This is a genomic window from Flavobacterium polysaccharolyticum, from assembly GCF_038739875.1.
Taxonomy (GTDB): Bacteria; Bacteroidota; Bacteroidia; order Flavobacteriales; family Flavobacteriaceae; genus Flavobacterium; species Flavobacterium polysaccharolyticum.
In genome coordinates this window covers 1-57,671 of sequence record NZ_JBCGDP010000019.1, presented here as the reverse complement: position 1 = coordinate 57,671, position 57,671 = coordinate 1, and the positions used below count along the sequence as shown (strand labels likewise).

Genomic DNA, 57,671 nt, shown 5'->3' with positions numbered 1-57,671 from the left:
ATTCTGTTATCTTCTACTACTAATACTTTAAAAATTTGACTAGTTGATAAATCTACTCTGATATTATTAATAAGTTCATTGGTTTTTTCAAGATCGCTTTCAAAAGGAATACAAAAACTAAAAGTAGTACCTTCTCCAAGAGCACTCTCTAATGTGATATCGCTTCCGAACAAATCTAATAATCTTTTCACTATAGACAAACCTAATCCGGTACCTTGATAATCAGTATCATTACGTCCTACCTGCACAAATTTATCAAAAATCTTATCTTGATCTACATCTGCAATTCCTACACCTGTATCTTTAACTTTAAAACCGATATAATTATTACTTCCTTCTATCTTTTCTAACGTGGCGGTTATAGTAACTGTACCGTTTTTGGTAAATTTCAGAGCATTACTTATTAAGTTCATAATGATCTGAGAAAAACGTAATTTATCACCAATCACATATTCTGGAATATTAGTATCAACCGATAACTCTATTTTATTCTTATTATTCTGAGATAAAAAAGAAAGAGAACGAATAATCATTTCTATTTCGTCTGAAATATTAAAAGTCATACTTTCTAAAACTACCCTATTCTCCTCAATTTTATTAATCTGTAATATATCATTTACAAGAGAAAGTAAGTAACGAGCAGAAAATTTAAGCGAACTTAAATGAGAACTTTTTGATAAATCTTTATATTCATCAATCAACATATTGGTTATACCAATAACACCATACAAAGGTGTTCTTAACTCATGACTAATCGTTGAAACAAACTGTGATTTCATTTGTGAGGCCTCTTCTGCTTTCTCTTTTGCCAGTAATAAATCGTTATTAGCAACAGTCAATTCTCTATTTATTTTTCTTTTAAAAATATTGTTTCGAATCAAAGTAAAAATTAACATTAACAGTACAAAAAGAACAATTACAAATAAAATTACTATAATTTTTGATTTTCTAAGATTCTGGTTTTGAGCATCTTTAATCAACTCAACTTTGGTTAATTCTCTTTTGTATTCATCTAATTCTAAATTTAAACCAGCAATCGAAGCTTTAAAAAGTTTATCTTCATTGTATAGTTTTTCCTTTAACTCATCAAATTTTTTAAGATGAATATAGGCTTCTTTGTAATTCCCACTTCTAAATAGCATTTTAGAAAATTCGTTGTGAGCATATGAAACATCATTCAATTCATTATGTTCATATCCTAGCGCAATTGCTTTTTCAAAATGTATTCTAGCTCTATTGTAATCAACAATATGCGCATAATACATTCCGTTAATCATTTGATAAACAGAGCTTAAGGACTGATTTCCGTATTTATTAAAATTTGCATTAGAATAATTCAGAAATTCTAATCCTTCATCAAAATTAGAATCATCAAAATAAGCCCAACTTAAATTCAAACTGGCTAGTAAAGTATAAGTCTGATTAGGAATTTTTTTACTGTAGAAAATAGCTTTTTTATAATATTGAATGCCTTTTTTATATTGTCCTTTTTCAAAACAATATAAATTTCCTAAATTATTATTAGTCTTAAATTTTAGTGTATCACTTAGTGTTTTGTTAGCATAAAATAATGCTTTTTTGTAGTAATCAATTGATTTATCAAATTCAGAAAACTCATTATAATTCGAACCAATCGTATTATAAGAGTCTGCTAACAAAACACTATCATTTAAAAGCAACGCTTTTTTCAAAACTTCTCTTGATAGTAATAAAGATTTCTCAAAATCTTGATTCCGGTAAAGCTTATTAGCTTGTTTAGATTGTTTTAAAAGCTCTTTCCGATCAACCGAAGTATTTTGTGCTGATATAAAAGAATTAAAACCAAACAATAAAACAAATACTAAAACAATTTGATTTAGGGACATAATTGTTTATTATTTCTCCAAATATACATTTATATACAAATAAATAATCATTTTTTTTAGGAAATCTAATACTATAAACTAAAAAAACATCACAATTTATTATACATATATATAAGAATAAACAACCGTTAATTCCAAAAAAAAGCTTGTTTAAGATTTAAACAAGCTTAAAAAAAAGATTTTATTACTCTTCTTCCCATTTCCCAACAACCGAAGTTGCCAAAGCATTACCTAAAACATTGGTCGCGCTTCTAAACATATCACAAAAGTGATCAATTGGCAAAATCAAAGCGATTCCTTCAACAGGTATATCAAACATACCACAAGTTGCAGCCACAACTACTAAACTAGCCCTTGGTACACCTGCAATGCCTTTGCTAGTTAACATCAACACAAACAACATCGTAAATTGTGTGGCAAGATCTAAATGTATCCCATAAGCTTGAGCAATAAAGATTCCTGCAAATGTCATATACATCATACTTCCGTCAAGATTGAACGAATAACCTAATGGAAGCATGAAAGAAACTATTTTGTCTTTAACGCCAAAATTCTCTAATTCTTCTGTCAATTTTGGAAAAACAGCCTCAGAACTTGTGGTTCCAAACGCAATGATTAGCGGACCAACAATACGTTTCAGAAGTTCTTTCATTTGTTTTCCCAAGAAAAAATAACCGACTGATATCAGTATCAACCATAGTGTGCTTATTCCAATTAGAAAAGAACCGAAAAATTTAAAATAAGTAATAGCCAATTCATTAAAATCTCTAACTGCAAAAACTCCTGCAATGGCACCAAATACACCGATCGGAGCAAAATTCATAACAAAATTCACCATTTTCAAAACAATATGAGAAATTTTGTCCATGGCTTTAACTATTGGTTTTGCCGCTTCACCCATAGAAGCCGCTGCTAATCCAAAGAAAATAGAAAACACTACAATTTGTAATATTTCATTGGTAGCCATTGCTTCAAAAATACTTTTGGGAACAATATGCTCTATAAAATTATTGAAAGATAGATTTTGAGTTTTTGCCGTAACATCTGTTACTGAAGCAACATCAACGTTTGAAAGATTTAATCCTACTCCTGGCTTAAGAATATTAACATAAAACATCCCTATCAAAAGAGAAATAAAAGAAGCTGTAAAAAACCATCCTAAAGCTTTTCCTCCAATTCTGCCAACTGCTTTGATGTCTCCTAATTTTGCTATACCAACCACTAGAGTTGTGAATACTAACGGAGAGATAATCATTTGTACCAAACGGATAAAAATGGTCGCTAAAATTTTTATCTTATTACTAAATTCTTGAGCTGTCTCTACAGCAACAGAATTATGAATAATAACTCCCAATATAGCACCGAGAATCATTGCAATTAAGATTTGTCCTGTTAGACTTTTATAAAATGGTTTTTTGGAGGATTGGATTTGTTCCATTTGGTTAATTGGCTATTAAATTGATTAAGTATTTAGCTCGTTAAAATACTAAAATTGATTTGATTCTATAAATAAGTCTTGTTGATTAAGTAGAAATCTGCCAAAACGATAGCTGCCATTGCTTCTACAATAGGAACTGCTCTAGGGACAACACAAGGGTCATGTCTACCTTTCCCTGTCATTTCAACAAGATTACCTTCATTATCGATGGTTTCTTGTTTCTGCATTATAGTAGCGACTGGTTTAAAAGCAACACGAAAATAAATATCCATTCCGTTACTAATTCCACCTTGTATTCCACCAGAAAGATTTGTTTTTGTAGTTCCATCTGCATTGTACAAATCATTGTGTTCACTTCCTTTCATTTTCGCTCCACAAAAACCACTTCCGAATTCAAAACCTTTTACTGCATTGATAGAAAGCATAGCTTTTCCTAATTCTGCATGTAATTTATCAAAAACTGGTTCACCTAGCCCAACAGGAACATTTTGAATAACACAAGTAACAGTTCCACCAACCGTATCTCCTTGCTTGCGAATTTCACGAATGTATTCTTCCATTTGTGAGGCCATTGCTTCATCCGGGCATCGAACGGGATTGCTCTCTATTCTTGAAAAATCAATTTCCTGATAAGGTTTCTCTAGAAAAAGAGGTCCAACAGAGGAAACATAAGCGTTTATTTTTATTCCTGACAGCATTTGCTTAGCAACAGCACCAGCTACTACTCTACTAGCGGTTTCTCTAGCAGAACTGCGACCACCACCTCTGTAGTCACGAACACCATATTTTTTGTCATACACATAATCTGCGTGACTTGGACGATAATTGTCTTTAATATGAGAATAATCATCCGACTTTTGATTCGTATTGGGAATGATAAAACCTATGGGAGTTCCTGTTGTTTTACCTTCAAAAATCCCTGATAAAAACTGAACAGCATCTGGCTCTTTTCGTTGCGTTACTATAGCCGACTGTCCTGGCTTTCTTCTAGCCATTTCTTGTTCAATCGCATCTAAATCTATAGTAATTCCTGGAGGACAACCATCAATAATGCCACCTAGGGCTTCACCATGAGATTCTCCAAAAGTTGTTATTCTATATAGTGTTCCGTAACTATTTCCTGCCATTTTAAAAAATTTTTAAGCAAATGTAAGTTTTAAGAATTAAAGAAAAAAATTTTGAAATGCTTATATTTTGAAGTTTTTATTACAAAACAAGACTTTTTAGTTAGATTTTCACTTTTGCATAATTAATAAAAAGCAAATTATTTTTTTAGGCTTTATAAAAAGTCAATATAAATAAAACAAAGAACAATTCCATATAATGATAAGCGTAACTAACATAAAAATTAAAAATGAGCGCTCTAATTCAATTAAACGTCTTTTTATGATTAAAAATTAAAATAATTTAATCGCTCTTATATTTTTTTAACTTTACATACGTTAATAAGATTATTGCTAATTATTTAAATTAAGAATTATGAAAAAATTACTTTTAGGAATGTTCTTTTTGGCTTCAATACATTTTGCTAGCGCACAAGAAATTGGGGTTAGATTTGGAGATGTAACGGGTAATGATGTTGCTGTTGATGCGGTATTCTCTGCAGGCAAATTTAGCCGTATTCATGCAGATGTTTCTTTTGGAAACGGAGGAGTTGGCGTAGAAGCACTATATGATTTTATCTACAGACCACTTGGTGCCGAATCTTTTAATTGGTATTTAGGAGTTGGGCCTTCTGTATTTATTGGAGATGATTTCTTATTAGGTGCAAGTGGAGAAATTGGTCTAGAATACAAGTTTAAAGGCGCTCCAATAGCTTTAGGAGTAGATTGGAGACCCACCCTTTGGATTGTTGAAGATACTGATTTCCATGCTGGAGGTTTTGGATTAAACGTAAGATATGTATTTTAATTTTTTATAAAAATAAAAGGGGAAGCATAACACTTCCCCCTTTTTTATTGATACTTTTGAATAGCACGTCGGTATAAGTCTTCGTAAATAGGTAAAATCTTTTTGATATCAAATTTTTCAGCTATAGCTAATGCATTTTTCTTAAAGGTGTCTAGAACGGTATCATCTTTTAAAATTTTTAGCGCATTTTGAGCCATTTCCTCTACATTACCCACATCACTTAAAAAGCCTGAAAAACCATCAAAATTAACCTCTGGCAATCCACCTGAATTACTTGAAATAACAGGAACAGAACACGCCATGGCTTCTAGAGCGACCAATCCAAAACTTTCAGTTTGAGAAGGCAATAAAAACAAATCGGTTAAACACAAAATCTTATCAATCTCGTTACTATTTCCAAAAAAAATAACTTTATCTTGAATCCCTAATTCAAAACAGAGCTCTTCTGCTTTTTCTTTTTCAGGACCATCACCCACCATCATTAATTTCGCAGGAATTTCTAGTTGAATTTTGTAAAAAATCTTTACCACATCTGGAATTCTTTTTACTCCTCTAAAGTTACTAATATGTGTGATAATTCGTTCTGTTGGACTTGCCATAACCGATCGGTGACAAGGCGTTGACGGATCTTTCTTTTCTTTATCTAAATCAATGAAATTAGGAATAACCTGAATTTCGTTTTTAATAGAAAATAACTTTAAGGTATCTGCTTTCAAACTTTCAGAAACTGAAGTTACAAAATCAGATTTATTAATACTAAAAGTTACCGCAGGTTTATAAAAAGGGTGGTTTCCAACCAAAGTAATATCGGTACCATGAAGCGTGGTTACCATAGGAATATTAATCCCTTCATCTTTTAGCATTTGTTTAGCCATATAACCCGCATATGCATGAGGAATGGCGTAATGTACGTGTAGCACATCAATTTTATACAATTTAACCATATCAACCAATTTACTTGATAAGGCTAATTCATAAGGTTGATAATGAAATAAAGGGTATTCTGGAACATTTACTTGGTGGTAATGCACATTTGGATTTAAAAGTGCTAAACGTACTGGCTGACTATATGTTATGAAGTGAATTTCATGTCCTCTTCTTGCTAGTTCAAGACCTAGTTCTGTTGCTACAACACCACTTCCACCAAATGTGGGATAACAAACAATGGCTATTTTCATGTATTTATTTTAGGATAACGAATTTACTCAAAAATGAATAATCAAAAGTTAAGGAAAGTTAAAAATGCACTACAAATGTTCCTTATTTCTTTTTTGTCCTACCGCGCAACTATTGGTTATATTTTTAAATGTTGGATCTAAATTTGTGTTTCGATGTAAATCAATAGAGAATAACGTATCGATATCAAAGTTTTTAGTAAATACACTCGAAGATATCAATACTATAAAAAGTAGAAAATATTGTTTTATCATTAACTTATTAGAAAAGATTGAAAACAAAAAAACTAGATTAAATCATACAAAATAACCTAGTTTTTTTTTAGAAGAATCTACTATGCCAACTATCAGCTGCTGAAACCTCCCAGGATTCATTAAACTCTTGAATATTGTTGACTAAATTATTAAAGACAATCGTGTTTTCAGTAACTGCTTTGTCTTTAACCATTTTTTTAAAATCGATTAAAGGTTTATGTGCAACGTGTTCTCCTAATTTAAACGTTACATTCATCTTATCAAGTAAATCTACCGAATATTTTTTCTCTAAACTCTGAATAAATTCAACTGAACTATCAATAGAACAACCTGTTGCTGCTTGTACTTCCTGATTTACTGCTAAAATAATAAAGCGATTGTACTTAAGAAAATAAGAAGACTCTAAACTCGTACCATGAGCTGCCCAATCTTTCAAAAAAGCCTGCAAAGCTTCTTCAATTTCAGTCATTTCAGCATCAGTAAACTTTCTATTGGATTGATAGATCCATATTCTGGATTCTTCAGGTAAACTTTCAAAGGGTACGTACATAGTTTTGAATTAAATTCTAATTATAAATCTTGAGCATTGGCAATAAGTTCAGCAATATCTAACACTTTTACGTCAGCTTCTTTTTCTTTATTCTTAATACCATCGGTAAGCATCGTATTACAGAAAGGACAGCCAGCAGCAATAATACTAGGTTGTACTTCTAAAGCATCTTCTGTTCTTTCGATGTTTACTTCTTTGTTACCTGGTTCAGCGTCTTTAAACATTTGTGCTCCACCAGCCCCACAACATAATCCATTAGCTTTAGAACGCTTCATTTCAACTAATTCAGCATCTAATTTTTGAATTAAATCTCTTGGCGCTTCATAAATTTGATTCGCTCTTCCTAAATAACAAGGATCATGGAAAGTGATTTTTTTGCCTTTAAATTGACCACCTTCAATTGTTAATCGTCCATCATCAAGTAACGATTTTAAGAATTCCGTATGATGTACAACTTCATACTGACCACCCAATTCAGGATATTCATTTTTTAATGTATTAAAACAATGAGGACAAGCAGTTACGATTTTTTTAGCTTCGTATGCATTCAAAACCTCAATATTCATCATGGCTTGCATTTGAAACAAAAACTCATTACCTGCTCTTTTTGCGGGATCACCTGTACAACTTTCTTCGGTACCTAATACGGCGAAAGAAACGTTAGATCGGTTTAAAATTCGAACAAATGCTTTGGTAATTTTTTTGGCTCTGTCGTCAAAACTTCCAGCACAACCTACCCAAAACAATACTTCGGGTTGTTTGCCTTGAGCTAACATTTCGGCCATTGTAGGCACTACTAAATTTTCTGACATTGTATTTTGGTTATTTAGTTAATAGGTTAAGTGATTAACCAATTAAAAATTTAAACTTTTTATTATATTTCGTTTTTCCAATTCAAACGGTCTTGTTGATTGTATTGCCAAGGAGCACCGTTGTTTTCAATATTGGTCATCATTGCATTCAAAGGCATTGGAGCCGCACTTTGCTCCATCACTAAATAACGACGCATATCTAAAATGATTGATAAAGGACTAATATTTACTGGACATTCTTCAACACATGCGTTACAAGAAGTACATGCCCAAAGTTCTTCGGCAGTAATATAATTATTCAAAAGCGAAATTGAATCTGGCACAAAAACACCTTTGTTTTTGTCAATATTTCTTCCAACTTCTTCCAAACGATCTCTAGTATCCATCATGATTTTACGAGGAGATAACTTCTTACCCGTTTGATTTGCTGGACATGAGGAAGTACAACGTCCACATTCTGTACAAGTATACGCATTCATTAACTGTACCCAATTCAAATCCATAACATCACTTGCACCAAACTTACTTGGAGTAGCATTAGCATCTGCTGGAGCTGCAAAAGGATCTGCATTTGGATCCATCATTAACTTCACTTCATTAGTAACTGAAGCTAAATTATCAAACTGTCCTTGTGGTTTTAAGTTGGCAAAATAAGTATTTGGGAAAGCTAAAAGAATATGTAAGTGTTTTGAAAAATACAAATAATTCATAAAAATCAAAATGCCCACAATATGCAACCACCAAAAAGCTTCTGATAAAAGCATCACCAATTCGTTAGACATTCCATTAAAAATAGGTTCTATAAATTGGCTAATAGGGAAAGATCCCGCTTTAATAAAATGAGAAAATCCTCCTGGCACTTGTTGCAAATGCAAATCAGATGCATTCATTAATAAAAACAAAGACATCAAAATTACTTCGAAATATAAAATATAATTCGCGTCATTCTTAGGATAACCATTCAAATCTGGACTAATAAATCGCTTTAAACGAATAATATTTCTTCTGGTCCAAAAGGTAAAAACAGCTAACAAAACTAAAACAGCTAAAATTTCGAAAGATCCAATAAGAAAATCATAGGTAGCTCCCAAAATAGCAAAAACGCGATGCGTACCAAAAAGTCCATCGATGATGATCTCTAATAATTCAATATTAATGATTATGAATCCAAGATAAACAACAATATGTAGAACACCAGCTACGGGTCTCTTAACCATTTTGGATTGTCCTAAAGCAATCATGGCCATGTTCTTCCATCGCTCTTTAGGGTTATCACTTCGATCAACCGCGGTACCTAACTTAATGTTTCGAATGATTTTTTTGACATTTATAAAGAAATATCCAAAACCAATGGCCAAAACGATGGCGAACAATACATTGTCTAAAAAATTCATATAATTAGTTATTAGCTTTTACTATTGAATCAGTTGCAGGAGCTACATAAGGCTTGTTCTTCTTTCCAAAGACAGAAACATTAACATATCTCGTTGGATTTAAACGGACATCTTGTAGTAACAATTCCAGCTCTTTTGATGTTTTAGATAAATTAGCATATAGCGTTTCATCATGAAGCAATTTACCCATAGTTCCTTTTCCGGATTGCAAATTACTCATAATCTTATCCACACTAGCTAAAGTTTTATTTAATTCTTTTACGGTTTTCCCTAAATCAGCTTTTTGTAAAGAATCTGAAATTTTAGAAAAATCGCCAGAAACTTTATTAAAATTAGTCACAACACCATTAATTTTAGCCTTATTAGTTTCTAAAATTCCATTAACGCTAACTGATGCTTTATGAAATTGCTCCATTGTCTTACTCAATTCAGCCAAACTATTTTTCAAATCAGCTTGTCCTTTTTGGCCTAAAACAGTGTTGATACCTGTAATCATTTGATCTGCATTTACTAACAGCTTTTCTATTTTTTGTTGAACCGGAACTAATTTTCCTCCCATACTAGCCGCTAAGCCCAACTCAACATCTCCTTTCAATGTGGCACCATCTTCGATTAATGATTTATCATTAAAATTTGGTCTTATGGCTATTTGCTTTCCACCAATCAATCCTGGCTCATAAATAACAGCTGTACTAGACTTTGATATTGGGAAATCGGTTTTTAATTGTAGTTCTACCTGAAGTTTCCCAGTAGTATTATTTATAGTAATAGCAGTTACTTTACCAATCAACAAACCATTTAACGTTACTCCAGAAGAAGGTGCTATTCCTTCAACGTTATCATATTCCACATAATACGTTTTATAATCTGTAAAAAGATCGCGTCCTTTTAAAAAACTATAACCCCAAATAAATAATAAAATAGCAATAATTACTATAATAGCTGTTTTAATTTCTCTTGTTAGTTTCAAAATATAAGATTTTGCGCAAAAATAATATAAAAATTTAACTTCAATGAATTATTTAATCGCTTCTTGAATGCTAATTTTCTTTCCATTTTTATAAGCTATCAAAAAAGCAGAATCATATCCTTTTGCTTTAGCCATTTTTAAATTGTCTTTGGCAATATTATAATCTGCTGTTTCGCCATAAAAATATTTATACAAATTATTGTCATGCTCCATTGAAATAAAATTTAATCCTTTAAAATTCTTAGGTTGCAACTCTAATTGAATATAACTAGCAGACAATTGTACTTTAAAGATAGTACCTGTAGCTGGTAATATAGCAACCTTAGGAACTTCATGAAAATCAGAGGTGTCTTTAGGCTTTATGACCTCTTTTTTTTCAGTGGTATCTGCTTTAGGTGCTGGAAAGTTTTCAAAACCTTCACTTTCAAAAAATTCATTTTTGTATTTTAATATCGCTTTAGCAATTGCTTGGGCTAAATCATTTTGACCTTCCTCAGATACTAAAACAACACCTTCAACAGCATTAGATATAAATCCCATCTCTACCAAAACTCTCGGCATGTATGCTTTATGTAACACCATATATGGCGCTTGCTTAACTCCTCCTCCCCGAATTTTTTTTCCAAGATTCTGAAACTCGTCTTCTATATTTGATGCTAATGAAATACTATTTTCTAAATACTCTTCTTGCATCAAAGTCATGCCAATCATGGTTTCTGGAGAATTTGGATCAAATCCTTCATATTTTTGCTTATAATCTTTTTCTAAAGTAATTACAGAGTTTTCTTTCTTAGCCGCTTCCAAATTTGAAGCGATTTTGGTCATACCCATTACATAAGTCTCAGTACCATCGGCAGCCAAATTTTTATTTGCATTACAATGTATAGATACAAAGATTGAAGCTCTTGCTCTATTGGCAATGTTAGCGCGTTCAATCAAATCAATAAAAACATCTGTTTTTCGTGTGTAAATTACTTCTACTTTCTTAGAATCTTCTAGGATTTTTCCAACTTTTAAAACTACGGCCAATGCTACATCTTTCTCAACTCGTCCGCTGTATTTTGCGCCTGTATCATGACCTCCGTGACCAGCATCTAAAGCTACCCGAAAAACTTCGGATTGACCATAAGAAAAAAAAGAGAAAAAGTAAAAGGTAATAATAAACATTACTTTTAGACAAATCTTTGTATTCATAAATTTAAAAGTTAATTTTATTAGGAGGCGTCCGCTATAATTTTGTTAATTGATTATTTTTGCAAAAAAATATATGTAAGTTTGGTGCTTCAAAAAGTAAGCCATCATTTTTACAAAAATAGCATTAAAACCTTTGCATACAAACTTATTTAATATCGTTTTAATATCATTTTTTCTTACACTAGGGACAACTAGTGCTTATTCGCAAGATATAAAGAAAAAAAACACTACTATTCCTCCTAAAAAGGAAATTACAAAAGCAAAAGAAGACAAAACTAAAAACATAGTCCCTACTCCAATTAAAGATTCGATCAAAGCGGACACGGTCAAAGTAAAAAAGGCTTTTTTGGAAGGAAAAGTGAGTTACAAAGCCCATGACTACACCAAAATAGACCAAAAAAAGAAACTGATTACACTTTATGATAAGGCCGAATTATATTACCAAGACATTGAGTTAAAGTCTGGAATCATAGTTATGGATTACGATAAAAATGAAGTGTATGCTGGACGAATCAAAGATTCTACTGGTAAATACACTCAATACCCTAACTTCAAGCAAGGTACTAATGTAGTCGAGCCAGATTCTATACGTTTTAATTTTAAAACAAAAAAAGCCTTAATTTGGAATTCAAGAACTGATCAAGGAGAATTTAAAATCAAAGCTGCTGTTACCAAAAAAGAAAATGATTCGGTTTATTTCCTAAAAGGAGCACGATTTACAACCTCAAAAGATGTCGATAATCCTGAATATTATTTTCAAACGAATAAAGTGAAATTTATTCCTGGTAAAAAAGTCATTACTGGATTAACCAATATGGTCATTGCTGATGTACCAACTCCAATAGGCCTTCCGTTTGCTTATTTTCCTATGAGCAAAGAAACTAGCGTTTCTGGTATCATTTTACCAAATTACAACGACTCTAATACCCGTGGTTTTTCATTGCAAAATTTTGGATATTACTTTGCTTTAAGTGATCATTACGATTTAACTGTACTTGGAGATTATTATACGAATGGCAGTTATGGAATGCGTCTGGAATCCAGCTATGCCAAACGATATAACTATAGAGGAAATTTCAACTTTAGATTCGAAAATTTAATTAACAGCGAAAGAGGTTACCCAGATTATTCCAAACAGACGATTTATAACATTCAATGGTCTCATTCCAAAGATTCAAAATCAAATCCTAATTCTACTTTCTCAGCCTCTGTCAACTTGGGTAGTAGTAAATATTTCCAACAATCGATAAATGTGGTGAATTTAGGGTCAAATCTAAACAATACATTAAGTTCATCAGTTTCGTATTCCAAAACATTTAACTCTGTTCCACAAGTAAGAATGTCGCTATCCGCTACACATTCTCAAAACACCCAAACAAGCGAAATCAATATGACTTTGCCTACGCTCCAGCTAAGTGTGGATCGAGTTTTTCCATTTGCAAAAGGAGATGGAATCAAAAAAGGGTTTATCAAAAACATCAATTTGCAGTACAATTTAAATGGAAGAAATAGCTTTGTAACCACAGATTCTTTATTCTTCAAACCCGAAATGTTCAAAAATGCACAAGTAGGTATGCAACACAGCATTCCTATAAGTACCAACTTTAAATTATTCAAATATTTTAGTGCTTCAGCATCCGCCAATTACAACGAAGTTTGGTACTTAAAAACGATTAGAAGATTTTATGACACCAATCAAAGTAAAGTTGTTGACGAAACCGTAAATGGATTTGATGCTTTTAGAACCTATACTTTGTCGAGTAGTATTGGAACAACGATTTATGGTACTTTTAACTTTGGTAAAGACAAAAAGATAAAATCTATTCGACACGTCATGCGTCCTTCTATTTCGTATGGTTACACTCCTAGTTTTGAAAAATATTATGACACCTACGCAGCAGATGCAAGCGGAACGATGATCAAACCTTACACCCGTTTTGAAGGTGGTATTTACGGAGCACCGGGTCTTTCAAATTCAAACAACATTGGGTTTGATTTAAGCAACACCTTTGAAGCCAAAGTAACAGATAGTGATACTACGAAAGTAGAGCCTAAAAAAATAATGCTATTAAACAATTTAAACCTTTCTACCAGCTACGATCTTAATGCTGATGGTAAAACAACTTTTGCTTGGTCACCAGTTCGTGTAAGTGGAGGAACACAATTGTTTAAAAACAAAATGAATGTGAATTTTGGAGCTACATTAGACCCTTATGCAATTGACAACTCTGGAACTCGAATCAATATGTACAATATAAACAACGGAGGAAGTTTATTCAGAATGACAAGCGCCAATATGACTGTTAATTACTCTATTTCTAGTAGTGAATTTGATGATAAGAAGAAGGATGATGATCAAGTGAAAAGAAATGGCGGAAGAGAAGATGATTTGTTTGGAAAAAGCAGGGATGTACTGAATCAAAAAAGTCAATTTGACGATACAGATGATTCTAAAGGTGAGGATGCTATTACCACATTTTTCAAATCTAAATTGCCGTGGGATATGACTTTTGCTTACTCCTTAACCTACGGGAATAACAATCGTGAAAAGAAAATTATCAACAACTCCATTATGATTTCTGCCAATGCTGATTTAACACCAAAATGGAAAGGCGGAATCTCCACAGGTTATGATTTTGTACAAAAGGGAGTAACCTTTACACAAATACGTTTTGAAAGAGATTTATTAAGCTGGAGAATGGATTTCAATTGGACACCTTTTGGTGACTATTCGAATTGGAATTTCTTCATCGGAATAAAATCGGGAGTATTGAGCGATATTAAATGGAACAAACAGAGAGTAAACGACAGAACCATACGATAACATCTTTTTTATGAAAAAAATTATTTTTACTGACAAAGCCCCTTCACCAATTGGCCCTTATAATCAAGCCGTATTAAAAGGAGACACATTATACACATCTGGACAAATAGCCATTAATCCAGCAACTGGCGAACTAATAACAGACTCTATCCAAGCAGAAACTGAGCAAGTCATGCAAAACATGAAAGCGGTTTTAGAAGCAGCAAATATGACATTTGAAAACGTAGTGAAAACCAGTATTTTTATTATGAACATGAATGATTTTGGGGCAATCAACGAGGTTTACGGGTCTTATTTTAACGAAAAAACCGCTCCAGCTCGTGAAACGGTTCAAGTGGCATGTCTGCCTAAAAATGTCAATGTAGAAATATCTATGATTGCTGTGCTATAGCATTTAATAACAACTGAGCAGTAGCTCCATTCGTAGCCAATGGTACATTGTGTACATCACAAACCCGAATCAACATATTAATATCTGCCTCGTGTGGGTGACTGGACAGCGGGTCTTTAAAAAAAAGGACCATATTCGTTTTCCCTTCACCTACTCTACCGGCGATTTGCGCATCACCTCCAAGTGGTCCCGAAAGCATTTTTTTAACTTTGAAACCAGCTTCTTCAGCTTTTCCTCCAGTTGTTCCTGTAGCGATTAGCTTAATATCTGAAGTATCTAGAATTGCTCTGTTTTTGATTAAAAACTGAATCAATTCAGATTTCTTCCCATCGTGTCCAATAATAGCGATTTCCATTGTATTAATTGTTAGCAACGTGATATGCAATTAAACCATCAATAGGTCTACGCAACACATTCCCTAATTTCATTTCATATTTGTCAAAAGTCACTTGTAATTCTTCTTTCAAATAGAAAGCAATAGAACCTACAAAATGAACAGGAACTTCTTGATAATTATCAAATTGCTTGATGTAATTTTTCACAAAAGACTTCATTCCTTTGTAAATAATTTTTTTACAAAATTCTTCTTCTTTATGTTTGATTAAAAACTTTGCAAACGTTGCCAAATACGCATTTGGATTAGGTTCTTTGTATAATTTGCTTTTAATAAAATCAGGATCCACATTGTATTCCTTTTCAAATTCTTCAGCAATGTGTTTTGGCATTTTGTTAAAATAGTACTTTCTAATTAATTCTTTACCAAAAACATTTCCACTACAATCATCCATAATTATGTATCCCAATGATTGTACTTTTTGATGCAATTTTTTACCATCAAAATAGCTACAATTTGAACCTGTTCCCAAGATGCTTACGATAGCTTCTTCTCCTTTTGGAGTGGTAGCATATACCGCTGCATAAGTATCTTCCTCTACCGACACAATTGCATTTGGAAAATAGTCCTGAAAAATAAGAGTCAAGGCCTCTTTCATTCGAGCAGTTCCGCAGCCAGCACCATAGAAAAACAAATGAGTTGCTGTTTTTTTGTTTTGTAAAATATCGAAACGATCATTCAAACGATCAATAATTTCGTTACCTTCTAAAATTTCAGGGTTTAATCCAAGTGTTTGGGTTGTAAATAGAACTTTTCCTTTTTCATCAATTGCAATCCAATCTGCTTTTGTTGAACCACTGTCTACTATTAATTTCATATACTTTTTTTTGAATTTGGTTTTATATACAAAAATACACAAGAAATGGATTAAACCTTCTTGTGTGTTTTTGTATAAACAAAAAGATTCCAAAAGCTACTGCTCTTGGAATCTTGCTTTTCTTTTTTTTATTTTAAACCTGCAATATGAACAGACAAGTCGATCAATTTGCTTGAATATCCATATTCATTATCGTACCAAGATACTAGTTTAAAGAAAGTAGAATTTAAACCAATTCCTGCAGTAGCATCAATGATTGAAGTTCTTTTATCAGAGATGAAATCTTGAGAAACTACAGCATCTTCAGTGAATCCCATAATACCTTTCAATGTAGTTTCAGAAGCTGTTTTCAAAGCTGCCATAATTTCTTCGTATGAAGTTTCTTTAGCAACTTTTACCGTTAAATCTACTACAGAAACGTCTGCTGTAGGAACACGGAAAGCCATACCAGTTAATTTTCCATTCAATGCAGGGATAACTTTTCCAACAGCTTTTGCAGCTCCAGTTGAAGATGGAATGATGTTAATTGCAGCAGCACGTCCACCTCTCCAGTCTTTTCTTGAAGGACCATCAGCAGTCATTTGCGTTGAAGTTGTAGCGTGAACTGTAGTCATTAACGCTTCTTCAATTCCGAAATTATCGTGAATAACTTTAGCTAAAGGAGCTAAACAGTTTGTAGTACAAGATGCATTTGAAACAACTAAATCAGAAGCTTTTGCCGTTTCGTGGTTTACTCCCATTACAAACATTGGTGCATCAGCAGAAGGAGCAGAAATGATTACTTTTTTAGCACCACCTTTAATGTGCTCACTTGCAGTTTCGATTGTAGTGAAAATACCAGTACATTCAGCCACTACATCAACATCTACTTCATTCCATTTTAAATCAGCTGGATTTCTTTCAGCAGTGATACGGATGTTTTTTCCATTTACATATAATTTTCCTTCTTTCACTTCTACAGTTCCATTAAAACGACCGTGAACAGAATCATATTTTAATAAGTAAGCTAAATGATCAACGTCTAACAAATCATTGATTGCTACTACTTCTACATTATCTCTGTTGAAAGACTCTCTAAAAACAATTCTTCCAATTCTTCCAAAACCGTTTATTCCTAATTTTACTTTTGACATTTTTACTTAATTTAAATTATTTTTATTTTTATTTGTTTCTATATAAGACTAAATCGACATAATATCAGATACTCTAAGTAACTCTCTGTCAATTTCTGTATGTCCTTTAATTGCTTGTTCTAGTGGAGTTAATTCAATTTTATCGTTTAATAATCCCACCATAAAATTTGTTTTTCCTTCAAGAATGGTTTCCACCGCTTTCACACCAAGTCTACTGGCTAAAACTCTGTCGAAACAAGAAGGAGCACCACCACGTTGCATATGACCTAAAACCGAAACACGCACATCGTATTCAGGAAAATTAGATTCTACATAATCTTTTAGTTCAAAAACGTTTTTACCTGTTTTATCACCTTCAGCAATTACAACGATACTTGACGTTTTTCCTGTAGATTTACTTTTCTTCAAAGAATCTAACAATCTTTCTAAACCTAAATCTTCTTCAGGAATCAAAATCTCTTCTGCTCCAGCTCCAATTCCAGCATTCAAAGCAATATGTCCAGCATCTCTACCCATTACTTCAATTAAGAATAATCGATTGTGTGAACTGGCAGTATCTCTAATTTTATCTATTACTTCTACCACTGTATTTAAGGCAGTATCATACCCTAAAGTATGACTTGTACCATATATATCATTATCAATTGTTCCAGGAATCCCGATAACTGGAAAACCATATTCGGTATTGAACAAAAGTCCACCAGTAAAAGAACCATCACCACCAATAACTACCAAAGCTTCAACACCTTCTTTAACTAAATTATCATAGGCTTTTTTGCGTCCTTCAGGGGTTTTAAATTCAAGAGAACGAGCAGACTTTAAAAAAGTTCCTCCTTTATTAATAATATTATTTACACTTCTTGGGCCTAATTCTTTGAAGTCACCTTCAATCATCCCTTGATAACCTCTATAAATACCTACACACTCTATATTATGAAAGGCACAGGTACGAACTACAGAACGTATTGCAGCATTCATTCCTGGTGAGTCGCCTCCAGAGGTAAGTACACCTATTTTTTTTATTGTTTTTGACATTTTTTAAGTATTAATATGTAAATTTAATAAACATAGACTACTTTTAATAATATCTTATTATATTTTTAATAAAAGCCCCTAAATTCAAACGTTTTCGTTGATAAGTTTTGTTTTTAGCAAAAAATATTCATTAATTTTCAACAAAAACCATTAAAATAGTTTTTTTTTGCGTTATTGACAAAAAACACAAAAATAAAAGTAACCAATTCATTCGCAACACCTTACGTAAAAAAGTAAAGTTTAAAGAAAAAAAATGTTTTTTTTTTAAACCCAGCATCTCTAAAAATTGAAAAGCATGATATAAGAGCATAAAAAAGACCTATTCAAAGTTTACACTTTACGAATAGATCTTATTACGATTTACCACTACTTAAAACAGCTATTTATCTCACTGACTACGTTTAGATATCTAAAACAGTACTTATTCCTTTACCTATTACTAGATAGCCGACCGATCATTTGCTTGAGAATCTTTTTTATATCTTTGAAAAAAAACAATTATGTACAAATTACTTGCTCAAATCAACAAAATCGTTTTACCAAGTTTCACCAAACAAGGCTTGGATATATCAAAAGCTAAAAAATGGCAAATGGCAATTATTGGCTATCGTTATTATGTAACCAAAAGAGCTCTTGATTAAATGTTTTTAACCTACATTTTACCTTTTTAATACTTTATAGCTGCAAAAATATCTTTTTGTGCCAATTTTTCTCTTCCGTTTAAAAATGTAAGCTCCATAATAAAATTACACTGCACTATTATTCCACCCAATTGTTCTACCAACTCACAAACAGCCTTTGCGGTTCCACCTGTGGCCAATACGTCGTCGTGAATAAGCACTCGGTCGCCTTTTTGAATTGCATCTGTATGGATTTCTAAGGTATCTGTTCCGTATTCTAAAGCATAAGAAGCCGCAATTGTATCATAGGGCAATTTATTGGGTTTACGAACAGGTACAAAGCCTGCATTCAACTCTTGTGCAAGTAGCGTTCCAAAAAAGAAGCCTCTACTTTCTACTCCAATTACTTTGTTTATGCCTTTATCTCTCAAGGTCGAAACCAAGATATCCAAACATTCTTTTCTTGCAGAGGGATCAATTAATAACGGAGTAATATCTTTAAATAAAATTCCCTCCTTAGGAAAGTCCTGAATATCACGAATGTACTTATCAACTGTCATTTTTTTTTATTTTTATACAATTTTACTCTTGCAAGTTACACATTTATTCCTATATTTGCACCCGCAATAAGGCACTAGTACTTTTTTAAAAAGTCGCCTTAAAAAGCAAAAAAGGCCTCGTGGCGCAACTGAATAGCGCATCTGATTACGGCTCAGAAGGTTACTGGTTTGAATCCAGTCGAGGTCACAAAAAAAACGTTAAAACATTAGTTTTAGCGTTTTTTTTTATTTCCCATTTTATTATTTACCTCACTTTAACCTACAAATATTGGCGGTTTATAAATCCACTAAAGTTAACCTTACCTTATTTAAACAATATTTTGATTACTTTAAAATAACATTTTTAGATTAGAAATATTTCTAGTTTTATGGAATCTCAGAAGGAAAGCAAAAAGGAGAAAATTCTATTGCTAAATAAAGTAGATTCATAAAAACGTTAAAAATTAACCATTTATATTATTCTCGAAAAATCTTATAGACAAAATACACTCACAAATCTATAAATTTAGGCTAGACATATATTTTTTTTGCATATTTCACGAGTTAATTCGTCCTTTGGATTATGCAAATCATCGAGATGAGAAAAATGTTTTGATAATAGTGATTGCATTCCGCTTATAAAAACACCTGACTAATACTTAGCTAATTTCTTCTAAAAAGCTATATTTTAAAGTAAGGAATAAATACTGCCCAAAATATTTTTTCGAACTATAATAGTAATGACCGTGACCCAAAAATTATGGCTTAACGCCTTTCTGATATCACCCATTCTGGCTATTTATGGAGCAAGCCCTCCTTACTTAAACCAAAAAATTGATTTCAAGACTTTTCTGCTTCTTTTTATTGCAATTACGTCCGCCAGCCTTATCATTTGGTCTATCCATATCTCACTAGTAATCAGAAAGCAACAAATGAACAATGCAGAGAAATTTTTAACATCGCAGGCCATTTTGATTATTTTAAGGATTTCAGCAAAAATAGCTGTACCTGATCATATAATACCTGGTCCGACAGACTTTGAAAGGGCAAATATCCTATATAGTCTTTTCTTTTTAATGCTTCCAAATATTGTCATTATGATCCTATGCAATAACATTGTGACTTCCCGTAACAAAGAAATTGCAGAAAGACAACTGCAGGACTTAAAACTGCAGAACAGCGAAGCACAAAAACAGGTCCTGGTACAGCAACTTCAGCCACATTTTCTTTTTAATACCCTTAGCGCACTCAAGTCCCTTATTATCTCCAATCATTATAAGGCCGAAGAGTATGTCGTAAGACTTTCCCATTTCCTACAGTATTCTATCAACGCGCCGACAGCCGATATGGTTGATTTGGAGAAAGAACTTGATTTTGTAGAGGACTATCTAGCTTTACAGCGATTGCGTTTCGGCAGTGCCTTTACCTGCACTATTGAAATACCAAGGAAGATATACAGTCATAAACTGCCTGTTTTTGCCTTACAGACACTGGTTGAAAATATATTTAAGCACAATCATTTTACTGAAAAAAAACCTCTTGAATTTCAGATTAAATATGTACCATCAGGGCTAATTGTAACCAATAAAAAAAATCTAGCCACCTATGTGCAGTGTAACAATACTGGATTGGCAAATCTTAACAGCAGATATAAGCTACTCAGCGAAAAAGAAATCATAATAGACGAATCAGAGCAAAATTTTACCGTGATAATCCCAATACTTTAAAGTATGAATATTGTTATTATAGAAGATGAAAGACCTCTGGCGGAAGACTTGGCCAAGACCATTGCCGAAGTGATGCCGGATGCCGTAATCTGCGCCCAGCTACCTTCTGTTGAAGAAGCAACCGAATTCTTCAAAACAGAACATAAAATTGATATTATATTCTCCGACATACAGTTAGGGGACGGTCTGAGTTTTGACATTTTTGCGGCCATAAACAATAAGGTGCCTATAATATTTTGCACCGCTTTTAACAATTATATGCTTCAAGCTTTTGAAACAATGGGGATTGATTACATTATCAAACCCGTCAATACGGATTCCATAACTAAAGCATTAAAGAAATACACGCTGCTCACCGGGGCAGATAACCACACTTTGGATTTTAAAAAACTGCTCTCGGGTCTTTCCGAGAGCATCAAGCCCATTGCTATGCCGTCAGTCATCCTGCATCAGGGAGAGAAAATCACTCCGCTCTCGGGTAATGAGATCGCATTTTTTTTAATTGAAAATCTGACGGTATATGCCTTTAGCTTTGAAGGTAGAAAATGGCCCGTAAACCAGAACCTTGATACATTGGAGAAAAAATTCACCCCTTTTTTTTATCGTGCCAACCGTCAGTATCTAATCAACAAAAAAACCGTGAAATCTGCTGCACACTACCCGAATCGAAAAATAAGGATTACTTTAAATTCTGACTTTCCTTATACCATACTGGTAGGAAAAGAGAAAGTCACAAATTTTCTAGAATGGCTCTCCAATGGCTGAGAGATTTGCTAGGCTATGATTTGAAAGAAAAGTAGCTGGGAAAAGAAAACCTAACACAGCGGGGGTGAACAGGCAAAAACAAGATGGCTGGGCGTAAGATCGCAGGACGTACAGAGAATATACACAGAGTAAACAGCCATAGAATAAATTCACTGCTCTGCCACCCATATTGATATTAGGCAGTTAAAACTTATATCTGAATACTATCGCTGCCGGTGCAGAACGTAAAGGGTGACTGTCTTTACTCATCTAAAACTTTATCAAGCATGCTCTGCAATAAAAAAAATGAAATTCAACTAGGTATTTCCTATCTATTACGGCCTTAGTTAAAAAAACCTAAGGCCTGTAAATTACAAAGAAAACACAGATTCTAAACTCTGTTTTTAAGGTCTTGTCCACTTTATCTGCCTTTTCGTCCACTTCAGTTTCACCTGCGCCCAAAAATCGAAAATGCTTTCACATTTTTGCTGTAAAACACAGTCGTAAATGAAAACATTTTTAATAAGGCATTTTATATTGGCCGTCCTGCTTCTCTGCTCGGTTAGAAGCTTTGCTCAGCAGAGACACACTATCAGCGGTACAATTAAAGACAAAAATAACGGAGAACTCATCATTGGTGCCGCTATTCAGATAGTGCAGAACAGTGCCTATTCAGCGGTTACAAATGAATACGGGTTCTACTCTATATCAATCCCCGACGGCCAGTACAGCATAATATGCAGCTACATTGGATTTGACCAGCAGCAGCAGAATATTACTCTTAATAAAAATATCAGGATTGACTGGCTGCTGAACACTGCCCAGTCCAATATCCTTAAGGAAGTGGTAGTCTCAAAAACTAAAAAGGATAAAAACCTTAATGAAGCACAAATGGGAATTGAGACCCTTAATATGAAAAAAATTGAGAAACTGCCCGTGCTGTTTGGAGAAAAAGATGTAATTAAAACAATCCAGCTGCTGCCCGGGGTTAAAAGCACTGGAGACGGAAGCTCGGGATTCAGTGTTAGAGGTGGGGCTGCTGACCAAAACCTTGTTTTATTAGATGAAGCACCCGTCTATAATGCATCACACCTCCTGGGCATCTTCAGCACCTTTAACAGTGATGCCCTGAAAGATGCTAGCATTATAAAAGGAAACAGTCCGTCACAATACGGAGGGAGGCTTTCCTCTGTTATGGATGTAAAAATGAAAGATGGGAATAATCAGGATTATAAGGTAGCGGGGGGAATCGGTCTTATCAGCAGCAGGCTCAGTGTTGAGGGACCAATTCAGAAAGATAAGTCTTCTTTTATAATATCAGGGAGAAGAACATATGTCGATATGTTCTTAAAAGCCAGTGATGATTTTAAGGACACTAAACTTTACTTCTACGATCTTAATATGAAAGCCAATTATCAGATAAATGATAACAACCGCATCTATCTCTCCGGGTATTTTGGAAGAGATGTCATGGGGCTTGGTAGCTCATTTTCCACTGACTGGGGCAATACGTCAGCTACGATGCGATGGAACAGCATTATCAGCAGTAGTCTGTTTTCAAACACCTCCCTTATCTACAGCAACTACGATTACAATATAAGCATGGAGAGTGCCAACGATCAGACAACAACTATGAGCTCCCAAATCAAGGATAGAAACCTGAAACAGGATTTTTCGTGGTTTGTCAGCAGCCAGCATTCTGTGCGATTTGGAATACAGACTATCTATCATGCCATAACTCCCAGCAGCGCATCAGGCAGCAGTGTAAGCAGTTACCCTAAGAACACACGATATTCATGGGAGAATGCCCTTTATGCAAATGACGATTTTAAAATCTCTGAACCTTTAACTCTAAACTACGGATTCAGGCTGTCTACTTTCAGCGTTATGGGAGGAGACACTTATAATATATATGAGAATGGTGTCCTCACGGAGAGTAAAGATATTACTAAGGGATCTATCGGTAAAACATATTTTAACATCGAACCTCGTCTGACCGCCAACTACCGCATAAATGAAGTGAGCAGCATTAAAGCTGGATATTCGCGTAACACCCAAAACTTACATTTATTGTCCAACAGCAACAGCGGGAACTCTTCAGATCAGTGGATTGGAAGCAGTTATACGGTCAAACCTGAAATAGCGGACCAGATAAGTGCAGGCTACAGCAGAAACTTCAACGATAATAACTACGAAATTAATGCCGAGCTATATTATAAGAATATGAAGAACCAGATTGATTATAAAAACGGTGCCGAGATAAGTTTTGATTCTGGAAAGGATGTAGAAAGTGAACTTTTGTTTGGCGAAGGAAGAGCCTACGGCGTCGAGCTTATTGCTAAAAAGAAAGAAGGTGCCCTTACTGGCTGGGTATCCTACACTCTGTCAAAAACCGAACGTAAAATAAACGGTATCAACGATAATGACTGGTATAATACCCGTCTTGATAAAACACATGATCTCTCTGTTGTTGCTATTTATACTTTAAATCCAAATTGGTCTCTTTCAGGCACCTTTCTATACAGCACTGGTAATGCAGTTACTTTCCCGACAGGAAAGTACGAGCTTAACGGCCAGACCGTTTTCCAGTACAGCAGCCGAAATGCAGACAGAATGCCTTCTTACCGCAGATTGGACATAAGTACAACTTATGATCCTAAAACAAATAAAAAATTTCATAGTTCATGGAGTTTTGGATTCTATAATTTATTCGGGTTTGAAAATGCCTATTCGATAACTTTCGAAAATAATCCTGATAAACCAAGCACCACAAGGGCTGTCCAGACATCCCTGTTTAAAATGATTCCTAATGTCACTTATAATTTCAAATTTTAAAGATGAAAAAAGCATTTTTTATATTATTATCTATAGTGCTAACCGCAGGATGCGAAAAAGAAATTACTCTGGATCTGCAAGATAAAAGCGGCTCTATTGTCATTGAAGGAAATATTACAGACCAATCTGGTCCTTATTATGTTCGCATCACCAAATCTGTTCCATTTACCGAAAGCAATAAATACACCCCAGTTATAAATGCTGTGGTTACAATCAGTGATAATCATGGCCATTCAGAAATCCTGACCTATGAATCCAACGGACGCTATAAGACTTCCTATTTGGCTTCAGTTCCCGGTAATACATACAACTTGAACGTATCAATCGACGGAGAAAATTACACCGCACAAAGTACTATGCCTGCTCCTGTAACCCTGAACGGGCTCATTCAGGATTCTATGTCTATGGGAGGAAAAACTACCTATACTATACTTCCTGTTTACACTGACCCTCAGCTGCTAGGTAACCGCTACTTATTTATATTGAGTATTGAATACAAAAACAAGAAGACTCTACAGGTATTTTCAGACAACATAAATAATGGCATGGAGAATCAGAGAAGTTTATTCCCAGCTCTGGAAGATGATGATGAACTTCTTCCTGGAAACATAATCCACGTTGATATGCAGTGTGTAGATTCGGACGTATACACCTATTACAGCGCACTAGTTCAAATTTCAGGGGGAAGCGTGACGCCTTCAGATCCACCCAGCAATATAAGCAACGGTGCCCTAGGTTATTTTTCCGCGCACACCGTTTCTTCAAAGAGATTAGTTATTAAGTAAATCAGCACAGACCCTGCCTTATTTTTATTTAATTAAATCTCCCAATCTTTTTTAATATAACAATGCATATGCCTAATCTATCCTCCTATCTTCTTTTTGGAAAAAAAACCTTAACTATCCTATGCCTTATGACCATACACATATTATTCTCACAGAAAATTTATGAATTTAATATCCCTTCAGCAAAATGCTATAGCCAATACATTTTCCAGGAGAATTCAGCGTCTCCTAAAGGGGTGCTGGTAATTGATGCGAGAGGTGAGGATTTAATTACTTTGAGCCAAAATAACATCTATGTAAAATCAGGACTTTTCACTGATTATAATATAGTTTACATAAACATACTAGATAAAGAAATTAATAGTTCCTTGAATTGTTACAACGCCATTATATACACCATAGCCTCAGTACGAAAAATTAAAGAGTCCGTTTTCTTTCTTATTAATACTTTAGATGAAAACAAACAGAAAGCGATCATTTACAAAGACAGCGCTTACCCCTTCAATTTCATTAACAATAATCACGGAAGTTTGGAGGTTCTAAAAGCTCAACTCGATACCGAACTGAATGATAAAAGCTATACTACGGATAAGCTATACTCCTATGAAGACATACAATTAGACAAAATGAAGAACTACAAAGATAATTTTGACGTTGGTTTCTTTTATTCGCCATTTGCTCTTTTCGGTCCAAAACTAAACAGCACCAGTGATGTAGTAGTAACCAAAGGATTGAGTTTCAAAAAAGCACTCACATCACAGTCAACTCTACTACTAAATGTAAGTATAGGAAACAAAAAACCAGAAGGCGGCATAGAGCCCGGTAAAAAAGGAACAGTTCGCGTTTTTATGCTTATGGGCACTGAATTGATGTACCGATATTACGATAGTGCAGATAAGCCCCTGAGATTTTTTTCGTCTTTAGGGATAGGAGGCTATACGATGACAAATATGAAAATAAAAATAAAGAAAGGTGGTGTGTCAACAAGTTCAGATTCAAACCAATATTTCACATTCCTTGCTGATGCTGGTCTTGAATACCGTATATCTCCAATGTTTAAAATAAGCAGCTCTTTACCAATAAAATACTTTAGTAATAATATTAACAAGAATTACAACACATTAGGTGTAGGAATTAATTTAGGTATTTTGGCAACACTTAATTCTAGTTCTAAATCCAAAGCAGAGGAAAAGAGGAAAACTGAAATTAATTAAATACAGTTTCAGTCAATTAAAAATTAAAACAAAAAGTAATCATTTTTCTCCCCCCTCTAATCTCTCTTTATCTAGCAATTGGTAAGATCATCCATTGTGCATTTTTATTGCTATAGTTGTTAATTATCGAGCCCACCCCTTTTATTTACTCAGGCAATTAGGATTGGATTCATGTAGACACATAATAGTGCAAATAGCATTTAGAATTATGTATTTCTTAAAAATCTCGTCTATAAAATCTACTCATAAATCAACAAAATCTTATAGTACGTCTAGTTCTTTACAATCATACTAATATAAATTCTTCCTTTGAATATAAAATGAAAAAAAATGAAAAAAATAGCTACAATAATCCTGATACTATTGCAATTCAGAATAGTCGCGGCACAAGAGCAAAAGAAAACACCAAAAAAATGGAGTTTGGCAGATTGTATTTCTTATGCAATCCAAAACAACATCACTGTAAAACAGGCTGTACTTAATCAAAATTCAGCTGAGATAAATTACAAGCAGTCCAAATATGAACGTCTACCAAGTGTAAGTGCCAATGCTTCTCAGAACATGAATAACGGTAGTAGTATTGACCCAATTACAAGTAATTATGTTTCGCAATTAGTACACTCCACAAGTGCCGGAGTAAATGCATCTGTTACATTATATAAAGGAAACTATATCAATAATACAATTAAGCAGAATGAATTATTAGTTAAACAAAACGAATTTTATGTATCTGAAGCCAAAAACAATACTTTGTTAAGCGTCACACAGGCTTTTCTGCAGGCACTTTATTACAAAGAAGGAATTGAAACAGCTCAAAATATTATAAATTCTTCAAAAGAACAGCTCAATCAGATGAGCCTAAAATTAAAAGCCGGTTCTGTTGCCGGTTTAGATGTTGCTAATTTAGAAACGCAGCTTAAAAATGATGAAGTAACATTGATTACAGCACAAAACAATTACCGTCAGCAGCTGATCACTTTAAAACAATTATTAGAATTAAATCCAGACGATTCATTCGAAATTGAGACTACAAAATTAGTTTCAGCAGAATATCTAATTCCAGATTTAAAAACGGTATATAATTATGCAACAGCTAATCTGCCTGAAATTAAAAGTGCTAATCTTCAAACATCTATAAAAGAACTGGAGTTATCTAAAGCAAAATCAGAATATCTTCCCACTTTAAGTCTGAATGCAGGCTTAAATTCAGGATATACCAACACGCAGAATTTCAGCTTCTTTAATCAGTTTAATAGCAACTTTTACCAGACTGTCGGACTTTCTTTAAACATTCCGATTTTCAGCAAATACCAGAACAAAGCCAATGTAGCCATCGCTAAAATTGAAATCGAAAATTCGAAACTCTCAGCAGCATCTCAAAACAAACAATTATACTTAAAAATTGAAAGCGCATGGCAGAATGCAGTCTCAAGCCAAAGCCAAATGGAAGCGGCAATTGCTTTGAGAAATTCTTCAAAACTAGCTTATGATATGTCAGTAAAAAAATCAGAATTGGGAGCTTTAAATTTAACCGATCTTCTTGTAAATAAGAATACCTATTTAAATGCAGAACAAACTTATTTACAGACCAAATTATCATTAGCGCTTTATTATCAGCTACTTCAATTTTATCAGGGAAACCAAATTCAAATATAAAACAACAGTATCATGAATAAGAGAACAAAAATAATCACAGCTTCTGTTTTAGTTGCTGGAGCCATTATCACGACAATCTACTCTTTTAACAATAAAAAAGAAATTCTCCAAATAGAAACCGTTCAGGCGAAAAACGGAAACATCACAAATGTGGTCACAGCTACAGGAACTATCGAAGCGACCAAGCAGGTAGAAGTCGGAACTCAGGTTTCGGGTGTAGTGCAAAAAATTTATGTTGACTACAACTCGGTTGTGAAAGCAGGTCAGTTAATTGCAGAACTGGACAAAGAAAATCTGCAAGAAATTTTACAGCAGGAAAAATCTGCTTACAATGTAGCGCTGCAGGATCAAAATTACAAACAAGTTATTTTCGAAAGGCAGGCAGCACTTTATAAAGCAAACGTGATTAGTAAAGCCGATTATCAGGAAGCTCTTTTTAATTTAAATACGGCAAAAGGAACTGCTTTGCAGCAAAGTTCTAACCTCAGAAAAGCGCAGACCAATCTTGGATATGCAAATATCTATTCTCCAATTGATGGTGTCGTGCTTTCTAAAAATGTTGACGAAGGGCAGACAGTTGCGGCAAGCTACAGCACTCCCACCCTTTTTACTATTGCAAAGGATTTAAAGCAGATGCAGGTCGAGGCAGATGTAGATGAGGCGGATATTGGCAGTATTAAAGAAGGACAAAGAGTCACTTTTTCTGTAGATGCTTTTCCAGACGAGGAATTTTCAGGTTCTGTAACTCAAGTTCGCTTAAACTCTACAGTTACTTCAAATGTGGTGACCTATACGGTAATTATAAAAGCGGACAATCCTGAAGAAAAACTAAAACCGGGACTAACAGCAACAGTTTCTATTTATACCATGGAAATAAAAGATGTTATGACCTTAGAAGCTAAGGCTTTTGCCTTTGAACCAGATAGGAATCTTTTAAACAAATACAATAAAAACAAAAATGCTGCTCCTGTAAAGACAAAATCCGCTCCTTCAAAAGATAAGAATATAAAAACCATTTGGGTAAAAGACAATAATGGAATCCATGAGCAGGAAGTTCAGGTTGGCAAAAACGACGGAATCAATTATGAAATTACCGGTGGTTTGTCACTGGGCACCCAGATTGTGACTACTCTTAAAAAAGAACAGGCCATGAAAGGATCCGAAGGAAGTTCCAGCCCGTTTATGCCTAAGCCACCCGGAAAAAAATAAGACATGAAAAATACAATTATAAATATTCAGGATTTAAAGCGGGAATTTAAAATGGGCGACGAAACTGTACGCGCCATAAAAGGAATCTCGTTTGCTATAGAAGAAGGAGAATTTGTTAGCATTATGGGTTCTTCTGGTTCGGGAAAATCAACCCTTCTCAATATTTTAGGATGCCTCGATCAGCCTTCTTCCGGACTTTATGAAATTGACCGCCACCCTGTGCGAAATCTGGATAAAAATCAGTTAGCGAAAATAAGAAACGAAAAAATCGGATTTATTTTCCAGGCCTACAATCTGCTGCCAAGAACAACTGCGATTGAAAATGCGGAACTTCCATTGCTTTACAACAAAAAAGTTCCGGCAGAGGAAAGACGAAGAAGAGCTATTGATTCGCTAAATCTTGTTGGATTAGCAGGACGTCTGGAACATACTCCGAGCCAGCTTTCGGGCGGGCAGCAGCAGCGTGTGGCCATTGCAAGATCTCTTGTAAATGATCCAGTTGTTATTCTTGCGGACGAAGCCACAGGAAATCTTGACACCAGAACTTCTTATGAGATTATGGTGCTTTTCCAGAAACTAAATGCAGAAGGTAAAACAATTGTTTTTGTAACCCATGAACCGGACATTGCTTTATTCAGCAGTAGAACCATTGTTTTGAAAGACGGTCATATCATTAAAGATTACCAAAACGAAAACATCTTAAATGCAGCAGAAGTATTGAAAAATATGCCTCCTGAAAATGATTAAAATAAAACGTATGAATCTTTCAAGTTTATTCAAAATAGCCATTAAAGCTCTTAAAATCAACAAAATAAGAGCTTTTCTTACCATGCTCGGAATTATTATAGGCGTAGCATCTGTGATTGCAATGCTGGCCATAGGAGAAGGCTCAAAAGAGAGCATCAAAACCCAGATTTCCAGCATGGGTTCCAACATGATTACCATACGTCCCGGTGCAGGAATGCAGGGCGGAGTAAGAATGGATGTCAGCTCAATGCAGACTCTTACGCTAAAGGATCTGGAATCAATACAAAAAAAAGCTGTTCTTGTTGAAAATACATCTCCTCTGGTTAATGGAACCGGTCAGGCTATCAGGGGCTCAAAAAACTGGCCTACCACCTTGTATGGAGCTACTCCAAATTACCTAAAAGTAAGGGTACTGGAGGTTGAGGACGGTACAATGTTTACTGAACAAGACATAAAAGAATCAGCAAAAGTTGTTGTAATTGGAAAAACTATTGTAGAGAATTTATTTAAAAGCAATGAAAACCCGATCGGTGCAACTATCCGTTTCAATAAAATTCCTTTTAAGATTATCGGTGTTCTTTCTGAAAAAGGAGAAAATACTTTCGGACAAGATCAGGATGATATTATTCTAGCGCCTTATACTTCTGTTCAAAAAAGAGTTTTGGCATCGACCTATCTGCAATCTATTGTCACTTCTTCAAAAAGCGAAGACGACGCAATGGCAGCTGTAGAAGAAATTTCCAAAATCTTAAGAGAAAACCACAAACTTGAAAATGTAGAAGACGATTTTAATGTTTTCTCCCAGCAGGAATTAATTAAAATGTTTAGTTCGACCAGTGAAATGATGACGTTATTATTAGTTGCTATTGCCGGTATATCTTTATTGATCGGAGGAATCGGAATCATGAATATTATGTATATCTCGGTTAAAGAAAGAACCCGCGAAATTGGTCTGAGAATGGCCGTTGGAGGAACCGGAAGAAATATTTTAATGCAATTTTTGGCCGAAGCTGTCATAATTAGTATTGCAGGTGGAATAATTGGAGTAACTTTAGGCTTGATTTCGACTGTTTTTATTGCCTCCGTCTTAAACTGGCCCACAAGTGTTACGATGTTTTCTATCCTGATATCTTTTGCCGTTTGCGCCATCACAGGAATATTTTTCGGATGGTACCCAGCGCGAAAAGCAGCCGCTTTAGACCCTATAAACGCCTTGCGATATGAATAAATCTATAGAAAACAAGCGACTTTTTGCCATTGGAATACACCTTTTGGTTTGGGCGGTTTTGTTTAGTCTGCCTTATCTTTTATCTTCAGGACAGTCTATTGAACTGCAGAGAATCATCGAACATTTCTGGATACCGCTATACATATATGCTGTTATTTTTTATCTCAATTATTTTATTTTAATAAATGCACTTTTATTCAAAAATAAAGCCGTTCTATATTTTGTAATCAATGCCGCTGTAATTGCTTTTTTTATCTGGTTGAATTTTCAGATTAGAGATTTCTTTATTGAAAATCAGCCTAAAACGAATCTTTTGCAGCCGCCTCCGATAATTTTCTTTGTTTACATTGATACTCTCTCATTGCTTATACCGCTTATTTTTTCTATTACACTGCGTATCTTTGAACGATGGGTAAAAAATGAAGCTGAGAAAAAAGAATCCAAAAATTCCCAGCTTGAGTCGGAACTGCAGCATCTCAAGTACCAGCTCCAACCGCACTTTTTCTTCAATTCATTAAATAATATTTATTCACTGGTTGATATTTCACCAGAAAAAGCAAAAGAAAACATACATAGTCTGGGTACTTTAATGCGCTATCTGTTGTATGAATCGAATGTTGAAAAAGTCAGTCTAAAAAAAGAAATTGATTTTATTGAGCGTTACATAAATATAATGAAGATGAGGACTTCAGATAAAACCGTTGTGACTTCCGAATTTCCAAATCTTACAGAAGATTTGCAAGTGGCTCCTCTCCTGTTCATTTCTCTGATTGAAAATGCATTTAAACACGGCGTTTCTGCAGTACATGAGTCAAAAATCTATTTTTCGATGCAAATTGAGGGTTCCAAGATTATTTTTAAAAGTAAAAACAGTAACAGAAAGAAAAATAATACCGATAAGAGCGGTTCGGGAATAGGGTTGAAGAATATGCAAAAAAGACTGGAATTACTTTATCATGAAAACTATACTTTTAAGACACAGGAAAATGGTGAAATATTTGAAACAGAATTAGAAATTAATACTAAAAATTAAAGATTATGCAGGATAATAAGGTGAGCTGTATTATTGTGGATGATGAGCCATATGCTTTGGAATTGATTCTGAATTATGTTCTGAAAACGCCTTTTTTGGAACTAAAAGGAAAATGCAGCAACGCTTTTGATGTCTTGGAAATCCTGAACAATGAAAAGATTGACTTAATTTTTCTTGACATTCAAATGCCAGAATTAACAGGTATTGAACTTTCTAAAACTGTCTCAAAGGATACCCGAATAATTTTTACTACTGCTTTCAGCGAATATGCCTTGGATGGTTTTAAAGCAGATGCTTTAGATTATTTGGTGAAACCTTTTAATTTCGAGGAATTTTACAATGCATCTTTAAAAGCCAAAGAATGGTTTGGTCTCAAGCGGCAAAGTGTTTCGGATAAGACAGCAGACAAAAATTTTATATTTGTAAAATCAGAATACAAACAGCTCAAAATTAAGCTTGACGATGTTTTATATTTTGAAGGTTTAAAAGATTACATCAAAATATGGCTTATTAATCAGTCGAAAGCTATTCTGACTTTAATGAGTTTAAAATCTTTGGAAGAAGAACTGCCCGAATCTAAATTCATCCGGGTGCATCGATCCTTTATCGTTGCGTTAGATAAAATTGAAGCAATAGAAAGAAATCAAATCCTCATCAATACTAAAAGAATTACTATCGCCGAGCAGTATAAAATTAAATTTCAAAATTATCTTGATTCTAATTCTATTTCAAAGAATAAGCGGTAGCATATATCTAAATTAATAATTTGGAAATCAAAACTTAGAGAAATAACATTTTTTACCCTTTAACCACTTCAACACATACAAATCGATTTTTTTAATTTGAAAAATTTATGTTATCAATTAATATTGATTTTTTTTAAATCATTCACAAAATAATTTTGAAATTGTATCGTCGAGGTCACTAAAAAAACGCAATTGTCTCTTGATAATTGCGTTTTTTGCTTTAAAACACTTCCTTTGTGCATGCCAAACTACAATCTAGACCAACATTACCAAAAAATCATTTATAACAGAGACGAATTAAATCACAATGAATTCGAATGTTGCACGTTTGAAAACTGCGATTTTACGGCTTGCAATTTTATGGATGTTACCTTTATTGATTGTGTATTTACAAAATGTAATTTCAATGGAGCACACATCAATCACGTGGCGTTACGAACCGTTACTTTTAACCATTGTCAAATCAGAGAGGTTAATTTTGCAATGTGCAATAAATTAATTTTTGAAGTACATTTTCAACATTGCGTATTGGACTTTTCAAAGTTTTATACTTTAAAACTAAAAGGTACAACTTTTACGAATTGCAGTTTAATTGCAGTAGATTTTATGGCAACCGACTTAACCGAAAGTATTTTTGACAATTGTGACCTATACCGCGCCGAATTTGACAAAGCTATTGCCAACAAAGCGAATTTCAAAACGAGTTATAATTACACTATAGACCCTTCCAAAACCAAACTCAAAAAAGCAATTTTCAGTCTCAACGAAGTAAAAGGCTTACTTTTTAAACACGAAATTCTAGTAGATTAACTTTTTATGATTCGACCGTCTTGCATAGTTATCGTTCTATCTGAACGTTCTGCAAAATCATTATCATGTGTTACAATCAATAGCGTCTGTTTCTGCTCATGGGTCAATTGCTTAAAAATATCAAACACTAAATCGCTATTTTTTTTATCTAAATTTCCTGTAGGTTCATCTCCCATAATGATTAAAGGATCATTGATTAACGCCCTTGCAATAGCTACCCTTTGTTTTTGTCCACCGCTCAATTGATTGGGCAACTTCAAAGCATGTTCGTGCATGTCTAATGTTTTCAGATGCTCCATTGCACGATGCTCCACTTCTTTTTCAGAAAATTTAGCCAATTTCAATCCCGGAAGCATCACGTTTTTAAGTACATTATATTCATTGAGCAAATAATGAAATTGAAAAACAAAGCCAATTTTTTCATTGCGAATCAAAGCCAATTCCTTGTCTGATTTTCCCGTAATCAATTCATTATTCACAAACAATTGTCCATCATAATCTGTATCCATAGTCGAGAGCAAATACAACAACGTTGACTTTCCACAGCCTGATTTGCCAACAATCGAAACAAACTCACCATGATTGATACTCATGTCAATTTCCTTCAATACTTGAAATTTTACAGGATCATAAAAATATTTACTCAATCCGATGGTTTGTAGTACTTTATTTTCCATTTTATTTTCCTCTAATAATTTCTACTGGATCTACTTTGCTGGCTTTTAAAGCAGGAAACAAACCTGCAATAGTCGTGGTGAACAACGCAAATACAATTCCGATGATATAATACAAAATATTGAAATTAATTGGATACGTTTTGACCGTTGGCAAAGCCGCAGTTTCAAAAGGAATCACATCAATAATTGAAGTAAAAATAAAGCCAAAAATGAGACCAAAAATACCTCCAGCCAAACCAATAATTATGGATAACGAAACAAAAATCCACTTGACGTCATTTCCTGAAAAGCCAGTCGCTTTCAAAATAGCAATACTGTCCATTTTCTCATAAATCATCATATTTAGAATATTGTAAATTCCAAAACCAGCCACAATCAACAAGACGATCCCAACAGCATAAGAAATAATGGTTCGTACAGAACTTCCAGTCTCAAATTGTGAATTGGCCGTTTGATAATCGATAGTATCCAATTGATACGTTGCTTGCAATTCTTTAGCCACAAGAGGCGCAGAAGCCATATCATACAACTTGATTTGAATATCTGTGATGTAGTTTGTGGCTTCACCCAACATTTTCTGAGCGGTATCTAAAGAAGTATAAGACATTGTATCGTCTATTTCTGCAATACCAATTTGAGAAATCCCGACTACTTTTAAGGTAGCCAAATTCCCTTTGGATGTAGTGACTTTGATTCGGTCTCCAATAATCAATAGCATTTTATCCGCCAATCCTTTACCAATAATAATACTATTGTTTTGTACCAAATCGGTAATCTTGCCTTCAATAATATAATCGCTGGTTTGAAACAATTTTTCTTCTGCCAAAACATCTATCCCATTCACTACTCCAGAAATTTCAATAGTTCCCGAATTAAAAAAAACAGGAGCTACTACTTTGGGCGCCACATCAATGATTCGTTTGTCTTCTCTAAGAGCTTTAATAATTGGAATTCCGTTATAAATTGATTTCCCTCTATCTTTAGGCTTCACCGACCGGATAAAGTTGGTAGTGTTTTTATAGCGATCTGACAAATCAATGGGTTGATTGGCCGTTGGTTTTATTTCGTTATACAAGCGAACATGAGGTGTTCTATTCAGCATCAATCCATCTAATAAATCATTGAGTCCGTTCATAAAACTCACCAATGCAATAAACATAGCAATACTAAACGTAACCCCAATTGCTGCCACAATTGTCTGTTTTAGGCGCGCGCGCAACAAATGCAAAGCGATGTTTAAGATAAGTTTGTAGTTCATTAGTTTGGTTTATAAAGCGTTTCGTTGGCTTGTAACCCTTCTAAAATCTCTACTTTTTTGTAATCACTTAAGCCGACTTTTACTTTTCGTTTTTCATCTTTATTGACCAAAACATAAGTCCCTTCTATTAGATACTCTTTCGGAATAGTGAGTGCCTTTTTTTTGGTTTGAATAACGATATTAGCTTCTGCCGTTAAATTAGGATACAACTTGGATGGAGCTTTTACAAACTGAGCTTCTATCTTGAAAGTTCTCGAACGCTCATCCATTATGGGATAAATTTTTGAAACTACTGCATCAAAAACAGTTCCTTTATAGCTATCCATAGTGACAACGATATTTTGTCCCATCACCACTCGAACCATATCGTTTTCGTCCACATCTAATTCAAGAATAAAAGTATTGCTTTTCCCAATCGTAGCAATTGGTGTTTGGGTTGTCACCAAAGTACCTTCTTTGACAGGCAGGTCGAACAATTGCCCGTCAAATTCACTTTTTACAGCAAAATCGCTTTGACTTTTTTGGCTAATTTTTAGATTGATAGCATTTTTACTTTGGTCATTTTGCAATTGACTTTTGAATTGTGCCAATTGTTTTTGTGCCATTTCAAAATTACTTTTTGAGCTTTTATAGGTTTGCACTACTCTATCAAAATCAACTTGGGAAATTCCTTCATACTGCAATGCTTTTTGATTCCTGTGATAAATTGATTCATCTAAAATTAATTTGTCTTTCGCCGCCAAAACTTTCAACTCCAGTTCTGCAATTTTATCTTGAATGTAACGACTATCTTTTTTACTCAATTCATAAGCTAGTAAAGCGTTTTGAGTATTCAAATCGGCTTTATCACTATCCAGTTCAAACAATAATTGACCTTTGCTGATTTTTTGACCAACAACCACTTTTGTTTTTTTCAAAATCCCACTTACAGTAGGATAAACAATGTATTGGTCCTTGGCTTTAATTACGCCAGATGCATAAACACTTTCGGTAATATCGCTTATGGTAGGTTGAATTTCTTGAGATTCTTTTTTGGAACAATTTATTAGAAGTATCAAAAGAAAAGATACTAATACAAATACTTGTGAACGCATGGTATTTTGTTTATTACGAAGAAAGTTACCTCATAAATATACGCTTTTTCTACTTAGCATTTGATATAAAACAAAAAACAAATTAGCGACAAGATTCCTTCTATACTGGTCGTTCCATCACATAATCCTCCATCAAGTAGCCATGTTCTAACTCGATGTTTACCTCACTAGTGATAGAAAAACCCATTTTTTCATAAAAGGTAATCGCTTTATTGAATCGATTGACATTCAGACACAAGGCAAGAGAACCTTGCTTTCTCGCTTCAGAGGCGATATAATCGATGAGTGCTTTCCCTACTCCTTTACCTTGGGCGGAAGGAAGTATATAAATTTTATGAATCTTGGTTTGTTTTTGATGGTCGTAATTCCATTCAAAAGACGCAAATCCTAAGGTTTGATTTCCTTCATTTGCCAAAACAAAATGATGCCCTCTTTGCGACACACTTTCCTTTAATGCAGTGTCATTATAAAATGCACCTAACATATAATCTAACTGAGCTTTTGACAAAATTTCACCATAAGCTATTGGCCATGTTTCGTAGGCAATAGAACGTATCGTGTCAAAATCGGTTGCGGTTGCGGGAAGAACTGTAATCATAAACGAGGAAATTGAAATTAGAATTAAAAATGTCTGTGGTTATTTAAAAACTAGCCATGAATGGTTTCATTCTTTCCATAATTTTTGATAATGGATTCTTCAAAAGCCAACCATTCTCTCCAACGCTTTTCAACATCAACTCCAACTCCATATTTTCTAGCATAGGTTATAAAAGTAGTATAATGTCCTGCCTCACTTTCCATTAAATCTCTATAAAAAGAAGCTAATTCTTCGTCTTTAATATTTTCTGAAAGTACTTTAAATCGTTCACAACTTCTAGCTTCAATCATAGCAGAAAACAATAATCGCTCCACTAAACCCGAAACACGACTACCATCACTACTTCTTTTCATATACAAATACAATTCATTTACATAGTCGTCTTTGCGTTCTCTCCCTAATTTTAAACCTCTTTTAATGATAATATTATGCACTTGCTCAAAGTGATCAATTTCTTCTTTGGCTAATGCCAATAAGTCTTGTACTAAATCTTGATACTCCGAATTATTAGTGATAATGGTTATCGCATTGGTGGCGGCTTTTTGCTCACACCAAGCATGATCGGTTAAAATTTCTTCAATATTTTTCTCAACAATATTTACCCATCTTGGGTCGGTTGGTAATTGTAAACGTAATACGCCCATTATTTTATTATTTAAAAGTTTAAAAATTGTTTAAAGTTGTTTTAAAAATGAAAAAAGTTTAAAGTTTTGAAATGCTCTTAAACATCATCAAAACCTTAAACCTTTTACTTTTAACTTATAAACAAAAGTTAGAAAACGAAGATTGCTCTTTCGCTCATCATTTCATTCACTTGAGCAGCAACTTCCTCTATAATATCTTCGTTTGTATGATTAGTCAACACTTTATCGATCATAGCAACAATAGTTTCCATATCTTCTTCAACCAAACCACGAGTGGTAATAGCAGCAGTACCTACGCGGATACCTGAAGTTACAAAAGGAGATTTGTCATCAAATGGAACCATATTTTTATTAACGGTAATTTCAGCTTTTACTAATGCATTTTCAGCATCTTTCCCTGAAATATTTTTATTTCTTAAATCAATCAACATCATGTGATTGTCTGTTCCACCAGAAATGATTTCGTATCCTCTAGCTACAAATGCCTCAGCCATAGCCTTAGCATTTTTTTGCAATTGCATAGCATAAGTAAAGAATTCATCTTGTAAAGCCTCACCAAAAGCTACCGCTTTAGCAGCAATAATATGCATTAAAGGTCCACCTTGATTTCCAGGAAAAACTGCCAAATCCAATAATGAAGACATCATACGGATTTCTCCTTTTGGTGTTTTGTGTCCCCAAGGATTTTCAAAATCTTTACCCATCATGATCAAACCACCACGAGGGCCACGAAGCGTTTTGTGTGTTGTAGTAGTTACAATATGACAATGTGGAATTGGGTCGCTCAATAATCCTTTTGCAATAAGTCCTGCAGGATGAGAAATATCAGCCATCAAAATAGCACCTACACTATCAGCAATTTGTCTGAAACGAGCAAAATCCATATCACGAGAATAAGCAGATGCTCCAGCAATGATTAATTTAGGTTGTTCTTTGGTAGCGATTTCTTGGATTTTATCGTAATTCAAACGTCCAGTTTCTTTATCTACGCCATAGAAAACAGGATTGTACAAACGTCCAGAGAAATTTACTGGAGAACCATGTGTTAAATGTCCACCATGAGACAAATCAAAACCTAAAATAGTATCACCAGGCTTCAAACAAGCATGATATACCGCTGTATTGGCTTGAGACCCTGAATGAGGTTGAACATTAGCATATTCAGCTCCAAATAAAGCTTTAGCTCTATCGATAGCAATTTGCTCCACAACATCTACTACTTCACAACCACCGTAGTATCTTTTGCCAGGATATCCTTCAGCGTATTTATTGGTTAAAACAGAACCCGCTGCCTCTAAAACTTCATCACTTACGAAGTTTTCTGAAGCGATAAGCTCTAATCCGTGTATTTGTCTATCTTGTTCTTCAAGAATCAGGTCAAAAATTTGTTCGTCGCGTTGCATTTCTTTGTTTTTCGTTAATATGGTGCAAAAATACAAAAAAACGTTTGGTTAGTACTTAGATTATAATATATTTGATGTGTAATTTTCAACAATATAATTAACACATTATGCCAATAACAGCAAATAATCCTCATATAAAATCATGGTTAGACGTTCCGGCTGACAGTGATTTTCCAATTCAAAACATTCCTTTTGGTGTTTTTTTAACCAAAGAAAATGTAGTAACCGTAGGGACTAGAATTGGTGATTACGCAATCGATCTTGGAGCTTTACAACAACTCAATTATTTTGAAGGTATCGAATTAACAGACGATATGTTTATGCAGGATACTTTAAATGATTTTATATCAGATGGTAAAAAAACTTGGCGTTTGGTTAGAAACCGAATCTCAGATATTTTTAACGAAACTAATCCAAAATTAAAAGACAATACCAAGCACAGAGAAGTTGTTGTTTTTAAAATTTCAGAAGTTGAGATGCAACTTCCTGTTCTGATTGGTGACTATACTGATTTTTATTCTAGTAAAGAACATGCTACCAATGTTGGTAAAATGTTCCGTGATCCCGAAAACGCATTATTACCAAATTGGCTACATATACCCGTAGGCTACCACGGAAGAAGTTCTACGATTATCCCTTCAGGAATACCTGTTCACCGTCCGATGGGGCAAACCTTGCCTAATGGCGAAACAACACCTGTTTTTGGACCATCTAGATTAGTTGATTTTGAACTAGAAACTGCTTTTATCACCACCGATGTGAATATTATGGGAGAAAACACTCCTATTTATGAAGCCGAAGACTATATTTTTGGAATGGTTTTGCTTAATGATTGGAGTGCTAGAGATATTCAGAAATGGGAATATGTACCATTGGGACCTTTTTTGGCTAAGAATTTTGCTTCTTCTATTTCACCTTGGATTGTAACGCTAGATGCTTTAGAACCTTTTAGAACCAAAGGACCAAAACAGAATCCTGCACCCCTTCCCTATTTACAATTAAAAGGGAAACATGCATTCGATATCAATTTAGAAGTAGCTATCACTCCTAAAAATGGGGTTCCAAATGTCGTATCACAAACCAACTTCAAGTATATGTATTGGTCCATGAGTCAGCAATTAGCTCACCATACTTCAAACGGATGTAGAGTCAATTCTGGAGATATGATGGGATCGGGAACCATTTCTGGTCCAACACCAGATAGCTTTGGTTCTATGTTAGAATTGACTTGGGGAGGTAAAAACCCTATCCAAATGAATGATGGTAGTGAGCGAAAATTCATTAACGATTATGATACTGTTACTATAAAAGGTTACAGCAAAAACAATGAAGTTCGTATTGGTTTTGGAGAAGTTTCTAGCCAATTATTACCACCATTTGTTAGGCAATAGAAAAACATTTTTAATAACACAAACAGCAACAAACATTTGTTTTGTTGCTGTTTTTTTTTGTTTTAAAATCTAAAGAATAGATAAATAACTGCTTTGTATTTATTGAGTTTTTTTTTACAAATAACAATTTCTATAAAACATAGACATCTTCAAGACAACACCAAAAGATTAAAAAAAAACAATAAATAAAATTAAATATGCAATCATTCCGAAAAGCTAACCTTTGGAGTACCATTGTCCAATTTGGGAACCAATGTTGGTGCCAAAATTACTAGAACCGGCACTACTACCAGGTGGTGGTGGCTGTTGTGGATAATAATCTCCTTTATCATTCATAAAAATAAGTTGCTTATCGGGTAAGTTTTGATAAATCACTACAAAAGAAGAGCCTCCATAATGAAACATTCCCATTTCTTCTCCTTTTTTCACAACAGCTCCCTTTTTCATTTTCTCATCAAAGGTTACGGTTGAAACTTCACTCATCCCCAAAGGAATACAGCATACTTTACCGTAGTCTGGTGTTTCAAAAACAATTAGTCCACGAGCATTGGCCTCGGCTAAATAAGGAGTCGATGCAGTAGTTGCCCCTCCATAATCTGGCAAAACCAATTTACTGAAAAAACAACCTGGAATCACTAAGGGATCAAAAAGTACTTTTCCATTAACAGGTACCCACCAACGATGGAAATTATAAGGATTTAGGTACGTTTGAAAAACATATCCTCCTTCAAACATATCTGCTAATTGATATTCTTTTATAATTTTATCTTGCTCAGGATCCGTAGAACTAAAGATATCGTCTAACGAATACGGCATTCCTTTAAGCCAAAATACATCTTTCTTTTTTACTTGTGGTTGCCAACAAAACAAGGAACCATCATTAGGACACACAACAACCTGATTGGTACCTGGTCCTGCGATTGGTCTGGATTTTTGAGGATCTTTGAAGTTTCTAGTAAAAAAAGAATCCCATGATTTCCAATAAGGCAAGGTTTCAGAATCTTTTGCCCAAAGCGGATAATCGTATTGTTTTTTGGCCGTGTCCGAAAGCCATTGCTCTCCTTCTTTGGCAAAAATCCAATTGGATGCCGATGATTCAAGATAAATCGCCCACTCATCTAAAATGGCTTTCATCTTCTCATTAAACATGGGTAATCTAAACAAGGTACTTCCGCCTAAAGTAGCATCTATTCCTACCACAAAAGCCGAAAAAGGTAAGCCTACCAAATCATTATTTATAAATTGTGGTGCAAGATTAAGTATTGTATTGAATCCATTGAGTAATACCGATAAATCGGGTATCCTTGGAATTGGTGCTTCCTGAGTAGATTGATGAGCATAAATAATATTAGCATTCTCTTTGAAAGCATTGTTGGCCAAATATAATAATACGTCATCACCCTCTATCAATTCTTTGAGAGCTTGAACACTTGGTGATAATGTTTGTGGTTCTGCTACCAATATCATTTCAAAAAAAGCTCTAAAAGAAGCTCTCGAAGGATTGGGAATCCAACCACTTTGTACTGTAAACGGAGTTAAGGCATAATTGATCATTGTTGTCTGTTTATTTTGTTTTTCCTACTCTATAGGCTTTTCGGAATCCGCAGTGACTATAATGGAATTAGTTTCTCAAAGCATTTAAAAAAATAGACGCTAAAAGGGCTAGCTTCCGTTTAATTTCTTTCATAAAACTAGTTTAGATTTCTGAAGAAATACAGTATTATGACACGAAGAGTCCTTTTGGTGCTATGAAGTCCATAATCTAAAGAATAAAGAATAGTAAGGAATATAAGTACACTTTTAAAAACAACCCTCAAAAAATCTAATTTACCCTATTACTACGAAGAAAGTATGGCGTTACTATGTGCTAGGAGAAAGTCACTCATTTCAGCAATTTTAAATCGTGTTTACATTTATAAACTCAATAAAAGTCTCCCAACCTTTCCTGTATATCTTTAGAAATTTACGTAGGACAAGAACATAAAAAGCCCATTCCTTGCGGTTTGGGCTTACTTAATCTTTAGTCTTACAACTTAAATATTCTGCATTAAAACTGCATTTGCAGTCGTGTACAGTTAAAAAACTAATATTTAATTAGTACCAACAACAGCTTTCAATTGCATGTACTTTTCAAGGGTTTTAAAATTATGCCCCTTTTCTTTCATCGATTTAACAAAGGCTGGCGAAACTCCCATAGCTTTTGCTCCAATAACATCGTCTAAATCCAAATCCGTAAAACCTAGATTTTTGTAATCGCTAATTAAATTGGGAGTTACATTCTGTGATTTTAAAGCAAACAAATCATCAGGTTTGATATTTTTATATCCTATCTTTTCAAATTCGGCGATATATTTTGGAGTAATATTTAGCGATTTCAACGCAAATAAATCATCTGGTTTTAGATTACTATACCCCACTTTTTCAAACTCTTGGATAAATGCTGGAGTAATATTTAACGATTTCAAGGCTATAAGATCATCATTCGAAAGATTGGTATATCCTATAGCTTTAAAAGAATCAATAAACGCTGCATCAATATTTAAAGATTTGAATGCAATGATATTGTCCTCATCTTTTTCATTTCCATTGGTTGCATTATGAAAATCGGTAATGAATTTACCATTAATACCTTGAGATTTTAAAGCAATAATATTTTCAGCAGTAATGTTTTTATAGCCTGCTTGGCGGATTTCATCTATAAAAGCTTTATCAATACCCATTGATTTAAAAGGAATCAAGTCTTCCAAGTTAAAATCAGGAATTCCAGCCTCTTTGATAGAAGCAATATACGCCTCATTTGCATTCAAAGCAGCCAAAGGAATCAACTGATCTTTGTCAATAGTCTTGTAACCGTTTTTCTTCAGCATTTTTACGTATGAAATTTTTACGTTTACCATAAAGAAAGCCATAAGATCACTTTCAGTTCCCACAGAAACTCCTTCTTGAGCCATTGCTGTGTTGAAATTTTTATTGGCTTTAAAGGTATAGCTTCCCATTCCATTGTTTCCTTCAAATTTCCCTTCGAAATTCATAGTACCTGCCTCGCGTGTTATGGTAAACTCGCCTTTCATATCCTTTGTAAATCCTGTCAATTCACTCAACTGAAAAGTAGTGGAAGAATTATCGTCATCGCCATTCCTAAACTGAATATGTACGGTAGCACCTTTGATAACTGCAAACCAGCTACCTTCTGTATCCATACCGTTTTGAATGTTGGATTGCACTTTAGGCAATTCATTTAGACCTGGAGTTTGTCCTTGCGCTACTGGCTGATTAAAAAGGCAGGCAAACAAAACCAATAAAGGCAAAAGGAAAAAATATTTCCAAGTAGTGTTTACGTTTGATTTTTTTGAATTCATCATAATGATTCGTTTTTTGATTAATGATTGATTATAGTTAGTTGTAAGACTCAACGGAAAATGGGGTGCCGCCACTTTGAGCAGACTAAACTGATAACTTTCCTTTTCAACAGTTTCCTGTTGCAGCATTTCGCTATCAGTCAAAAATTCAAGGTTACTCTCCAATGCTTTTCGCCATTGCCAGGCAAAAGGATTAAACCACTGAAAAATAATGACAGCTTCGGCAAGCAATAAATCAATAGTATGTTTCTGCTCAATATGTATTTTTTCGTGCAGCAAAATCTGATTGTACGTTTCCCACTCGTACTTTTCGGGATTGATAAAAATATTGTTAGCAAATGAACAAGGGGCTTTGTCACCTGATACTTCTACAATTCGGAATTTCCCATCCTGAATTGCCGATAAAGAATACGCTCTGTACAGCAACACACAAGCCTGCATTATAAAGTTAAGTCCAAATAGCAGTACACCAAACCAATACAAATACACCAGCCATTGCAGCAACAAGTCCGCATCAAAAGTCTGTTTGGCCTGTTCGACAATAACTTCCTGAACTGACGCTGCTTTTGGCTCCAAGGTTGGACTTTTGTCTACAGCCATTTTCACCAAAGGAGCGTGCTTTTCTAGGGTATCTTTTCGCAAGGATAATTGCTGCGGAATAGGAAGCAATGGCAAAATGAAAGCCAAAATCATACAAGCAAGCAAGACAAATCTGTTCAAGTGGAAGAACGTTTCTTTCTGTAAAAGCAATTTATAAAACAAAAGGCAAGCAGAAAGAATTAAAGCTGTATACAAAATATAAGGTATCATACTTTATCTTTTTTAATGATGTTTACAATTTCATCCAATTCCTTTTCGGTAAGATTTTGCTCTTTGGCAAAAAAAGCAAGCATTCGGGGATACGAATTATCAAAATATTGACTAACGACATCTTTCAGCGCAAAATGCTGATATTCCTCTCTGCTGATAACTGGAAAAAAGCAATGCATATTCCCAGTGGTTTCGTGATTCAAAAATCCTTTTTCTTCCAATATTTTCACAATGGTTGCCACACTGTTGTAATGCGGTTTTGGGTCTGGCAGCAATGGAATTATATCTCTAATAAAGGCTTTCTTCAAATCCCAAAAGACCTGCATAATCTGTTCTTCTCGTTTAGCTAATTTTATCATAGTATAAAAATCTTTCGACAAATATAACTACTAATTAATTAGTTGCAAAACTAATTAATTAATATTTCAACTAATTTTTTAGTGAAGACAAAAATAAATCAATATAAAAGAAGTGTTTATGTAAGAAACTAAGTAAATAGATGAACACAACAAACAAAACAAACACCTCATTTATAACATATTATAAATTTAATATGAAATTTTATTTATTGTAAGTGGTGACTATCTCTTTCAAGTAGGGTCGGAATGCTATCAACTCAAAACGGGAGAAATTATTTTCTTGCAAAGAAATATTCCTCATACTTTCGTACAATTATCGACGACGGGGAAAATGATATTTCTTTTTCAACCCTAAGAAAAGATGGAAAATTACTTTAGAGCAATTCTAAACCTCAACACGAAATCAAAATCAGAGATAGCCACTAAAATCTTTGAAGAACATGATATGAAAATTGTAGAGCCACCTTTATCATACTGATGGTAAAAAATAAACAAAATACTCACAACTGCAAATTATACAAACAAGCGCTCAAGAAAATTTAAACAAAAACAATTACATCACTATCATCTTGGCATTGTATTTTTTCCCATTGTAAGGTACTTGTACAATGTATGTTCCAGAGGCAAGAAATATTTCGGAAGTAAAGCTAAGTATATCGCCATCTATTGGAAACGACTTACTAAACAATTTGTGTCCTAATAAAGTATAAATACTTACTTCTACTATACCATTTATAAAATTATAAAATTGGATATTGATTTGATTGCCAGTATTAGGATTAGGAAAAATACTCATGAAAGGAGTATTCGAATAATAAAAGGATTTGTTCGAATTAAAAATGGGGAGTTTCTCAAAGGAACCTCCCAGAACCGCATCAGATTGTTTTTCTGTCATACAAAGCCAATCTTGCATGATGGTGGCATAAATTTGCCTGAAATCATGCTGAAAAGGCACTTGATCGTTGACGGTTGCATTTTGAGGTAAATTGGGAGACGTACCTATCATACCCGAAACAGGATTAGGTGTTCCCTCTACTGTACCCCTCCCTGTATTTAATGCCGCGCCAAAAAAGAGTACCGGCGCTCCAGAACCATGATCAGTCCCAGCACTGTCATTACTTTTAATTCTACGTCCAAATTCACTAAAGGTCATACCAGTAACTAGTTCTGCTTTTCCCATCTGCTTTAAATCTTCTTGAAATGCCCCAATAGCCGAAGACAAAATACCTAAGTTTTCCGCATGTCGTCCTAATTTTTTATCAGTTTCTAAAACCTGATCTTCGTGACTATCAAAACCTTTCGGGTGATTGACAACATAAATTGGTGTTTGTAATCCTCCATTAATTAATCTTGCCACAATTTTCAATTGATCGGCCAACCCATTTTTATTTGGGTAGTTCCCTGTATGTGCTTTGGGTACATTATAAGCTTTTTGAATAGCTTCCCTATACGCGTTACTTTGATCCTTCATCAAGCGCAGAAAAGTTAATTCATTGCCGTAATCAGAATTGGGTGCCGGATCAGTGGTCGCATTAATCACATTCAATAAATCTTCGGGTTTCGGAACGCTATAGGCCATGTTTATTTTTGGTCCTTGCAAGGAAAAAGGCAATGTAGAACCTATTTGAATCGCCAATGGATCGGGCATATCAGCATTGGGATAAGCGGTTGGAAAATCTGGATATGCTGTATCCAACGCTCTACCAAGCCAACCAGACGATAGCGTTTTGTCGCTGTCTGATGCTGTAAACCAAATGTCGGTGGCTCTAAAGTGACTATAGCTGGGGTTAGGATAGGAAACTCCTTGAACTATCAGCATTTTGCCGTTGTTATACAGCTCTTGCATTTCCTTCATGGCCGGATGTAAACCCGTTGTTTCGTTATAATTCAGCGGCAAAACATCGGTTTCCTTCATTAAAATATTGGCACGGGCATTGGTCAATTCACCCCATTTATCTCTAGGTAAAACCATGTTTAAGCCATCGTTCCCGCCATTCATCTGAATAATAACTAATATTTTTCCACAACCTGCTGCCGCACTCGCTAGTAGCTGAAGACTTTCGCTCTCGAATTGAGACGAAGCCATAACTGGTATATGATTAAAGGCTAAAGGAATTGTCGAAGCAATTGCCGTTGTCTTTATAAATTTTCTTCTTTCCATTTTAATGTAGATTATTTAGTGCTAAAGATAATGTTGAGTAGTAAGGGGCTAAGTTTCTAATCTTTATTGTTATGAAATAGTTCAAAAACTACATCAATTGATATTCGGCAAATTCTGTGATGGTAAGTAATAAACTTCGTAATCTGGTTTTTACGATCTGCTGATTCATGTCGGTAGGATTTTGAACAAAAGAGCGCCAAGCACCAGTCCAATAATAATCGGCATCTTGACCCGTTAACAGCGTTTGCGTTTTTATTGCGTTTTTGGCTGTTACACTAAAATCAATAGGTACTAAATATTTGATGCATTCATTAATCAACAAGTTGGGATCTTCGCAAATGGTATCGGGAAACTGTTTCACAAAGGCTATTACATCTATTTCTAATCTGGTGGTTAAACCATTTTTTTCAACATCAAAACCATAAAAAAAATATTCGATTAGGGCATATCGTCGTTGAATTGAATTGGAATTGATCCAATATTCATGAAAACTTGGTTTTTGGTAAAATGCTTGCCATCCTGCCACACTAGGTATGGAGCCCATAGCTTGCTGCATACCGTACATAGCCATATTTAACTTGTTCCAAAGATCGTATTGCGCTTCATAATTGGTGGTATCGGCTACATTATAATTCATGTTGAAGGTACGCATGGTACCCACAATTACATCCAAAGGCGATTTGATATAAACGCCACGATTGGCCATATCATAAAAATGCTCACTTTTGAATAACTTATCCAAAACCGGTAAAATTTCCCAATTGTTGGCCACAAAATGTTGAGCCAAAGGAACAATTACGTTCGTTTCAATAGCAGCGTCAATATCATAATACACAAAGAAGCGGTACAAACGACGGCAAATATATTCCGAAACCACTTTTGATTTAGAGAAAATCATATCAATAAATACATCCAATTCATCGGCACCAGTTGGAGCAATTGCCGTATTGTTGAAGAAAGCCGAAAAACGTTTGGTACTCGTATCGTGTAAATTGGCTACAAAATTGGTAGCTTCGTTGATGGTGTTTAAGTTTTGTACACGCCAACCAGTTAGTACTTTTGCAGCCTGAATAACATCTGGCTCTCCGTATAAACTCCCATCTTCTTTGCCCAAGGTAAAAAGTTCCATGATTTCCCGTGCAAAATTCTCATCGGGTGCCGATTTGGTATTCGCTTGATTGTTGAGATAAAACATCATTGCGGGTTGCGTTGCCATTTTACGAATCAAAGATTTGTAATTTCCTGTGGCATTATCGCGAAACATTTTCATGTATTTATAACAAATTCTAGCCGAATTGGTATTGCTAAATTGATTAGAAGATTGCTTTATAAACTCAAAATCAATAGGAATAAAATGATACCAAAAAAGCACCATTTTTTCTCGAATGGTAATATCTTGATTAAAAGCTAAGCCTAATGACCAAGCACTTAGGCCAGTTGTTCGATTTGCGTTCGTGTCTCCTCCAATATCATTTGTAACAAAAGCATCATTGGTCCAATCTGCTCCATATGGCAGACCATTTTCATCTGGTTCTTCATTGTTGTAATGATTGACAGGAGGCGTAGGAGGTGTAGCATCTACGGTTAAAATCAAATCTACAGCTTTAGTCACGGAAAGTCCAAGTAGTGTATCAACATCAGTCTTCTTGAAACCAAAACCAGTTCTTTTCAGTAAATGCAAAGCTTCGACTGTAGTCCATGGGCCAGCATACGTTTTAAGACCGCTGCTAACGTTGATTACTCGCTCCGTTTCGGATCCCAATTTAGCACTTGCCGGATTTTTAGCATTTGTTAATGAGGAATAACGACGACCTTTGAAAATTTTCCGAGAATATTTTTCGAATAAAGGATCTTTTACCTGAGTATTCACCGGTAACTTTTTCAATAATTTAGCAAATAATGCACGCCTGGAGAATGTATTGCTTCCCATAAAAATGATTTCAATAATTAATTTGTACTACAAAACACCAAAGTACTAACGACAAATATATACAAATCAATACAATAGCTAATAAATTTATTTTACACCCCAAGTTTTTGCTTTACTAAAATATAATGCTGCTAGTTCAAGTATAAATCATATTGAAGGCTCATGGTGTGATAAAGATAAGATGACGCCCAGCAGCTTTCTAAACAAGACAGCATGGATTTACAAGCGTACATGAGAGATTTTTTATATATCCGAGAGATCGGGGATAGCTTTTCATCTTATTAATTTTATTGACTTTGGTCAATTTTGATTAAAACTTGTTACTATAAGTTTGTCTCAAATTAAAAAACTAGATAAATGAAAAAACTATTTATTTTATTCTCATCTCTATTTAGTTTACTCTCTTTGGCTCAAACTGGCATAATTAGAGGAACTATTACAGATAAGCAATCCGAAAAAAGTATTGCAGGCGCTACTATTGAATTATTAAGTGCCCCAAGTAAAGGTAGTATAACAGATGGTAAGGGAAATTTTGAATTAACGAATGTTCCTTTGGGAAGGCAAACCATAAGAGTAACCTATCTTGGCTATGAAAGTTCGACAGTTCCAGATATTGATGTAACTACTGGAAAAGAGGTTATCATTTCAGTTTCTTTAGTTGAAAAATTTGACACTTTAGAAGAAGTTATTGTTGTAAGCGATGGTAATAACAAAGCAAAGTCCATCAATAAATTAGCTGCAATATCAGTACGACAATTTTCTCCAGAGGAGGTTAATAGATATGCAGGTGGAAGGAGTGATGTAGCACGATTGGCTTCAAACTTTGCAGGTGTTTCTACTGCTGATGATAGTAGAAATGATATTGTTGTAAGAGGTAACTCGCCTACTGGTTTACTTTGGAGATTAGAAGGAATTCCAATTCCTAGTCCAAATCACTTTGCAACTTTAGGAACAACAGGAAGTCCGGTTTCTGCATTAAATCCAAATCTATTAGCTAACTCTGATTTTATTACCTCTGCATTTCCTGCTGAATACGGTAATGCAATTGGAGGTGTTTTTGATTTAGGGCTTAGAAAAGGTAACAACAAAGAATATGAGTATTCTGTTGGAGTAGCCGCATTTCCTGGTGCAGAATTAATGGCGGAAGGGCCATTAGGAAAAAAAGGTGGTTCATTTCTAGTTGCAGGCCGTTACGGAATAGTTGGTCCATTAGGATTGGCTGGAACAACTGCACAACCAAATTACAATGATTTTTCATTTAATGTTGATTTTGGGAAAGGCAAGTTTGGGAATTTTTCGGTTTTTGGAATTTTCGGAAATTCAAACATTGACTTAATTGGTGATGATGTTGAACTCTCTAGCGATGATTTATTTGCCACACGAGATGAAGATGCATTTGTGACTTCTAATTTTGGTGTTGTTGGATTGAAACATACTATTGATATTGGCTCAAAATCATACCTAAAAACCGTAATAAGTGGATCTACTTCTGCAAATACCTATGAGGAAGACCGTTATTTTAATTTGGATACACCTACAGAATTTAAATTAAGATACACAGAAGTTGACAACTCTGAAAGCAGAATGACATTTTCAACACTTTTCAATTCTAAGATCTCAAAAAAATTCACATTTAGAGCTGGTTTGTTATTAGAAAGATTTACATTAGAAAATACATTATTCGATAGAGATCGACAAGAAGATAATGATAGTGATGGACAACCTGACTTTGTCAATTTAATTAATAATGATGGTTCTTACTCTATTGTGCAACCATATGCTATGGGACAATTCAGATTAACTGAAAAACTAACCTTTAATGCTGGTTTACACGGACAATACTTTTCTTTGAATGAAGAATTTGTTTTTGAACCAAGAACGGCTTTAACGTATGCCATTAATGACAAAAGTTCCGTAAATATTGGTTATGGTTTGCACCATCAAAATGTAACTGCGCCACTTTTATTTTTAAATGAAAACATTGGTGAAAATATCGTTCAGAGCAATAGAAACTTAGATATGACAAGAAGTGCTCATTATGTATTGGGATATGATTTGCGTTTTGCCGACAAATGGAGAGCCAAAGTGGAAGTTTATTATCAGGCTATTGACAAAGCAGCGGTTGAAAAAACTCCATCAAGCTACTCTTCGCTTACGGAAGGTGCAAGTTTCGGATTTACGGTAGATAAAAATTCTTTAGTAAGCACTGGTACAGGTTTTAATCAAGGTGTGGAATTTACTTTAGAAAAATTCTTCAATAAAGGATATAATTTACTTTTTACTACTTCACTTTTTGAAAGTAAATATACTGGAAGTGATGGAATAGAAAGAAACTCTCCTTTCAATAACGGATATGTAATTAATGCTTTAGCGGGAAAAGAGTTCAAGATTGGAAAAGCAAAAAAGAATGTTTTTACAATCAATACAAAATTCACTACTGCTGGAGGAAGATATTTTACGCCTGTTGATTTGGCAGCTTCGCAAGCAGCTGGATATGAAATAAGAGATGACACCAATGCTTATAGCGAACAATATGACGCTTATTTAAGACTTGACTTGAAATTTGGGATCAAATTGAACAGTAGCAAAAAGAAAAGCTCACATCAATTTTATGTAGATTTTCAGAATATAACTAACAATAGTAATGTTTTCACAAAAGATTATAATCGATTAACACAGCAAGTAAATCAAATAGACCAAATTGGGTTTCAACCAGATTTTGGCTATAGATATCAATTTTAAAGTTAGTTGGTTTCAATTTGATTTTGTTTGGTTTAGAGTTTGTAAGTACCAAATACGATACAAATTCTAAATTTTTAATCCTTTAAACTGATATCATGCTGCATAGTTTAGAACAATTTACCAGAAAATATGTAGAGTTTAATTCTACTGAATTATTTACATTGGCTAGTTTATTTACATCTATATCATTTAATGAAAATGATATCGTTATCAAAAAAAATCAACAAGTATCATATATCTATTTTTTAGATAGCGGTGTTTTAAAATCATACATTGAGAATAACAACAATATATACAATATAAAATTTTATTTCAATCCTATCTTTTTTTCAGATATAGATGCTCTACTTAAAAGAAAAGAGTCAACTAGAAATTTTGTAACCGTTAAAGAATCTAATGTATTTATGGCTAATTTTGAGGACATTATAAGATTAAATGAAAAGTCAGAAAAACATAAATGTTTTTTTGAAATGATCTTTGAAGATGATTATATGTTCAATTAAAGTTGTATTGTTTAACTATTTATTTAATTAAAGATTAGAAATGATAGATAATTTAAGATTTTTTTTATCAAGATTTGCCAAATTAAGCGAGCAAGAATTAGAAGCTTTTTTCGCTATTTTTACTCCAATAAGTATTAAAAAATTAGACCATCTTTTTTTAGAAAATGACATGATATCTCATATTTACTATATTAATGATGGGATTATGAGAGGCTATTATAATAAAGAAAACACTGAAATTACTACTAACTTCTACTTTGGTCCTACAATGATGACTGATTTTGTAGCAGTGAGAAGTAATTTACCAACCCAAATGAATGTTCAAGCATTAAAAAACTGCAATTGCATGGTGGCAAAATTTTCTGACCTCGACAGTTTAATTGATAAATATCCAAATATAGAATCAGTTTTTTTTAAATTTTTAGAACATTTATATCTTTTTGGGGTAATGCGACAACATTCTTTCATTTTTGATACACCTCAAGAAAGATATGTAAAATTATTTGGTGAACGTCCAAAAGTAATTGCAGAAATTCCACAACGATATATATCTTCTTATTTAGGCATTAAACCAGAAACTTTAAGCAGAATTAAAAATCGAATTTTTAAAGAACTGTAGAAATGGAAAACTTAAAATTATTTACTTCCTATTTTGCGGAACTCAATGAAAAAGAGTTCTCAGATTTAGAAGCATTATTCCATCCTATGAATATTAAAAAAATGGATCATGTTTTAACTGAGGGAACCTTTGTTAAGGATTTATATTTTTTCAATAAAGGAACCTTTAGGGTTTATCATCTAAAAGAGGGTGAAGAGTTTACAACTAAATTTTTATTCAGTCCATGCATATATGCCGAATTGTTTTCAATACGGAAACTAACTCCTACTTTCTTTAATATACAAGCATTAACCGATTGCGATTGCTATAAAGCCAATTTCAGAGAAATTGAAAAATTGATGGAAACTAGCCAAAATATAAGTAGATTATTTTTAAAGCTATATGAACACATTTATATCAAAGGTAAAAAAAGAGAATTCTCATTTATTTTAGATTCTCAAACTAAAAGATACAATAATTTAATTGCTGAAAATCCTCAAATAATTGACCAAATTCCATTGCAGTATATTGCTTCGTGTATTGGAGTAAAGCCAGAGACTCTAAGTAGAATAAGAAAAAAAAGTAATGAAATATGATATGAACTCATAACCCGCTCGACAAAGTATTCCCTTAAAAAGCTGCGCGAACGTTAATGACTTTATTCCATTATAAATCGTGTTGCCCTCCGTAAACGCGATAAAAGTCTCACTACTTTTTACTATAACTATCTTTAGGATGATTGCCTTTTCATAAGGGATAAAAAAACTACAAAGTAACCGTTGCGGTATTTTGTAGTTTTTGTTTTTATATGATCTATGCATTTGATTATGAAAACAAAATATACTCGCCTAGCCCCGATGGCAGTGAAAATCCTCTTGTGCCGGGGTTCGGCATAAGAGATTGAAACGTACAGCGGGACGACTCGTGTGGTGAGCAAAATTGTGCTGCTACAAGACATAGAAACAAGAGTTCAAATTATGAAAATAAAATTTACTCTGAAAGTAGTATCTATACCAATAATTTTAAAAAAATCAGTTTTATATTGAAACAAAAATGAATATATTTGCTCATGCCTCAACTATTAAAAAGAATTATTTTTATAAGTTTCTTATGTTTTTTCTGTGCAGTAAAAGCTCAAAAAACAAGTACTAAAAAAGAATCTTCCAAAAGTACTCTTCTTGAATTAGAAGAAAAGAAAATCATTATAAATGCCTATGGATTAATGAATAATGGCGAAGATAAAAAAGCATATAAAATTGCCCATCATTTATTAAAGACATCAAAAACACAATCAAACCTGCCAAACACAAATTTGCTTTTAGCATATTACTTTAATAAACGATCCCTTATTGATTCTTCCCTTTTCTACACTAATCAGGCTTTAAAATTTAGCAAAAGCAAAAATGATTCGCTTAGTTACAGACTGTCTTCTCTAGGCTACAACCTTTTAGCTATAAATAACAAAAAACGAGGTCTTCTTGGTGAAAGCAAAAAATGGCACCTCAAAGGGATTGAGGTATCACAAAAATTCAATGAAACAGATTTATATTACACGCACTTACATGGTTTAGCACTTATTTATAGCAGCTTGGAGGATTATAATAATGCCTTAAAACTATTCAAACAATGCTTAAATTATAAAGGAGATGAGGAACTAATCATTGGGAGTTACATCAATATAAGTGATATATATGGCATACTAAAAGATTACGAAAAATCAAATTGGTACCTTAATAGGGTAAAAAAAATATGTGAAAAGAAGAATGATTTTCAAGCCAAGGCAGTTATTGCGTATAGTTTAGCCTCTAATTATTTGTCTCAAAATAGAACAGAAGAAGCTATTACTTTATTCAATGAAGCTATTCAAATAGCTGATGAAAATGAATTACCCCAAATTGCAATCAACGCGAAACTTAGTCTTGGAATAATTCTCTTAGAAAATAAAAAAGCTGAAGAAGCCAAAAATATTTTCACCAATGCCTTAAAAGATGCTATACATCTTGGTTACCTTAAAGAACAGGGAGAGATTTACAACAACATGAAAGAAATTTCTTTACTACAAAATGACTACAAAAGTGCCTATGCATATGCCAATAAGCAATCTAAAATAAAAGATTCTATTGCTCAACTCCAAAAGGATAAAGAAATTAATGAATTGGAAGTAAAATTCAAAACCTGGCAAAAAGAAAAAGAAATACGTTTATTGCAAATTGAAAACAAAGCCAATGCTTTAGAAATTAAAAACAAAGAAGAAGTGCTTGCTTTTCTTAATCTTCAAAAGGAAATCATCAAAAAAAGGCATGAAAATAAGATCTTAAGTTTGCATAGTGTTTATCAAAAAAAAGCTATGGAAATTAACTCACTTAAAAAAGATCAGCAGCTAAAATTAGCCGAAATTGATTGGCAAAAATCAACCCAAAAAATAACTTTTTATTCGTTTTTAGCCGTTATTTTACCAATCATTGGATTACTGTTTTTATACTATCAAAAACTAAAAACACAACGTTTGTTAAACATAAAAGAAAAAACAATTAGTGAGCAAAAAATAATGTCGCTTGTAAAGGACCAAGAATTGAAATTGATAAAAGCTACAATAAAAGGACAAAATAAGGCTAGAACAAAAATAGCCAAAGAACTACATGATAGTATTGGTGGTAATCTAGCCGCAATAAAACTGCAACTAAACTCAGTAACCACAAACGTAGATAGTATTCATAACATCCAAAAACAATTAGATGAAACCTATAAACAAGTTCGAGATTTATCTCACAACTTAATTCCAGAAAAATTTAATCAAAATAATTTTTCAAATATACTAGAAGAATATTTGAAAAATCTAGCCGAAATAGACCATTTAAAAACATCTTTTACGGCTTATCCTAAACCAAAAATAGACTTAATTGCTAATCATTTACAAATAGAGGTTTATAAGATTATTCAAGAATTAGTGACCAATACATTAAAGCACGCAAGAGCAACTACAATTGATTTACAAATCAATCATTTTGAAGATAAGCTCAATATTTTGTTTGAAGACAATGGAATTGGGTTTGATTCTCAAAAGAAAAAAATCGGAATTGGGTTTAAAAATATTAAAGAACGCTTACATACTATTTCTGGTTCAATGGAAATTGATTCAATAATCAATCGAGGGACTATCATAAATATCGACATTTCATTAACAAAATAGTATTTTAAGATCGAGAAGTAACTATGGAAAAAATAAAAATCATTATTGCTGATGACCACACAATGTTTATACAAGGTGTTGTTTCATTATTAGAAAATGAAGAAAATATTAGCATTTTAGGGAAGGCTTCAAACGGTAATGAAATTTTAAAAATACTAGAAAGTTCAATTCCTGATATTATTCTACTTGATATTAGTATGCCTGAAATGGATGGAATTGAAGTTACAAAAATTATAAAGCAACAATTTGCAAACATCAAAATCCTTATCGTAAGTACTCATAGTACTACACAAATGATAGCAAAATTAACTAGAATGGGAGTTGATGGTTATTTACTAAAAAATGCTGAAAAACAAGAACTTTTGCTTGCTATCAATACCATCCAAAAAGGAGGAAACTATTTTTGTGAAGAAGTAAAACTAAAAAACGATGAACACAATGCTAAAGTAAAAAGTGAAACACTACAAATTACTGAATTAAGCTTTCGAGAAAAAGAAATTTTAATTCTCATTGCTCAAGAGTTTACGGGTCACGAAATTGCTGAAAAAACAAATATTAGCTTAAATACTGTTAATACTCACCGTAGAAATTTACTGTCAAAAATTAACGTAAAAAATACGGCGGGATTAGTAAAATATGCAGTGGAATACGGATTATTGGATTAATTTTTTTTGCAAAAAAAAAAGCTGTCCTTACTCTGGACAGCCTCTTTAAAAATAACTTTGTCCCGTCCTGAAATAGCGATACACAAAAACAATCGTTATGGAAGAATACAAGAATTATGTAAAGCGCACCCAGCGAGATTACAGCATGTCCTTAAAACTTCAAATCGTTAGAGAAGTTGAGCAAGGTAGTTCATCAATTACCCAAATTAGAAAACAATATGGCATTCAAAGCCATGCT

The 57,671-nt window shown here is 33.8% G+C and carries 49 protein-coding genes and 1 tRNA gene (1 of these 50 running past the window's edge); 25 read left to right on the top strand and 25 right to left on the bottom strand.

The window, feature by feature from the left end; translation table 11 throughout:
- The 3 genes from WFZ86_RS16475 to aroC form a co-directional block, all read right to left on the bottom strand.
- Positions 1 to 1,865, bottom strand: partial view of an ATP-binding response regulator gene (locus tag WFZ86_RS16475; RefSeq protein ID WP_342692944.1) — the 5' portion only. Its footprint begins 340 nt before the window's first position; 1,865 of the gene's 2,205 nt are visible here — the first part of the coding sequence; its start codon is at positions 1,863 to 1,865; its stop codon lies beyond the left edge, outside the window.
- A gap of 184 nt (positions 1,866 to 2,049) precedes the next feature.
- On the bottom strand, positions 2,050 to 3,303 hold the full coding sequence (locus WFZ86_RS16470) for a dicarboxylate/amino acid:cation symporter (RefSeq protein WP_342692943.1): 1,254 nt from the start codon (positions 3,301 to 3,303) through the stop codon (positions 2,050 to 2,052).
- A gap of 65 nt (positions 3,304 to 3,368) precedes the next feature.
- Positions 3,369 to 4,430: a chorismate synthase gene (gene aroC / locus WFZ86_RS16465; RefSeq protein WP_342692942.1), complete on the bottom strand. Its 1,062-nt coding sequence runs from the start codon at positions 4,428 to 4,430 to the stop codon at positions 3,369 to 3,371.
- A 352-nt stretch (positions 4,431 to 4,782) separates the two neighbouring features.
- Between aroC and WFZ86_RS16460 the strand changes: the two genes are divergently transcribed.
- Positions 4,783 to 5,214 carry a hypothetical protein gene (locus WFZ86_RS16460; RefSeq protein WP_342692941.1) on the top strand — a complete coding sequence of 144 codons (432 nt, stop codon included), beginning with the start codon at positions 4,783 to 4,785 and terminating at the stop codon, positions 5,212 to 5,214.
- A 44-nt stretch (positions 5,215 to 5,258) separates the two neighbouring features.
- Here the strand turns inward: WFZ86_RS16460 and bshA are convergent, their stop codons facing one another.
- From bshA to WFZ86_RS16430, 6 genes are all read right to left on the bottom strand, one after another.
- Entirely contained in the window at positions 5,259 to 6,392 is a 1,134-nt protein-coding gene (gene bshA, locus WFZ86_RS16455) for an N-acetyl-alpha-D-glucosaminyl L-malate synthase BshA (protein ID WP_342692940.1), read from the bottom strand.
- A gap of 319 nt (positions 6,393 to 6,711) precedes the next feature.
- On the bottom strand, positions 6,712 to 7,194 hold the full coding sequence (locus WFZ86_RS16450) for an ABC transporter ATPase (RefSeq protein ID WP_342692939.1): 483 nt from the start codon (positions 7,192 to 7,194) through the stop codon (positions 6,712 to 6,714).
- Positions 7,195 to 7,214: 20 nt separating this feature from the next.
- Positions 7,215 to 8,006 (bottom strand): (Fe-S)-binding protein, encoded by a 792-nt coding sequence (locus tag WFZ86_RS16445; RefSeq protein WP_342692938.1) that lies wholly within the window; start codon positions 8,004 to 8,006, stop codon positions 7,215 to 7,217.
- Positions 8,007 to 8,068: 62 nt separating this feature from the next.
- Positions 8,069 to 9,400 carry a 4Fe-4S dicluster domain-containing protein gene (locus WFZ86_RS16440; RefSeq protein WP_342692937.1) on the bottom strand — a complete coding sequence of 444 codons (1,332 nt, stop codon included), beginning with the start codon at positions 9,398 to 9,400 and terminating at the stop codon, positions 8,069 to 8,071.
- 4 nt (positions 9,401 to 9,404) lie between these two features.
- A complete protein-coding gene (locus WFZ86_RS16435) occupies positions 9,405 to 10,370 on the bottom strand; it encodes an MlaD family protein (protein ID WP_342692936.1) in 966 nt (321 codons plus the stop codon).
- 48 nt (positions 10,371 to 10,418) lie between these two features.
- Positions 10,419 to 11,564, bottom strand: coding sequence for an N-acetylmuramoyl-L-alanine amidase family protein (locus WFZ86_RS16430; RefSeq protein ID WP_342692935.1), 1,146 nt, complete (start codon positions 11,562 to 11,564; stop codon positions 10,419 to 10,421).
- A 133-nt stretch (positions 11,565 to 11,697) separates the two neighbouring features.
- Between WFZ86_RS16430 and WFZ86_RS16425 the strand changes: the two genes are divergently transcribed.
- Both WFZ86_RS16425 and WFZ86_RS16420 read left to right on the top strand, forming a co-directional pair.
- Positions 11,698 to 14,388, top strand: coding sequence for a putative LPS assembly protein LptD (locus tag WFZ86_RS16425; protein ID WP_342692934.1), 2,691 nt, complete (start codon positions 11,698 to 11,700; stop codon positions 14,386 to 14,388).
- 10 nt (positions 14,389 to 14,398) lie between these two features.
- Positions 14,399 to 14,779 (top strand): RidA family protein, encoded by a 381-nt coding sequence (locus WFZ86_RS16420; RefSeq protein WP_342692933.1) that lies wholly within the window; start codon positions 14,399 to 14,401, stop codon positions 14,777 to 14,779.
- Here WFZ86_RS16420 and WFZ86_RS16415 read toward each other — a convergent pair.
- From WFZ86_RS16415 to pfkA, 4 genes are all read right to left on the bottom strand, one after another.
- A complete protein-coding gene (locus WFZ86_RS16415) occupies positions 14,760 to 15,134 on the bottom strand; it encodes a methylglyoxal synthase (RefSeq protein ID WP_342692932.1) in 375 nt (124 codons plus the stop codon). The genes WFZ86_RS16420 and WFZ86_RS16415 overlap by 20 nt on opposite strands.
- A gap of 4 nt (positions 15,135 to 15,138) precedes the next feature.
- Positions 15,139 to 15,990 (bottom strand): N-acetylglucosamine kinase, encoded by an 852-nt coding sequence (locus WFZ86_RS16410; protein WP_342692931.1) that lies wholly within the window; start codon positions 15,988 to 15,990, stop codon positions 15,139 to 15,141.
- A gap of 128 nt (positions 15,991 to 16,118) precedes the next feature.
- Positions 16,119 to 17,123 (bottom strand): type I glyceraldehyde-3-phosphate dehydrogenase, encoded by a 1,005-nt coding sequence (gap, locus tag WFZ86_RS16405; RefSeq protein ID WP_342692930.1) that lies wholly within the window; start codon positions 17,121 to 17,123, stop codon positions 16,119 to 16,121.
- 48 nt (positions 17,124 to 17,171) lie between these two features.
- Complete coding sequence (gene pfkA / locus WFZ86_RS16400) at positions 17,172 to 18,158, bottom strand: 6-phosphofructokinase (protein ID WP_159684452.1); 987 nt, start codon at positions 18,156 to 18,158, stop codon at positions 17,172 to 17,174.
- 500 nt (positions 18,159 to 18,658) lie between these two features.
- On the opposite strand from pfkA, the gene WFZ86_RS16395 reads away from it, so the two are divergent.
- A complete protein-coding gene (locus WFZ86_RS16395) occupies positions 18,659 to 18,799 on the top strand; it encodes an SsrA-binding protein (RefSeq protein WP_342692929.1) in 141 nt (46 codons plus the stop codon).
- A gap of 26 nt (positions 18,800 to 18,825) precedes the next feature.
- Here the strand turns inward: WFZ86_RS16395 and WFZ86_RS16390 are convergent, their stop codons facing one another.
- A complete protein-coding gene (locus WFZ86_RS16390) occupies positions 18,826 to 19,338 on the bottom strand; it encodes an adenine phosphoribosyltransferase (RefSeq protein ID WP_342692928.1) in 513 nt (170 codons plus the stop codon).
- 113 nt (positions 19,339 to 19,451) lie between these two features.
- Between WFZ86_RS16390 and WFZ86_RS16385 the strand changes: the two genes are divergently transcribed.
- The 13 genes from WFZ86_RS16385 to WFZ86_RS16325 all read left to right on the top strand — a co-directional run bounded on the left by WFZ86_RS16385 (position 19,452) and on the right by WFZ86_RS16325 (position 34,051).
- Positions 19,452 to 19,525: transfer RNA gene (locus WFZ86_RS16385), tRNA-Arg, on the top strand.
- A 532-nt stretch (positions 19,526 to 20,057) separates the two neighbouring features.
- Positions 20,058 to 21,044, top strand: a complete 987-nt coding sequence (locus WFZ86_RS16380) for a sensor histidine kinase (RefSeq protein WP_342692927.1) — start codon at positions 20,058 to 20,060, stop codon at positions 21,042 to 21,044.
- Positions 21,045 to 21,047: 3 nt separating this feature from the next.
- The gene (locus WFZ86_RS16375) at positions 21,048 to 21,809 is read left to right on the top strand and encodes a LytR/AlgR family response regulator transcription factor (protein WP_342692926.1); all 762 of its coding nucleotides are present in this window, start codon (positions 21,048 to 21,050) and stop codon (positions 21,807 to 21,809) included.
- A gap of 486 nt (positions 21,810 to 22,295) precedes the next feature.
- Positions 22,296 to 24,623 carry a TonB-dependent receptor gene (locus WFZ86_RS16370; RefSeq protein WP_342692925.1) on the top strand — a complete coding sequence of 776 codons (2,328 nt, stop codon included), beginning with the start codon at positions 22,296 to 22,298 and terminating at the stop codon, positions 24,621 to 24,623.
- Between the two features lie 2 nt (positions 24,624 to 24,625).
- On the top strand, positions 24,626 to 25,408 hold the full coding sequence (locus WFZ86_RS16365) for a DUF4249 domain-containing protein (protein ID WP_342692924.1): 783 nt from the start codon (positions 24,626 to 24,628) through the stop codon (positions 25,406 to 25,408).
- A gap of 128 nt (positions 25,409 to 25,536) precedes the next feature.
- A complete protein-coding gene (locus WFZ86_RS16360; protein WP_342692923.1) occupies positions 25,537 to 26,622 on the top strand; it encodes a hypothetical protein in 1,086 nt (361 codons plus the stop codon).
- Between the two features lie 330 nt (positions 26,623 to 26,952).
- Positions 26,953 to 28,278: a TolC family protein gene (locus tag WFZ86_RS16355; protein WP_342692922.1), complete on the top strand. Its 1,326-nt coding sequence runs from the start codon at positions 26,953 to 26,955 to the stop codon at positions 28,276 to 28,278.
- A gap of 12 nt (positions 28,279 to 28,290) precedes the next feature.
- The gene (locus tag WFZ86_RS16350) at positions 28,291 to 29,487 is read left to right on the top strand and encodes an efflux RND transporter periplasmic adaptor subunit (RefSeq protein ID WP_342692921.1); all 1,197 of its coding nucleotides are present in this window, start codon (positions 28,291 to 28,293) and stop codon (positions 29,485 to 29,487) included.
- Between the two features lie 3 nt (positions 29,488 to 29,490).
- The gene (locus WFZ86_RS16345) at positions 29,491 to 30,234 is read left to right on the top strand and encodes an ABC transporter ATP-binding protein (RefSeq protein ID WP_342692920.1); all 744 of its coding nucleotides are present in this window, start codon (positions 29,491 to 29,493) and stop codon (positions 30,232 to 30,234) included.
- Between the two features lie 10 nt (positions 30,235 to 30,244).
- Positions 30,245 to 31,462 (top strand): ABC transporter permease, encoded by a 1,218-nt coding sequence (locus WFZ86_RS16340; protein ID WP_342692919.1) that lies wholly within the window; start codon positions 30,245 to 30,247, stop codon positions 31,460 to 31,462.
- Positions 31,455 to 32,495, top strand: coding sequence for a sensor histidine kinase (locus WFZ86_RS16335; protein ID WP_342692918.1), 1,041 nt, complete (start codon positions 31,455 to 31,457; stop codon positions 32,493 to 32,495). Before WFZ86_RS16340 ends, WFZ86_RS16335 begins: the two co-directional genes overlap by 8 nt.
- A 5-nt stretch (positions 32,496 to 32,500) precedes the next feature.
- A complete protein-coding gene (locus tag WFZ86_RS16330; RefSeq protein WP_342692917.1) occupies positions 32,501 to 33,241 on the top strand; it encodes a LytR/AlgR family response regulator transcription factor in 741 nt (246 codons plus the stop codon).
- A 240-nt stretch (positions 33,242 to 33,481) separates the two neighbouring features.
- Positions 33,482 to 34,051, top strand: a complete 570-nt coding sequence (locus WFZ86_RS16325; protein ID WP_342692916.1) for a pentapeptide repeat-containing protein — start codon at positions 33,482 to 33,484, stop codon at positions 34,049 to 34,051.
- On the opposite strand, the gene WFZ86_RS16320 is transcribed toward WFZ86_RS16325, so the two are convergent.
- The 6 genes from WFZ86_RS16320 to glyA form a co-directional block, all read right to left on the bottom strand.
- Positions 34,048 to 34,728 carry an ABC transporter ATP-binding protein gene (locus WFZ86_RS16320; protein ID WP_024980758.1) on the bottom strand — a complete coding sequence of 227 codons (681 nt, stop codon included), beginning with the start codon at positions 34,726 to 34,728 and terminating at the stop codon, positions 34,048 to 34,050. The two genes, WFZ86_RS16325 and WFZ86_RS16320, sit on opposite strands and share 4 nt — an antisense overlap.
- Position 34,729: 1 nt before the next feature.
- Positions 34,730 to 35,986, bottom strand: a complete 1,257-nt coding sequence (locus tag WFZ86_RS16315) for an ABC transporter permease (protein ID WP_342692915.1) — start codon at positions 35,984 to 35,986, stop codon at positions 34,730 to 34,732.
- Positions 35,986 to 37,080, bottom strand: a complete 1,095-nt coding sequence (locus WFZ86_RS16310) for an efflux RND transporter periplasmic adaptor subunit (RefSeq protein WP_342692914.1) — start codon at positions 37,078 to 37,080, stop codon at positions 35,986 to 35,988. The genes WFZ86_RS16315 and WFZ86_RS16310 overlap by 1 nt, the downstream gene beginning before the upstream one ends.
- A gap of 100 nt (positions 37,081 to 37,180) precedes the next feature.
- The gene (locus tag WFZ86_RS16305) at positions 37,181 to 37,678 is read right to left on the bottom strand and encodes a GNAT family N-acetyltransferase (RefSeq protein ID WP_342692913.1); all 498 of its coding nucleotides are present in this window, start codon (positions 37,676 to 37,678) and stop codon (positions 37,181 to 37,183) included.
- Positions 37,679 to 37,728: 50 nt separating this feature from the next.
- Entirely contained in the window at positions 37,729 to 38,322 is a 594-nt protein-coding gene (locus WFZ86_RS16300; protein ID WP_342692912.1) for a MiaE family protein, read from the bottom strand.
- 128 nt (positions 38,323 to 38,450) lie between these two features.
- Positions 38,451 to 39,725, bottom strand: a complete 1,275-nt coding sequence (gene glyA / locus WFZ86_RS16295; protein WP_315176224.1) for a serine hydroxymethyltransferase — start codon at positions 39,723 to 39,725, stop codon at positions 38,451 to 38,453.
- A gap of 107 nt (positions 39,726 to 39,832) precedes the next feature.
- On the opposite strand from glyA, the gene fahA reads away from it, so the two are divergent.
- Positions 39,833 to 41,116 carry a fumarylacetoacetase gene (gene fahA / locus WFZ86_RS16290; RefSeq protein ID WP_342692911.1) on the top strand — a complete coding sequence of 428 codons (1,284 nt, stop codon included), beginning with the start codon at positions 39,833 to 39,835 and terminating at the stop codon, positions 41,114 to 41,116.
- A 216-nt stretch (positions 41,117 to 41,332) separates the two neighbouring features.
- Here fahA and WFZ86_RS16285 read toward each other — a convergent pair whose 3' ends face one another.
- The 3 genes from WFZ86_RS16285 to WFZ86_RS16275 form a co-directional block, all read right to left on the bottom strand.
- Positions 41,333 to 42,670, bottom strand: a complete 1,338-nt coding sequence (locus tag WFZ86_RS16285) for a phophatidylserine decarboxylase associated domain-containing protein (RefSeq protein WP_342692910.1) — start codon at positions 42,668 to 42,670, stop codon at positions 41,333 to 41,335.
- A gap of 536 nt (positions 42,671 to 43,206) precedes the next feature.
- Entirely contained in the window at positions 43,207 to 45,285 is a 2,079-nt protein-coding gene (locus tag WFZ86_RS16280) for a M56 family metallopeptidase (RefSeq protein ID WP_342692909.1), read from the bottom strand.
- Positions 45,282 to 45,644 carry a BlaI/MecI/CopY family transcriptional regulator gene (locus WFZ86_RS16275; protein ID WP_315176782.1) on the bottom strand — a complete coding sequence of 121 codons (363 nt, stop codon included), beginning with the start codon at positions 45,642 to 45,644 and terminating at the stop codon, positions 45,282 to 45,284. The genes WFZ86_RS16280 and WFZ86_RS16275 overlap by 4 nt, the downstream gene beginning before the upstream one ends.
- A gap of 199 nt (positions 45,645 to 45,843) precedes the next feature.
- Between WFZ86_RS16275 and WFZ86_RS20435 the strand changes: the two genes are divergently transcribed.
- Entirely contained in the window at positions 45,844 to 45,999 is a 156-nt protein-coding gene (locus tag WFZ86_RS20435) for a cupin domain-containing protein (protein ID WP_425402884.1), read from the top strand.
- Positions 46,000 to 46,197: 198 nt separating this feature from the next.
- Here WFZ86_RS20435 and WFZ86_RS16270 read toward each other — a convergent pair whose 3' ends face one another.
- Together WFZ86_RS16270 and WFZ86_RS16265 are read right to left on the bottom strand one after the other, a co-directional pair.
- Positions 46,198 to 47,805 carry a DUF1501 domain-containing protein gene (locus WFZ86_RS16270; protein WP_342692908.1) on the bottom strand — a complete coding sequence of 536 codons (1,608 nt, stop codon included), beginning with the start codon at positions 47,803 to 47,805 and terminating at the stop codon, positions 46,198 to 46,200.
- Between the two features lie 88 nt (positions 47,806 to 47,893).
- On the bottom strand, positions 47,894 to 49,735 hold the full coding sequence (locus WFZ86_RS16265; protein ID WP_342692907.1) for a DUF1800 domain-containing protein: 1,842 nt from the start codon (positions 49,733 to 49,735) through the stop codon (positions 47,894 to 47,896).
- 357 nt (positions 49,736 to 50,092) lie between these two features.
- Between WFZ86_RS16265 and WFZ86_RS16260 the strand changes: the two genes are divergently transcribed.
- The 6 genes from WFZ86_RS16260 to WFZ86_RS16235 all read left to right on the top strand — a co-directional run bounded on the left by WFZ86_RS16260 (position 50,093) and on the right by WFZ86_RS16235 (position 57,433).
- On the top strand, positions 50,093 to 52,477 hold the full coding sequence (locus WFZ86_RS16260) for a TonB-dependent receptor (RefSeq protein ID WP_342692906.1): 2,385 nt from the start codon (positions 50,093 to 50,095) through the stop codon (positions 52,475 to 52,477).
- A 95-nt stretch (positions 52,478 to 52,572) separates the two neighbouring features.
- Positions 52,573 to 52,980: a cyclic nucleotide-binding domain-containing protein gene (locus WFZ86_RS16255; protein WP_342692905.1), complete on the top strand. Its 408-nt coding sequence runs from the start codon at positions 52,573 to 52,575 to the stop codon at positions 52,978 to 52,980.
- A 40-nt stretch (positions 52,981 to 53,020) separates the two neighbouring features.
- Entirely contained in the window at positions 53,021 to 53,599 is a 579-nt protein-coding gene (locus WFZ86_RS16250) for a Crp/Fnr family transcriptional regulator (RefSeq protein WP_342692904.1), read from the top strand.
- A gap of 2 nt (positions 53,600 to 53,601) precedes the next feature.
- Positions 53,602 to 54,174 (top strand): Crp/Fnr family transcriptional regulator, encoded by a 573-nt coding sequence (locus tag WFZ86_RS16245; protein WP_342692903.1) that lies wholly within the window; start codon positions 53,602 to 53,604, stop codon positions 54,172 to 54,174.
- Positions 54,175 to 54,647: 473 nt separating this feature from the next.
- Entirely contained in the window at positions 54,648 to 56,768 is a 2,121-nt protein-coding gene (locus WFZ86_RS16240; RefSeq protein ID WP_342692902.1) for a tetratricopeptide repeat-containing sensor histidine kinase, read from the top strand.
- Between the two features lie 23 nt (positions 56,769 to 56,791).
- Positions 56,792 to 57,433, top strand: coding sequence for a response regulator (locus WFZ86_RS16235; protein WP_342692901.1), 642 nt, complete (start codon positions 56,792 to 56,794; stop codon positions 57,431 to 57,433).
- Positions 57,434 to 57,671: the final 238 nt, after the last annotated feature.

What these genes read in the sequence shown, in the direction of transcription:
- WFZ86_RS16470 (WP_342692943.1), bottom strand. Translation starts at nt 3,303, where the DNA reads ATGGAACAAATCCAATCCTCCAAAAAACCATTTTATAAAAGTCTAACA.
- aroC (WP_342692942.1), bottom strand. Translation starts at nt 4,430, where the DNA reads ATGGCAGGAAATAGTTACGGAACACTATATAGAATAACAACTTTTGGA.
- WFZ86_RS16460 (WP_342692941.1), top strand. Translation starts at nt 4,783, where the DNA reads ATGAAAAAATTACTTTTAGGAATGTTCTTTTTGGCTTCAATACATTTT.
- bshA (WP_342692940.1), bottom strand. Translation starts at nt 6,392, where the DNA reads ATGAAAATAGCCATTGTTTGTTATCCCACATTTGGTGGAAGTGGTGTT.
- WFZ86_RS16450 (WP_342692939.1), bottom strand. Translation starts at nt 7,194, where the DNA reads ATGTACGTACCCTTTGAAAGTTTACCTGAAGAATCCAGAATATGGATC.
- WFZ86_RS16445 (WP_342692938.1), bottom strand. Translation starts at nt 8,006, where the DNA reads ATGTCAGAAAATTTAGTAGTGCCTACAATGGCCGAAATGTTAGCTCAA.
- WFZ86_RS16440 (WP_342692937.1), bottom strand. Translation starts at nt 9,400, where the DNA reads ATGAATTTTTTAGACAATGTATTGTTCGCCATCGTTTTGGCCATTGGT.
- WFZ86_RS16430 (WP_342692935.1), bottom strand. Translation starts at nt 11,564, where the DNA reads ATGAATACAAAGATTTGTCTAAAAGTAATGTTTATTATTACCTTTTAC.
- WFZ86_RS16420 (WP_342692933.1), top strand. Translation starts at nt 14,399, where the DNA reads ATGAAAAAAATTATTTTTACTGACAAAGCCCCTTCACCAATTGGCCCT.
- WFZ86_RS16415 (WP_342692932.1), bottom strand. Translation starts at nt 15,134, where the DNA reads ATGGAAATCGCTATTATTGGACACGATGGGAAGAAATCTGAATTGATT.
- WFZ86_RS16410 (WP_342692931.1), bottom strand. Translation starts at nt 15,990, where the DNA reads ATGAAATTAATAGTAGACAGTGGTTCAACAAAAGCAGATTGGATTGCA.
- gap (WP_342692930.1), bottom strand. Translation starts at nt 17,123, where the DNA reads ATGTCAAAAGTAAAATTAGGAATAAACGGTTTTGGAAGAATTGGAAGA.
- pfkA (WP_159684452.1), bottom strand. Translation starts at nt 18,158, where the DNA reads ATGTCAAAAACAATAAAAAAAATAGGTGTACTTACCTCTGGAGGCGAC.
- WFZ86_RS16395 (WP_342692929.1), top strand. Translation starts at nt 18,659, where the DNA reads ATGTACAAATTACTTGCTCAAATCAACAAAATCGTTTTACCAAGTTTC.
- WFZ86_RS16390 (WP_342692928.1), bottom strand. Translation starts at nt 19,338, where the DNA reads ATGACAGTTGATAAGTACATTCGTGATATTCAGGACTTTCCTAAGGAG.
- WFZ86_RS16380 (WP_342692927.1), top strand. Translation starts at nt 20,058, where the DNA reads ATGACCGTGACCCAAAAATTATGGCTTAACGCCTTTCTGATATCACCC.
- WFZ86_RS16375 (WP_342692926.1), top strand. Translation starts at nt 21,048, where the DNA reads ATGAATATTGTTATTATAGAAGATGAAAGACCTCTGGCGGAAGACTTG.
- WFZ86_RS16370 (WP_342692925.1), top strand. Translation starts at nt 22,296, where the DNA reads ATGAAAACATTTTTAATAAGGCATTTTATATTGGCCGTCCTGCTTCTC.
- WFZ86_RS16365 (WP_342692924.1), top strand. Translation starts at nt 24,626, where the DNA reads ATGAAAAAAGCATTTTTTATATTATTATCTATAGTGCTAACCGCAGGA.
- WFZ86_RS16360 (WP_342692923.1), top strand. Translation starts at nt 25,537, where the DNA reads ATGACCATACACATATTATTCTCACAGAAAATTTATGAATTTAATATC.
- WFZ86_RS16355 (WP_342692922.1), top strand. Translation starts at nt 26,953, where the DNA reads ATGAAAAAAATAGCTACAATAATCCTGATACTATTGCAATTCAGAATA.
- WFZ86_RS16350 (WP_342692921.1), top strand. Translation starts at nt 28,291, where the DNA reads ATGAATAAGAGAACAAAAATAATCACAGCTTCTGTTTTAGTTGCTGGA.
- WFZ86_RS16345 (WP_342692920.1), top strand. Translation starts at nt 29,491, where the DNA reads ATGAAAAATACAATTATAAATATTCAGGATTTAAAGCGGGAATTTAAA.
- WFZ86_RS16340 (WP_342692919.1), top strand. Translation starts at nt 30,245, where the DNA reads ATGAATCTTTCAAGTTTATTCAAAATAGCCATTAAAGCTCTTAAAATC.
- WFZ86_RS16335 (WP_342692918.1), top strand. Translation starts at nt 31,455, where the DNA reads ATGAATAAATCTATAGAAAACAAGCGACTTTTTGCCATTGGAATACAC.
- WFZ86_RS16330 (WP_342692917.1), top strand. Translation starts at nt 32,501, where the DNA reads ATGCAGGATAATAAGGTGAGCTGTATTATTGTGGATGATGAGCCATAT.
- WFZ86_RS16325 (WP_342692916.1), top strand. Translation starts at nt 33,482, where the DNA reads ATGCCAAACTACAATCTAGACCAACATTACCAAAAAATCATTTATAAC.
- WFZ86_RS16320 (WP_024980758.1), bottom strand. Translation starts at nt 34,728, where the DNA reads ATGGAAAATAAAGTACTACAAACCATCGGATTGAGTAAATATTTTTAT.
- WFZ86_RS16315 (WP_342692915.1), bottom strand. Translation starts at nt 35,986, where the DNA reads ATGAACTACAAACTTATCTTAAACATCGCTTTGCATTTGTTGCGCGCG.
- WFZ86_RS16310 (WP_342692914.1), bottom strand. Translation starts at nt 37,080, where the DNA reads ATGCGTTCACAAGTATTTGTATTAGTATCTTTTCTTTTGATACTTCTA.
- WFZ86_RS16305 (WP_342692913.1), bottom strand. Translation starts at nt 37,678, where the DNA reads ATGATTACAGTTCTTCCCGCAACCGCAACCGATTTTGACACGATACGT.
- WFZ86_RS16300 (WP_342692912.1), bottom strand. Translation starts at nt 38,322, where the DNA reads ATGGGCGTATTACGTTTACAATTACCAACCGACCCAAGATGGGTAAAT.
- glyA (WP_315176224.1), bottom strand. Translation starts at nt 39,725, where the DNA reads ATGCAACGCGACGAACAAATTTTTGACCTGATTCTTGAAGAACAAGAT.
- fahA (WP_342692911.1), top strand. Translation starts at nt 39,833, where the DNA reads ATGCCAATAACAGCAAATAATCCTCATATAAAATCATGGTTAGACGTT.
- WFZ86_RS16285 (WP_342692910.1), bottom strand. Translation starts at nt 42,670, where the DNA reads ATGATCAATTATGCCTTAACTCCGTTTACAGTACAAAGTGGTTGGATT.
- WFZ86_RS16280 (WP_342692909.1), bottom strand. Translation starts at nt 45,285, where the DNA reads ATGATACCTTATATTTTGTATACAGCTTTAATTCTTTCTGCTTGCCTT.
- WFZ86_RS16275 (WP_315176782.1), bottom strand. Translation starts at nt 45,644, where the DNA reads ATGATAAAATTAGCTAAACGAGAAGAACAGATTATGCAGGTCTTTTGG.
- WFZ86_RS16270 (WP_342692908.1), bottom strand. Translation starts at nt 47,805, where the DNA reads ATGGAAAGAAGAAAATTTATAAAGACAACGGCAATTGCTTCGACAATT.
- WFZ86_RS16265 (WP_342692907.1), bottom strand. Translation starts at nt 49,735, where the DNA reads ATGGGAAGCAATACATTCTCCAGGCGTGCATTATTTGCTAAATTATTG.
- WFZ86_RS16260 (WP_342692906.1), top strand. Translation starts at nt 50,093, where the DNA reads ATGAAAAAACTATTTATTTTATTCTCATCTCTATTTAGTTTACTCTCT.
- WFZ86_RS16255 (WP_342692905.1), top strand. Translation starts at nt 52,573, where the DNA reads ATGCTGCATAGTTTAGAACAATTTACCAGAAAATATGTAGAGTTTAAT.
- WFZ86_RS16250 (WP_342692904.1), top strand. Translation starts at nt 53,021, where the DNA reads ATGATAGATAATTTAAGATTTTTTTTATCAAGATTTGCCAAATTAAGC.
- WFZ86_RS16245 (WP_342692903.1), top strand. Translation starts at nt 53,602, where the DNA reads ATGGAAAACTTAAAATTATTTACTTCCTATTTTGCGGAACTCAATGAA.
- WFZ86_RS16240 (WP_342692902.1), top strand. Translation starts at nt 54,648, where the DNA reads ATGCCTCAACTATTAAAAAGAATTATTTTTATAAGTTTCTTATGTTTT.
- WFZ86_RS16235 (WP_342692901.1), top strand. Translation starts at nt 56,792, where the DNA reads ATGGAAAAAATAAAAATCATTATTGCTGATGACCACACAATGTTTATA.